Genomic DNA, 57,671 nt, shown 5'->3' with positions numbered 1-57,671 from the left:
GGGGGTACGGCGTCCGCCCGTACCGCCAGTTCGACCTTCGCGCCCGCCACCCGTGCGGTCTCCGCGAGGTCGGGCAGGCCGGCCAGGCCCGGCAGCGGGCCGCGGGTGTCTCCCGTGCCCTGGCCCTCCCGCAGTACCTCCAGCGTCGTACGCAGCTCACCGCGTGCCGTTCGGCAGGTCTCGGCGATGTCGTCCAGGGCCTTCGCGACCGCCGTCCGGTCCAGGCGGTCCGGATCGGCGGCCAGGACATGGGCAGCCACCGAGGTCTGGACCCCCACCAGGGTGATGGTGTGGGCCAGCAGATCATGCAGGTCACGGGCCACGCGCAGGCGTTCCTCCGCGACCCGGCGGCGGGCCTCCTCCTCGCGTGTGCGTTCGGCCCGCTCGGCGCGCTCGACGATGGCGGACACGTACGCGCGGTAGAAGCGGACGTCGATGCCGACGAACAGGACGGCGGCGATCCAGCCGAAGACGTACAGGACTTCGATCGCCTGTTCGGTGTCCAGGGGCAGCATCACCGCCATGGAGATGACCAGGATCGCCGTGCCGGTCAGCAGCGTGCGCAGGGGGCGGCCGGTGACCGCGACCGTGTAGAGGGCGACGAACGTGGCCGGGATCGGCGCCGAGTGGTTGTTGTCCAGGGCGTGGTACGGCACGACCAGCGCCACCACCACCGCGAGGACCGGCATCGGGCGGCGTCTGCGCCACACCAGCGGCACCTGGAGGGCCAGCAGCAGTGTCCAGCCGAGTGCGTCGGGGCGGCGGCCGTCGTCGACGAACAGGGCCATGGCCGTACCGGCGACCGCGGTCGTCAGGGCCAGCAGCGCGTCGTTGCGGGTCGCGTGCGGGGCGCTGCGGGGGTCGCGGATGATCGCGGCCATGATCCGCTCGCCCCATCCAACGCGGGCCGCTCTTCCGGTGGTTGGCTGCACGGGTTCATCCTCCGTCAGCGGGCGCCCCTCCGGCAGGGAGGGGCGCCCGCTCGCTCGTACGACGGATCTCATACGGGTTCCGGCTGGCGTTCCTGTCGTACGGCGTCCGGGTCCGGCTTCCGGGACAGCGCCCCCGGCCACCACACCCGCCTCCCCAGCGCCACGCTCGCGCTCGTCACCAGATACGTCCGGACGAGGAACGTGTCGAGCAGCACCCCGACCGCGATCACGAACCCCAGTTCGACCAACTGCACCAGCCCCATGTTCGTCAGCACCGCGAAGGTAGCGGCGAGGACCAGTCCGGCGGAGGCGATGACCCCGCCCGTCGTCCGCAGCGCGGTGAGCGCCGCCGCCACCGGTTCGGCGCCCCCCAGCGCTTCCTCGCGCATCCGGTGCATGAGGAAGATGCCGTAGTCGACGCCCAGGGCGACCAGGAACACGAAGGACAGCAGCCCGAGTCCGGGATCGGTGCCCTCGAAGCCGAGCAGCGGCCCGAACACCAGTCCGCCGATGCCGAGCGCGGCCCCCCACACCGCGACCACGGCGGCCACCAGCATCAGCGGCGCCACGATCGACCGCAGCAGCGCGACCAGGATCAGCAGCACGGAGAGGAGGACGATCGGTACGACCACCCACACGTCCCGCGCGTTGGTGTCGACGAGGTCGATCTGCTGGGCGCTCGGCCCGCCGACGTACGAGCCCTTGAGCTCGTTCCGCAGCCGCTCGATGGTCGCGGTCTCGGCGGCCGACTGGGGCGCGTCCTTCGCGAAGACGGTGATCTCGGTCCAGCCGTCTCCCGTACGTCCCTTCTGCGCGTCGCTGATCCCGTCGGCGGCCCGGATCGTCGTGAGCGTCTCGTCCGCCCGGCCGGCCGGGGTGATGACGCTGATGGGCTGCGTGCCCCGGTCGGGGTAGGCCGCTGCGAGGGTCTGCATCGCGGCGACAGCCTCCGGTTTGTCGACGAAGGCGTCCTCCTGCTTGACCGGTCCTGGCAGGTTCAGCGCGCCCAGGGCGAGCGCGCCGAGCAGGACGGCCCCGCTCGCGAGGACCACCAGGGGCCTCCGACCAGCCGAACTGCCCATCGCGGCGAAGAGCGAACGGCGCCGCGCCTGGGGTGTGCTGCCGTACGCGGGGACCAGCGGCCAGAACACCCGGCGGCCGAGCAGGACGAGGATCGCGGGGAGCAGCGTGAGCATCGCGACCAGTGCGCAGAGTACGCCGACCGTGCCCAACGGGCCCATGCTGCGGCTGGAGTTGAGGTCGGCGGCGAGCAGGCACAGCACCCCTGCGGCGACCGTGCCGGAGGAGGCGAGGACGGCGGGCCCGCAGCCGCGCAGGGCGGCGGCCATCGCGTCGTACGGCCGCTCGATCCGCCGTAGTTCCTCGCGGTAGCGGGAGACGAGGAGGAGGGCGTAGTCCGTGCCCGCGCCGAAGACGAGGATCGTCATGATGGCCGAACTCTGGCCCGAGACCGTGGTGCCGAAGGCCTGGTTGAGGCCGTAGGCGACGCCCATCGACAGGAAGTCGGCGAGGCCCACGACGACCAGCGGCACCAGCCACAGCACCGGGCTGCGGTAGATGAGGATCAGCAGGACGGCGACGACGGCGACGGTGGTGTAGAGCAGCGGTCCACCGAGCGATTCGTAGACCTCGGAGGCGTCGGTGGCGAGCGCGCCGGGACCGCCGACCTCGACGTCCAACCCGCCCTCGGTGTGGGCGACTTGGCGTACGTCGCCCACGAGGGCGTCCCGCTTCTTCTCGTCGGTGCCCGGCTCGTTGCTGCTCACCGGGTACATGAGGGTGGTGCCGTCGGCGGACGGTACGCCCTGCGGGGCGGCCGTCAGGACGTGTTCGCCGGCGATCCGGTCGACCTGTGCGGCGGCCGTCCGCTTGTCGGCGGGGGTGAGTCCGCCGTCGCGATGGTAGACGAGGACCAGCTCGGTGGTCTCGCCGCCGGGCAACTGGTCCTGGATCCTGGCGACTTGGGTCGAGTCGGCGTTCGCCGGCAGATAGTCGGTGATCCGGTCGTGCTGCACCTCGGAGAGCTTCGCCGCGAACGGCCCCACGATCGCGAGCACCCCGATCCACAGCCCGAGCACGAGCCAGGGCACGGTTCGTCGGCGCCGAGCCCTCGTCACTGTCTTTGCGGCCTCCATGTCGAGACCCTCCCCTCGTCCGGACTTCTGGCTGACGTTCACCAGAATTCCGTCGGACGGGGGTGGATTCGTCGCGCGGGAGGGCGAGTTCGGGGCTACTGCCGGGGGTGACACGGGGGCCGGATTACTCCCCCGGGAGTACGAACCGGGCGATGGGGCACTCGAATCCCACCCTTCGAGAGGAACCGTCCCATGCTTGGTATAGGCGCAGCAGTACTGTTCTTCATCGCGTTCCTGATCAACGCGGCCGAGATGTCGACGAACGACGTCTTCACTTCCACGAACGTCATGCTGCTCGGCCTGATGGTCCTGGCCCTGCACGTCGCGGGAATCGGAAGTGGCTGGTCCGCCCGCAGGCGCTGACTCAGGACGGCGTACGCGCCGCCGCCAGCAGCCGGGTCACATCGTCCCCGCAGATCGTCAGCGCAGCGCCGACCGTCGTCAGGACGTCGCGTTCCGCCGGGGTGTACGGGCCGTCGGCCAGGGCGATGCGGGCGCCCTGCAGCAGGATCGATTCGCGGCCGGGGGCGGCGAGGTGCGGGGCCAGGGGGTCCAGCGCCTCGTGGAGCTCTATGGCGAGGCCGGGGCCGCACGGGGGGCCGAAGAGACGGCCCGTGTCGGCGGCGAGGGCTTCCACCAGGGCCGCGAGCTGGTCCTCCGTACAGTCGTCGAAGCCGGCCGCGCGGACGCCCGTCACCGCTGTCTCCAGGGTGTGGCGGGCGTGGGTGCCGCCGGCGGCGAGGACCGCGAGGGCGACCGTGTGGACCGCGTCGCGGAGCATCGCGGAGAAGCGGGTCGTGGTGGGGTGGTCGAGGACGTCCGTGCCGAAGTGGCACTGGCAGGCCGCGCATTCGACGACCGGCCCGGTCTCGCCGCGCGGGAGGACCGGTACGCCGAGGAGGGTGAAGCGGCGGCGGCCGGTCAGGCGCTGGTAGTTGCGGTCCCCGCCGCAGCCGGGGCAGAAGAACTCGCCGTCTCCGACGCCCGTCCAGACCGTTCGGGAGCCCAGGACGCGTGCTGTCCGGCCCCTGCGTACGACACGTACGCCACGACCGTCTCGACTGCCTCGTCCCCGTCCTTGGAGCACGTCGCACCTCCGGTAGCTACCCCCCACTGCCTGTTGCAGGGCGCGGGAGGTACCCCCACCGGCAACACTGCCGCGCTGGCGTGATGTTAGCCACATTGTTGATGCGGAGTCAGTACCCAGGACCAGACCTGCCCATGACCCACCCTTGGTTTGGCCGGTAAACGACGGCGGCCCCGCCCGCCACGAAGGGCGGACGGGGCCTGAAACCAACCGGTGGGGTGAGTCAGCGGCCTGCGCGGTTGACGGCGGAGACGACCGCCTTCAGGGAGGCGCGGGTCGTGTTGGCGTCGATGCCGATGCCCCACAGGACCTTGTCGTCGATGGCGACCTCGATGTAGGAGGCGGCCTGCGCGGAGGCGCCCTCGCTCATCGTGTGCTCGGAGTAGTCCAGCAGCCGCGCGTCGATGCCCAGGCCCTGCAGGGCGTGGAAGAACGCCGAGATCGGGCCGTTGCCCGTGCCCACCAGGGTGGTCTCGACGCCGTCGACCTCGGCCTCGACGGTGAGGGTGTCCACGCCGTCCTTGTCGGTGGTCGACTGGCCGGTGCTGACCTGGATCCGGCCCCAGGGGTTCTCGGGGTTGGGCAGGTACTCGTCCTGGAAGACCGTCCAGATGTCGGCGCCGGTGACCTCGCCGCCCTCGGCGTCCGTCTTCGCCTGGATGATCTTCGAGAACTCGATCTGCATCCGGCGCGGCAGGTCCAGCTTGTGGTCGTTCTTCAGGACGTACGCGATGCCGCCCTTGCCCGACTGGGAGTTGACCCGGATCACGGCCTCGTAGGACCGGCCGACGTCCTTCGGGTCGATCGGCAGGTACGGGACCGCCCACTCGATGTCGTCGACGGTGACGCCCTTGGCGGCCGCGTCGGCCTCCATGGCGTCGAAGCCCTTCTTGATGGCGTCCTGGTGGGAGCCGGAGAAGGACGTGTAGACCAGGTCGCCCACGTATGGGTGGCGCGGGTGGACCTCCATCTGGTTGCAGTACTCCCACGTACGACGGATCTCGTCGATGTCGGAGAAGTCGATCTGCGGGTCGACGCCCTGGGAGAAGAGATTCATTCCCAGCGTGACCAGGTCGACGTTGCCGGTGCGCTCGCCCTGGCCGAACAGACAGCCCTCGACGCGGTCGGCGCCGGCCATCAGGGCCAGTTCGGCGGCGGCGACGGCCGTACCGCGGTCGTTGTGCGGGTGGATGGAGAGGACGGCGTGCTCGCGGCGGGTCAGGTTGCGGCCCATCCACTCGAAGCGGTCGGCGTGCGTCGACGGGGTCGAACGCTCCACCGTGGCGGGCAGGTTGAGGATGATCTCGCGGCCCGGGCCGGGCTGCCAGACGTCCATGACCGCCTCGCAGACCTCCAGCGCGAAGTCCAGCTCGGTGTCGGTGAAGATCTCGGGGCTGTACTGGTAGCCGAACTCCGTCTCGGGGCCCAGCAGTTTCTCGGCGTACTCCATGACCAGGCGCGTGCCGTCGACGGCGATCTGCTTGATCTGGTCCTTGGAGCCGCGGAAGACGACCCGGCGGAAGACGGGCGCGGTCGCGTTGTACAGGTGGACCGTGGCGCGCTTGGCGCCCTTCAGGGACTCGACGGTCCGCTCGATCAGGTCCTCGCGGGCCTGGGTCAGTACGGAGATGGTGACGTCGTCGGGGATGACCCCGGGCTCCTCGATGATGGAGCGGACGAAGTCGAAGTCGGTCTGTCCTGAGGCCGGGAAGCCGACCTCGATCTCCTTGTAGCCCATCTTGACCAGCTGGTCGAACATCCGGCGCTTGCGCTCGGGCGACATCGGGTCGATCAGGGACTGGTTGCCGTCGCGCAGGTCGGTGGAGAGCCAGCGAGGAGCGACGGTGATCCGGTTGTTCGGCCAGGTGCGGTCGGGGATGTCGACCTGCTCGTACTCGCCGTACTTGTGGATCGGCATGGAACTGGGCTGCTGGCGATTGGCACTGTGGGCCATGATGCGTGGGCTCCTCGTGGTGTCCTGAAGGACGGCCGACGGCGCAACGCCAGACTCCGCGGGGAGGGGGTCGGCCTCGACTTACAGGCCCTCGCCGCGGCAGCTAAGGAGGAGCAGCCCGATACGCATGATGCGAAGCATGCTAGCCGAGCCGCGCCGGGGGCGCGGGCCTGTATCACTATGCGGGACTGCCAGTATGCGGGAGCGAAAGAACAAAAGGGGCAAAAAGTGCGCCATACCACTCTGTCACCGAATCGTGGGCTCCTTATCCCGGTATTTCACCAATCATGGTTGCGGGTAGTGACAGCCCCATGACGTGATGCAAAGGTGCCGGGCATGACGACCAACGGGGGCATTGAGCCCGTCTTCTGCACGATCATCCCGCCGCACGTCCTCGACAAGGTGGCCCAGGCCGACGACCCGGTACTCGCCGGTCCCGCCCGCCGCACCCTGGAGCGAGACGCCTACCAGCGCACCCACCGCCGCCTGACCACGGTCCTGGGCGCACCCGCCGTGGCCGCGGCACCCCTGGCGGACGAGAAGCCGCTGCGGTCCATCTACGACGCCGAGCACCGCCAGGACCTGCCCGGCACGCTGGTGCGCTCCGAGGGCTCAGAGCCGGGCCAGGACGCCACCGTGAACCGCGCCTACGCCGGTCTCGGCGCCACCTTCGACCTCTTCCTGAAGGTGTACGGACGCAACTCCATCAACGGCGAGGGACTGCCGCTGGACGCCACCGTCCACTTCGACGAGGACTACGGCAACGCCTTCTGGAACGGCGAGCAGATGGTGTTCGGCGACGGCGACGGCGAGATCTTCCTCGACTTCACCCTCCCCATCGACGTCATCGGCCACGAGCTGACCCACGGCGTCACGCAGTACACGGCGAACCTGACGTACTTCGGCCAGCCGGGCGCGCTCAACGAGTCCATGTCGGACGTCTTCGGCTCGCTCATCAAGCAGTACTCGCTCGGCCAGACCGCCGACCAGGCCGACTGGCTGATCGGCGCGGGCCTGCTCGCCCCGCGCGTCACCGGCGAGGCCCTGCGCTCGATGAGGGCTCCGGGCACGGCGTACGACGACGACGTGCTCGGCAAGGACCCGCAGCCCGCGACGATGGACGACTACGTCCGCACCGGCCGCGACAACGGCGGTGTCCACATCAACAGCGGCATCCCCAACCACGCCTTCTACCTCGCGGCCACCGCCCTCGGCGGCAACGCCTGGGAGAAGGCCGGGCAGATCTGGTACGACGTGCTGACCGGCGGCGAGCTGTACGCGCAGGCCAGTTTCGCGGACTTCGCCAGGCTGACGGTGGCGGCGGCCAGGGACCGCTTCGACGACGGCGACGAACTCCAGGCCGTACTGAAGGCGTGGGAGCAGGTCGGGGTGCCGGCACAGTAGGCCTCGCGGGCGCTTTCGTACTAGAAATGAGCTATGCGTATTCAGGTACGGCGCACCGGCGGATTCGCGGGCATCGAGCGGCACGCCCAGGTGGACACCTCGGGCCTGTCCGACGCCCACGAGTGGCATGCCCTGGCCGAGCGGGCGGTCTCCGCCGGCCGGGGCACCCGTCCGATCGGGGTACCGGACGGCTTCAGCTACGAACTCACGGTGGACGGGAAGACGGTGTACTGCGCCGATCCCCGGCTCACGGAGGCGCAGCGCGAACTGATCTCGCGCGTCCTCAAGGAAGGCGCGTAACTGGTTGTTCACGCCGGGCCGTTGACACCCCTTACCCCCGGTACCCATGATCCGGCGCATGGCGACCAACCCGATACCCCAGTTCCCGGCCGGCTTCCTGTGGGGCGTGTCCACCTCGGCGCATCAGATCGAGGGGGCGGTGGACCAGCGCGAGCCGTCCGTGTGGGACGCCTTCACGGCCGAGCCCGGGCGGGTGAAGGACGGCTCGACGGCCGCGGTGGCCTGCGACCACTTCCACCGCTACCCCGAGGACGTGGCCCTGCTGGCCGGCCTCGGCGTGGACGCGTACCGCTTCTCCGTCTCCTGGCCCCGGGTGAACTCCCCCGGCGGCCTGGACTTCTACGACCGGCTGGTGGACGAGCTGTGCGCGGTGGGCGTACGTCCCGTCCCGACCCTCTTCCACTGGGACCTGCCGACGAGCCTGGACTGGCTGGAGCGGGACACGGCGTCCCGGTTCGCCGAGTACGTGGCCGTCGTCGCGGAGCGGCTCGGCGACCGCGTGAAGAAGTGGATCACGATCAACGAGCCCGCCGAACACACCCTGTTCGGGCATGCGTTGGGCGCGCACGCGCCGGGCAAGCAGCTGATGTTCGACGCGCTGCCGGCCGCCCACCACCAACTCCTGGGCCACGGCCTGGCGGTACGGGCACTGCGCGCCGCCGGTGCCACGGACATCGGGATCGCCAACTCGCACGGGCCGACCTGGCCAGCGTCCCAGGAGCAACCGGACCTGGAGGCGGCCGAGTTCTACGACCTGCTGCTCAACCGGCTCTTCGCGGATCCGGTTCTGCTGGGTCAATACCCGGACGGGATCGGCGAGTTGATGCCGGGGGACGTGGAGTCGGACCTCAAGATCATCGGGGAGCCGCTCGACTTCTACGGCGTGAACTACTACGCGCCGACCAAGGTGGGCGCACCTCAGGGCGCCGACATCGAGTTCGGCGGGCTGACGATCCCGGCCGAACTCCCCTTCTCCGTCCAGGAGATCGAGGGCGTGCCGGTGACGGACTTCGGCTGGCCCGTCGTACCCGAGGGGCTGACCGAGCTGCTCACCACCTTCCGGGACCGGTACGGCGACCGGCTGCCGCCCGTCGTCATCACCGAGAACGGCTGCTCGTACGAGGGGCTCGACGACCAGGCCCGGATCGCCTACCTGGACGGTCATGTCCGGGCGCTGCACCGGGCGGTGGAGGCGGGCGTGGAGGTGCGCGGCTACTTCGTGTGGTCGCTGCTGGACAACTTCGAGTGGGCGGAGGGGTATGCGCGGCGGTTCGGGCTGGTGCATGTGGACTTCGAGGACCCTGAGACTCTCACTCGGACACCCAAGGCTTCGTACGGCTGGTTCAGGGACCTTCTCCGGGCGCAGAGAGACTGAGGACGATTGAGGACGACCGAGGATGACTGACGTGTCCCGCTCGGTGGGTGCGCTCGCCGAGCCCGTCGAGCGGGTCGGGCGGGGGTGGACCGCCTCGCTGTCGCTCGCCAACGGGGCGATCTGGGTGGGCTGGTTCGGGCCGCTGCAGATCCTGCTCGCCTCCCAGGCCGAGGACTTCGCGCCCGGCACCGGGATGTCGAAGGAGACCCTGCTGGCGTGGGTGGCGGGGGCGGGCGCCCTGGTGTCGCTGGTGGCGAACCCGTTCTTCGGCGCGCTGTCGGACCGGACGACGTCGCGGTGGGGGCGCCGTACGCCGTGGATCGTGGGCGGCGCGGCGGGCGGGGCGGTGTCGTTGCTGCTGCTCGCGGGGGCCGGTGGGCTGTGGACGATGGTGGCCGGCTGGTGTCTGGTCCAGCTGACCCTGAACGCGGCCTTCGCCGCCGTCACGGCCGCCGTCCCCGACCGGGTGCCCCGGCTCCAACGGGGCTCCGTGGGCGGCTGGTTGGGCGCGGCGCAGATTCTGGGGGTGGTGGGCGGTACGGGTCTGGCGACGGCGGCCGGAGGCGTGGGCGCGGGGTACGCGGCGTGCGCGGCGTTCACGTTGCTGGGTGTGCTGCCGTACGTGCTGCGGCACGGGGATCTGCGGCTGGCGGCCGAGGACCGGCCGGTGTGGTCGTGGCGGACCTTTCTCGCCGGGTTCTGGCTGAGTCCGCGTCGCTATCCGGACCTGGGCTGGGCCTGGCTGACCCGGTTCCTGATCAATCTGAGCAACGCGCTGGTGCTGCTGTATTTGCTGTACTACCTGCGGGACCGCCTCGACCACTCCGACCCCGAGCAGGGCGTGCTCATCCTGACGGCGGTGAACAGCGTGACGCTGCTCGCCACGGTTGTCGTCGGCGGGGTCTGGTCGGACCGGGTGGGCCGTCGCAAGCCGTTCGTGATCTGGTCGGGGGTGCTGATGGCGGTGGCGACGGCCGCGCTGGCCGGCTGGCAGACCTGGCCGGGGGCGATCGTCGCGGCGGCGGTTCTCGGGATCGGCTTCGGGGTGTTCACGTCGGTCGACTTCGCCCTGATGACGGACGTACTGCCGAAGGCCCTGGACCGGGGCAAGGACCTGGGCGTCATCAACGTGGCCAACGCCCTGCCCCAGGTCGCGGCGCCCGCCCTCGCCGCGCCGATCGTCACCTACCTGGGCGGATACCGGGTGCTGTATCTGGTGGCGGCGGCGATCGGGCTGGCGGGGGCGGTGCTGGTGGGGCGGATTCGGGGGGTGGACTAGGGCGAGCCCCCTGCTGCTATGAAACAGCCTGCGGCACCGGAACCGGCATCAACTCGGCGTCCTGGCGCAGGATCCGGGTGTGCAGGGACCGCAGTGCCGGGCCGGGGTCCGCGCCCATCGCCTCGGCCAGCCGGTGGCGTACGCCCTCGTAGGCGGTGAGCGCGTCGGCCGGGCGGCCGAGGTGGCACAGGGCGAGCATCAGGAGCTCGACGAGCCGCTCCCGGAGGGGGTGCGTCGCGACGAGCCGGACGAGCTCGTGGACGTACTCGAAGGAACGGCCGAGTGCGATCTCGCCCTCCAGTCGTCCTTCGAGGACCGTGAGCCGCTTCTCGGCCCAGCGCAGTCGCTCCGCCGCCAGATAGGGCGTCCGAAGGCCCTCCGCGAACTCGCCGCGCCACAACTCCTCGGCCTGGCAGGCCAGTTCGACCGCGCGCCGCACGTCTCCTGCGTCCCTCGCCGTGAGCGCCTCGCCCACCAGCCGCCGCCGCTCCGTCAGGTCGTCGATGCCGGCGCCGGCCAACCGGTATCCGGCGCCGGTCCAGGTCAGCTCCACGTCCTCCCCGAGCGCGCGGCGCAGTCCGGAGACGTACTTCTGCACCAGGTTGCGCACATGCACGGGTGGGGTGCCACCCCACACGGCCTCGACCAGACCCTCGTACGACAGGGGCCGTCCCTCCTGGAGAAGCAGTACGGCCAGGACCGCGCGCTGTTTCGGCGGGCCGAGGGGGATCTCCGCGCCGTCGCGCAACGCGCGCAGCGGGCCCAGCAGTTCGAAGCGCACCGGGTTGCTCCTCACTGTTGCCCCTCCCTCGCCCATGCTCCTCCGAGCCTAACGCCGGTGCCGTCCTCCGGGTCTTCCATCGGTTCTTCCAGCGGACCTTCCAGTGGGCGGGCAGACGGTGAGCGGGTCATCCGATCGCCCCCTAGGTTCCTTGGAAGGGCACCCATGCTCACCCGGCTCGGCCGTCTGGCCGTGCGGCGCAACGGCGCCGTGCTGATCGGCGCGCTTCTCGTCCTGCTCGGTCTGGGCGCCTACGGCGCGGGCGCCCAGGAGGATCTCGCCCTCTCGCGCTGGAGCGCGCCCGGCACGGAGTCGGTGCGTGCCGGGGACCTGCTGCGGGACGACTTCCGCACCGGCAACCCCAATCTCGCCCTGCTCGTCACGGCACGCGACGGAGACGTGGACAGTCCGCGCACCGAACGGGCCGCCCGTGAACTCGTCGCCGAGGTCGACGAGTTGCCCATGGTCACGGACGTCACCTCGTACTGGGACGCGGGCAGCCCCGCGCTCCGTGGCGAGGACGGCCGCCGGGCCCTGGTCCTCGTCCGCCTGGAGGGCGGTGCCACCGAGACCCGCGAGGAACTCGCCACACTGTCACCCGAGTTGACTCGGACCACCGCCGAACTCGACGTCCGCGTCGGCGGCCAGGAGGAGATCTCCCGGCAGGTCGGCGAGCAGGCCCGCGCCGACTTCCTGCGCGCGGAGGCCTTCGCCGTGCCCCTGGTGCTGCTTCTGCTGATCCTGGTCTACCGGCGCACCACGGCCGCCCTGCTCACCGTGGCCGTCGGTCTCCTCTCCGTCCTCGGCGCCCTCGCGGGGCTGCGGCTGCTGGCACAGTTCACGGAGGTGTCGACGTTCGCCGCGAACCTGGCCCTCGTGCTCGGGCTCGGACTGGGCGTCGACTACAGCCTGTTCGTCATCAACCGCTACCGCGAGGAACGCACCGCGGGCCGCGACCAGCGGGAGGCCGTTCTCGCGGCGACCGTCGTCGCCGGGCGCACGGTCGTCTTCAGCGGAGTGACCGTCGCCGTGTCGCTGTGCGCGCTGCTGGTGTTCCCGTTCTTCTTCCTGAGCTCGTTCGCGTACGCGGGCGTCCTCGTCGTGGGCGCAGCGGTCGCCGGAGCCGTGCTCGTCCTGCCGGCCGCGCTCGCCCGCTGGGGCCATCGCGTGGAGCGTGCCGCCACGCCGTCCTCCGGCTTCTGGCACCGCACCGCCCTCGCGGCCATGCGCCGCCCGCTCCTCGCCGGCGCCGGAGTGCTGGCGGTCGTCCTCGTCGCCGCCGCACCCGTCCTCGGCCTGCGCTTCGGCCTCCCCGACGAGCGCACCCTGCCCGAGGGCACGTCCTCGCGGACCACCTCCGAGATCGTCCACCGCGAGTTCGCCGCCGAAGCCACGGACACCGTGCAGGTCGTACTGGCGGAGCCCGCCGACACGCGCGAGTACGCCGCCCGGCTCTCCCGCGTCGCGGGCGTGTTCCAGGTCGACGCCCCCGAGGGCACCTACCAGGACGGCCGGCGCACCGGAGCCCCCGGCCAGGACCGGCTGACGGCGCCCGACGGACGCGCGCGCCTGGCCGTCGTACCGACACAGCGGGCCATGTACGGCGATGTCCCCGCCCTCGTCGAACGCGTCCGGGACACCCCGGCCCCGGCCCGCGCCCTCGTCGGCGGCTACCCGGGGGAGACCACCGACTTCCGCACGACGCTCCTCGACCGGCTGCCACTGGCCGTGGGCATCGTGCTGCTGGCGACGTACGTGATCCTCTTCCTCATGACCGGCAGTGTGCTGCTGCCCCTGAAGGCGACCGTGCTGAACCTGCTCAGCCTGTCGGTGATGCTCGGCTGTCTGGTGTGGGTCTTCCAGGACGGCCATCTGTCCGCCCTCCTCGGCTTCACCCCGACCGGATCGATCGAGCCGAGCATCCCGGTGCTGATGTTCTGCGTGGCGTACGGACTGTCCATGGACTACGAGGTGTTCCTGCTGGCCCGTATCAAGGAGGAGCACGAGCGGACCGGCGACACCGTGCGGGCGGTCGGCGAGGGCATCCGGCGCAGCGCACCGCTGACCACCGCCGCGGCCGGGATCCTCGCGCTGTCGTTCCTGTCGTACGCCACCGGAGGCGTGGTCTTCCTCAAGGAACTGGGCGTCGGTACGGCCCTGACGATCCTCGTCGACGCCACCCTCATCCGGGTCGTGCTGCTCCCGGTGACGATGCGGCTCGCGGGGCGCGCGAACTGGTGGGCGCCGAAGCGGCTGCTCCGGTGGCGCGTCAGGGAGGGCACCGCACCGGGCCCTGGCGGTCAGAGCGCTCCGGCGTCCCGGGCCGACCAGACGGTCGGGTAAAGGGGCCGGAAGCCCAGGTCCCGGCGGATGCGCTCGGTGGACATGATCCCGAACCACGGGTCGGGGTCCGTGCGGTCGTGGGCCTCGGCGGGGGTCTCGACGCCGTTGAGCTGGTGCAGCTCGACCGTCGTGACGGGGGCGTCGTCGGCGATGTTGTAGATACGGCCCGCGACTCCGGGCGCGTGCAGGAGCCGCAGCAGGCCCTGGGCGATGTCCGCGTGGTGGGCCATCTGGAGCCGCTGGGCCGACGCCCAGGTCGCTGCCCACCTCAGGGACTGGGCGAGATGCGGGTCGCCCTCGCCGTAGACGAAGGGGAGCCGGCCGACGCGTACGTCCATGCCCTCGCCGTCCAGGGCGAGCAGTTCCCGTTCGGCCTTCGCCTTGGACTCGCTGTACGCGCCCCACATCATGCCGCCGGGCCGGATCTCGTCCTCCTCGACCAACGGGCGGCCCCGCCCGGTGCCGTACACCATCCCCGTGCTGACCTGCACGAAGCGGTGTACGCCTGAGGCCAGCGCCGCCCGGCCCAGTTCCACGGCCGCGTCCCGGTTGACGGCCCACGCCTCCTCGTCCGGGACCCCGCGGAAGGAGGCGGCGACGTTCACGACCGCGTCCACGCCGGCCACCGCCTTGCCGAGCGCCTCCGGGTCGCGCAGGTCGCCGAGGACGACCTCGGCGCCCAGTTCGGCGAACCGCTCCGCCCGCGCCTCGTCGCGCACCAGGATCCGTACCCGCTCCCCCGGCCGGCTCTGCGCCAGCAGCCTCGGTACGAAGCGCCGGCCGACCTGTCCCGTCGTGCCTGTCACCAACGTCAGCATGATCTGCTCCTCTCGGTTTCCGCTCCCTGCGGTGGCATCACTCTGGGACGGTGGCGGGCCGACCGGGAGAGACCCGTCTTTCAGGGGATCGGCAGGCCCTGGATAAGTCGGGCGGGGTCGGCCACGCTGGGGAGCAGCGGCGTGAGAGGAGCGACCTGCGTGGTGACCGACGTGGTGAACCGGGGCGAACTCGCCGACTTCCTGCGCCGTGGGCGGGCCCGGCTGGACCCCGCGGCGGTGGGCCTCGCGCCCGGTGCCCGGCGTCGTACGCCCGGTCTGCGCCGCGAGGAGGTGGCGTCGCTGGCCGGGATGTCGGTGGACTACTACACCCGCCTGGAACGGTCCCGGGGCCCGCGCCCGTCTCGCCAGATGCTGGCCGCCCTGGCCCGGGCCCTGCGCCTCACCGACGACGAACGGGACCACCTGTTCCACCTGGCCGGCCAGGAACCGCCCCGGCGCGAGAGCGTCTCCGGGCATGTACGGCCGGGGCTGCTGCTGATCCTCGACCGGCTGCACGACACCCCGGCGCAGGTGATCACCGACTGCGGTGAGGTGCTGGCGCAGAACGCGATGGCGTGCGCGTTGTCGGGGGACGTGCTGGCCCGTCCGCCCCGGGAGCGGAACCTCGTACGGCGGTTCTTCCTGGACCCGGCCGCCCGGGCGCTGGTGCCGCCGGAGGACTTCGCCGAGCACGCACGCAGTCATGTGGCGAACCTGCGGGCGGTCGCCGCGGCCCGGCCCGACGATCCGGTGCCGGCGGCGCTGGTGGCCGAACTGCGGGCGGGGAGTGCGAAGTTCGCGCGGCTGTGGGAGTCGCATGAGGTGGCGGTGCGGCGGGCTGCCACGAAGCGGTTCGTGCATCCGGTGGTGGGGTTGCTGGAGCTGGACTGCGAGATCCTGCTGGCGCACGATCATCGGCAGTTGCTGATCGTGCATACGGCTCGGCCGGGGACGGAGTCGTACGAGCGGTTGCGGTTGCTGCGGGTGGTGGGGGTGCAGGATTTCGCCCCCGCCGCCCCTACCCGTCCCATCCTTCTGGGGGCTGCGCCCCCAGACCCCCCTTTGTGGGCTGGGTATTCAGCCCCTCCGGCGTTTGAGGAGCGGGGGTTCGGGGGCGGAGCCCCCGAGGATGGGAACGGGTAAGGGCGGCGGGGGCGAAGAAATGCCTCAGAAGCCCAGGTTGCGCAGCTGGCGCGGGTCCCGCTGCCAGTCCTTCGCGACCTTCACATGGAGGTCCAGGAAGACCGGCGTACCCAGCAGCGCCTCGATCTGCTTCCGGCTCTTGATGCCGACCTGCTTCAGGCGCTGGCCCTTCGGGCCGATGATGATGCCCTTCTGGCTGGGCCGCTCGATGTAGACGAACGCGTGGATGTCGAGGAGCGGCTTGTCTGCGGGGCGGTCCTCGCGCGGGAGCATCTCCTCGACCACGACCGCGATCGAGTGGGGCAGCTCGTCCCGTACGCCCTCCAGCGCCGCCTCCCGGATCAGCTCCGCGATCATGACCTGCTCCGGCTCGTCCGTGAGGTCGCCCTCCGGGTAGAGCGCCGGGCCCTCGGGGAGCAGCGGGACCAGCAGGTCGGCCAGCAGGTCCACCTGCTGGTCGGCGACCGCCGACACCGGCACGATCTCCGCCCACTCGAAGCCCAGCTCACGGCCGAGCTGGTCGATCGCGATGAGCTGCTCGGCCAGCGCCTTGCTCTCCACCAGGTCGGTCTTCGTCACGATCGCGATCTTCGGCGTCTTCTTGATCGCCGCCAGTTCCTTCGCGATGAAACGGTCACCGGGGCCGAGCTTCTCGTTCGCCGGGAGGCAGAACCCGATGACGTCGACCTCGGCCCACGTCGTGCGCACCACGTCGTTCAGGCGTTCGCCCAGCAGCGTGCGCGGCTTGTGCAGGCCCGGGGTGTCCACCAGGATCAGCTGCGCGTCCGGGCGGTGCACGATGCCCCGTACCGTGTGCCGCGTCGTCTGCGGCTGGTCGGCGGTGATCGCCACCTTCTGGCCGACCAGAGCGTTCGTAAGGGTGGACTTGCCCGCATTCGGGCGGCCCACGAAGCAGGCGAAGCCGGCGCGGTGCGCGCCCGATGCCTTCGACGGCACGGACGGCTCGGACGGCTCGGATGACGGGGTACGAACGCTCATGGCGCCCATTGTCCCTGATCCACGGAGACCCGCCGCACGCCGAGCCCCCGCACCGGCCCAGGGACGGCCTGGGAACACACCGTCCTCGGCCTTACGGCACACGCCCGGACCGGCATACGATCACGGCGTCCCGGTCCCGTCCTCCGTCGTCCCCTCTCCCGCGCAGAAGGTCAAAGCCAGGCATGAAGCTCATCACCGCGATCGTCAAGCCGTACCGCCTCGACGAGGTCAAGACCGCGCTCCAGGAACTCGGGGTGCACGGTCTGACCGTGACCGAGGCCAGTGGGTACGGGCGTCAGCGCGGCCACACCGAGGTGTACCGCGGCGCCGAGTACCAGGTCGACCTGGTGCCCAAGGTGCGGATCGAGGTCGTCGTCGACGACGGGGACGCCGATGCGGCCATCGACGCGATTGTTGCGGCGGCGCGGACGGGGAAGATCGGGGACGGCAAGGTGTGGGCGTTGCCTGTCGATGCGGTTGTGCGGGTGCGGACGGGGGAGCGTGGGCCCGACGCGCTCTGAGCTGGGCGCTCAGCTGTGAGTGCCGCTCGGTGTTGTTGGTTCGGTGCTGCGCCGTTGGGGCTGGTCGCGCAGTTCCCCGCGCCCCTTTGGGGCGCGGCCCGTTCGGGGCGTGTTTCTGCGGGACCTGATCACCAACACCGTCGCCACCGCTCCGAACACCACCAGCACCACCGCCATCAGCCACGGCAGCGCGAAGAAGGACACGCTCGCCGACTCCCTCGTGTCCTTGGCGGATGCCGTCAACGTGATGTCGCCCCAGTCGAGTTGGGGGGCGTCGTGCCAGGGTTCGGTGAGGTGGACGCGTTGGCCGGGCAGCAGCTCGGAGGGGATCTTGGTGAGGTCGCGGGTGAGGAGTGTGCGGCCGAACAGGCCCTGGGCCCGTAGTTCCACCCGGGGGTCGAGGGTGACGTTTCCCGTGTTGTGGAGGGTGTACGAGATCGTCGCAGTGCTGTCGCCGAGGCCCGGGACGAGGGGCTGGTCGTGGCTGATGCGGACCTTCTCCACGGCGAGCGCGGAGACGGCGGGACCGCTCACCCGCAGATAGACCCGCGCCCCGACCGCCCGCCGCACCCCGAGGGCCAGTGAGCCGTCGCCCTCGTCGATCCGTTCGTCGAGGGCTACCAACGCGCCCACGTGGTCGCCGGGTTCGGCCCGTTCGGGCACCCGGAGGGTGAAGGGCACGGTGACCGACTTGCGCGGGGGCACGGTGACCCGGGACTTCGCGGGCCGCGCCCAGGCGCCGACGCCCCGCTGCTTCTCGTCGAGGGTGCGTACCGCGAACCCGCCGTCGCGGGCGGTGTTGTAGGCGTCGGCCGCGTACAGCCGGAAGGTGAGCGGCTTGTCCGTCTTGTTGGCGACGGTGACCTTGTCCTCGACGGCCGTACCGGGATCGGCGGAGAGATAGAAGTACGGGCGCTGCGCCACGGCCGAGGCGGTGGGGAAGACCGACCAGCTGCCGTTGTCGGCGGCGCGGGCGGGCGCGAGCGCCAGGAGTGACGTACCGAGCACCGCCATCAGGAGTGCGAGAAGGGCGTACGGCTTGCTGCGTATCGGGAGCGACATCGGGAGCGACATGGGTGCGGACCCCCCACGGACGGGACGGCCGGAGCGGTCGGGCGGGTGCGCGCCCGGCCACCGGATGACGAACAGCCGTTCAGGCGAACGTTGTTCAGGTGAGCGTGAGGGTGAGTACGCCCGAGTACGTGCCCGGCGGGGTGAACGCCGGTACGTTCAGGGACAGTCCGGCGTCGACGGTGAACTCGCCGCCGGTGAGCGTGCCGTCGGGTGCGGAGGCCAAGGTGGCTCCCGAACTCCCCACGGCACCGGCCGAACCGGCCTGGCAGGTGCTGGGACTGCCGGCCTTGGTCGCACACGCCGGGGTCCAACTCAGCTTGCCCGCCTCGATCTTGGCGCCGGGACCGGTGAAGTCGGTGACCTTGCCCGTCAGTGACCAGCCCGCGGGGCCGCCACGGAAGTCCTTGACGGTCACCGTCTGCAGGGCTCCGTTCGAGGCCCCGCCGCTGCCGAAGTCGACCGCCGACAACTGGACGGCGTCCCCGGCCTGGGACATGGACAGCGTGCCCGCCTTGACGGTGGTCGTGAGCTTCTGACTGCCGTCGGGGATGGGCGTGTCGTCGATGACGACGTAGGCGGCGGGCGGGGAGCCCTTGGTGTCGCTCCACGCGCTGCCCTCGTACGCCACGACCCCGGTCGTCGTCTTGTCGTTGACGGTGAGCGTGCCGCTGAAGGCGCCCGCGGAGTCGGCGGTCACCGTCGCGGTGTCGGCGGTCTGGGTGGCCCCGGACCGGCCGGCGAGCGTGACCGTGGCGCCGGGGGTGAAGTTGGCGCCGTTCACGGTGACCCCGGCGCCCGGTGCCCCGGAGGCCGAACCCAGCGTGATGGCACGGGTGTTGGTCTGGGTCCCGTCCGTCGCCGTGATCGTCTCGGAGACGGGTGCGGGCGGGGTGATGAGCGTGCAGGGGGTGTCCAGCTCGAGGATGTAGCTGGTGTGGATGTTGTAGTCGCCGGGCGACAGGGTGATCGTGCCGGGCTGGGTGACCGTGAAGGTGCCGGTCATCTCGAAGGGCGGGAAGGCGCCCTTGCCGGGCACGGGGTCGTTCTTCCTGGGTCCGGCGACGGTGATGTCGCCGGTCTGCGCTCCGCCCAGGGTGACCTTCCCGGTGGGCGTCATGATGTCGGCGGGCAGCGCGAGGTCGGTGGGATTGCTGGCGGCCGGCTTGACCACCTTGTACGTCACGGTGACGGTGTCACCGACCTTGGGCGCGGTCTTGTCCACCGTGATCTGTCCGGTGGTCGTGCCGTCGATCGGCGGGATGCCCGCGATCGGCGGCGGCACACAGTGTGTGGCGTAGTCCACGGCGGCGGACGCCGTGGTGAGCGCGCCGGCCGGGACGGCCAGCGCACCGCCCGTGGTGACCGCGAGTGCGGTCGCCCCGAGCAGCGCGGCCCAGCGTCGTCTTCGGCCGGTCGAACCCATGGTTGCCTTGGTGGCCATGGTTGCCCCCTCTGAGGGATGCGGGCGCAGCGGCTCGTCTGCGCCGACCGGGGGCCATTGATGTGCAGGTTGTGTGAGAAGTCAATGCAATCTCACCAAATAACGGGGCGCCGTTCAAAGTGAACTGACGGACCATCAGTTCACTGGCGGGCGCCCGTGCGTTCCCAGTCGGAAACGGCCGGCGCCGCCGCGAGGCGAGCGACGCCGGCCGTTACGTGGAACGGTGCGGGGAGGCGGACCGTCACTCGTAGACGAACGGTCCCGGTGACTGGTTTGCGGTCGGCGTGCAGGTCACGCTGATGCCGAAGATCACCATCACGAGGCTGCCGCCGCCCGCGTCCAGGCTGTCGCCGGGGGCGACGGTGCCGGTCAGCGGGCCGACGATGACGGGGGAGCCGGTGGGTATGGCCGGGTTCCTGGTCCCGGTGAAGACCGTGGTGCCGCTGGTGCCCTTCCTCATGGTCAGCGTGGAGGTGATCGAGTCGGCGGCGAGGTCGAGCGGGGCCGCGATCGCCGAGGTGACGGTGATCGTGGCGGAGGTGCCGGTCTGGACGGTGCTGAGGGTGGCCGCACCGCCACCGTAGAGACCGCAGTTGAAGTTGACAGTCGCGGAGGTGGGGACGACTGCCGCGGCGGCGGGCGCGAACGCCAGCCCGGTCACGGCGAGCGAGCCCGCCGCGAGTACCGCACCGATACCGAGTCGTCTGCGCGCAGACGGACGTGCTGTCTTGCTGGTCATCGATCGGATTCCCTTCCCTGGTACGGGAATTGCCATGTGGGGAATTGCGATGTGGGGGGTCGACGGGCGGGTGCGGTCAGCCGCGGGGCGGGTGCGGGGCGCCGCGCGGTGGAATCTGACGGTCCGTCGGAAGAGCGGGTTCCATTGATGCGTGGGTTGCTCGCGATTGCAAGAGATGCCGTACGGGTTCTTCGAGCGGCGCCGAAAGTGGCCGAAGACATTCGCTGCACGTCGCGTCGGCGCTTCTCGGCCGAGGCAGGCATCTGTAGCCCGTCCGGCGTTCGAGGACGAGGCCGTTCAGGCCGAAGCGGGGGCCTGGGGGCGGCAGCCCCCAGAGACGCCCGCCCCAGCCGACCTCACCCCGCGGACACCGTCACCCGGACCACCCCGTCCGGCGCGGCCAGGTGCACCGGGGTCTCGGGCCCGCCCAAGTCCCGTACAGCGGCCAGGTCTTCCGCCGGAACGCCGTCGGCAACGCTCACGACGGCCGCCGCCTCCAGCGACTTCGCCCCCGACGCCACCGCCATGGCCACCGCGGTCCGCAGCGCGCTCAGCTTCAGTGAGTCGAGGGCCACGGTCCCGGCGACATACGTACGTCCGGTCTCGTCCCGTACGGCGGCCCCCTCGGGAACGTCGTTGCGGGCCCGGGCGGAGCGGGCGAGGGTGACGATCTTGCGGTCCTCGGGGTCGAGGTCGGGCGCGTTGCTGTCGGTCATGCCACGAGCATACTTAGGGGTTTGTCCCGACCCGGGCGGACCTGCAACAAGGAAGTCACACAAGAAGAGGTATCAGGCACGGGCGATCAGGGCATGACCCAGGAACCGCGAGCCATGAGGAGGCGTTATGAACCGCCAGACCCGCATCCGCGTCACCCGTCGGCCCAGCGCTCCTTCGCCCCGCGACCTCCCCATCGACCGCAGGACACCCTCGGGCCGCATCCTGCCGTACTAGGACCAGAGCCGGTCATGGCCAGTCATGGCCGGTCGAGCCGCAACCGCTCCGCGCGCGGCAGACCGGCCACCACCAGGTCGTACGAGTCCTCGATCAGCTCGCGCACGAGCTGATCGGGCAACTCCCCGTCGACCGTCACGGTGTTCCAGTGCCGTTTGTTCATGTGGTACCCGGGGATGATCAGCCCCGGGTGCTCGGCGCGCAGCCGGATCGCGTCCTCCGGGCCGCACTTCAGATTGACCTTCAGGGGCCTGTTGTCCGTCCAGGACAGGGCGAACATCTTGCCCAGCACCTTGAAGACGGAGATCTCCGGGCTGAACGGGAAGTCCTCCACAGCGGAGTTGAAGGACAGACAGAAGTCACGCAGCTCCTGCGGAGTCATGCGCCACCCCCCTTGTCCGCCGTGCTCTTCGCCTCCGCCTCTTTCTCCTCCTCCGGCGACCCGGCGGCGTCGACCGGCTCCACCAGCACCGTCACGATCTTGTTCCGCCGTCCGGCCGCCGCCTCCGCCGTGAGCCGCAGTTCGCGCCCGTCGGGCAGTTCTACGACGGCCGAGGCGCCGGCGATCGGTACGCGGCCCAGCGCCTTCGCGAGCAGCCCGCCCACCGTCTCCACGTCCTCGTCGTCGTACTCCTCCAGGCCGTACAGCTCGCCGAGGTCGGTGATGTCGAGGCGGGCCGTCACGCGGTGGCGCTCGTCGCCCAGCTCCTCCACGGGCGGGAGTTCACGGTCGTACTCGTCGGTGATCTCGCCGACGATCTCCTCCAGGATGTCCTCGATGGTCACGATGCCGGCCGTGCCGCCGTACTCGTCGATGACGACGGCGACATGGTTGCGGTCGCGCTGCATCTCGCGGAGCAGATCACCGGCGTTCTTCGTGTCCGGTACGAAGGCGGCGGGCCGCATCGCGGTCGACACCAGCTCGCTCTCCGCGTCCCGGCTGATGTGCGTCTTGCGGACGAGGTCCTTCAGGTACACGATCCCGACGACGTCGTCCTCGCTCTCCCCGGTGACCGGAATCCGCGAGAACCCGGAGCGCAGCGCGAGGGTGAGGGCCTGCCGGATCGTCTTGTACCGCTCGATGACGATCAGGTCCGTACGCGGGACCATGACCTCCCGTACGAGGGTGTCGCCCAGCTCGAAGACGGAGTGCACCATGCGGCGCTCGTCGTCCTCGATGAGGGACTCGGCCTCGGCCAGGTCGACCAGCGCGCGCAGCTCCGCCTCGGAGGCGAACGGCCCGCGCCGGAAGCCCTTGCCGGGCGTGAGCGCGTTGCCGATGAGGATGAGGAGCGACGGGATCGGCCCCATGACGCGGGCGAGCGGCAGCAGGACGTACGCCGCTGCCGTGGCCGTGTTGAGGGGATGCTGACGCCCGATGGTCCGCGGCGACACCCCCACCGCGACATACGACACGAGCACCATCACACCGATGGCGACGGCGACGGCCTGCCAGGTCCTGTCGAACTCCTGGAGGCAGGCGTACGTGACGAGCGCGGCGGCTGCCATCTCGCAGGCCACGCGCACCAGGAGCGCCACGTTGAGATAGCGGGTCGGGTCGGCGGCGATCTGCGCGAGCTTGGCACTCCCGCGCCGGCCACTGCGTACCGCCTCCTCGGCGCGGAAGCTGGAGACGCGCGCGAGGCCCGCCTCCGCGCAGGCGGCGAGCCAGGCGACGACGACCAGCGCTATGGCACCGGTGACGAGTTGAGGGTTCATGACACGGTCGGGGCGGGCGACGGACCGGTCATCCCCTTCTCGCCGCGCCAGCCGTCGACGATGGCGGCCTGGAGGCCGAACATCTCGGCCTTCTCGTCCGCCTCCTCGTGGTCGTACCCGAGGAGATGCAGCACGCCGTGGACGGTGAGGAGTTGGAGCTCCTCGTCCATGGAGTGCTGGGTCTCGGCCTCCTTGCCCTGCTTCTCGGCGACCTCGGGACAGAGCACGATGTCACCGAGAAGCCCCTGCGGCGGCTCGTCGTCGTCCTTCGACGGCGGACGCAGCTCGTCCATCGGGAAGGACATGACGTCGGTCGGACCGGGCAGGTCCATCCACTGGATGTGGAGCTGCTCCATGGCGTCGGCGTCCACGACGATCACCGAGAGTTCGGAGAGCGGGTGGATGCGCATCCGTGCGAGCGCGTAGCGGGCGATGTCGAGGATCGCCTGCTCGTCGACCTCGGTTCCGGACTCGTTGTTGACGTCGATCGACATGGTGCTGGCTTGTCTACTTCCGCTTGTTCCGGACGCCCTTGTGGGTGCCGTTCTCCGTACCGTTCTCGCTGTCGTACTTCTCGTACGCGTCGACGATACGGCCGACCAGCTTGTGCCGGACGACATCGTGGGAGGTGAGCCGTGAGAAGTGGACGTCCTCAAGGCCTTCGAGGATCTCCTGCACCTGCCGCAGACCGGACTTCGTCCCCGTCGGAAGGTCGACCTGCGTCACATCACCCGTGATCACGATCTTCGACTCGAAGCCGAGGCGGGTGAGGAACATCTTCATCTGCTCGGCGGAGGTGTTCTGAGCCTCGTCCAGAATGATGAAAGCATCATTCAGGGTCCGTCCCCGCATGTACGCCAGCGGCGCGACTTCGATCGTCCCCGAAGCCATCAGCTTCGGGATCGAGTCCGGGTCGAGCATGTCGTGCAGCGCGTCGTACAGCGGGCGCAGATACGGGTCGATCTTGTCGTACAAGGTGCCCGGGAGGAAGCCGAGCCGCTCGCCCGCCTCCACAGCCGGCCGGGTCAGGATGATCCGGCTGACCTGCTTGGCCTGCAGCGCCTGTACGGCCTTCGCCATCGCCAGATACGTCTTGCCGGTACCGGCCGGGCCGATGCCGAAGACGATGGTGTGCTTGTCGATGGCGTCGACATAGCGCTTCTGGTTGAGGGTCTTGGCCCGGATGGTGCGGCCCCGCGAGGACAGGATGTTCTGGGTGAGGACCTCGGCCGGGGTCTCCTGGCCGTCACCCTCCCCGTTGCCGCTCGCTCTGAGCATGGCGATCGAGCGTTCCACCGCGTCCTCCGTCATCGGCTGTCCGGTGCGGAGCACCAGCATCATCTCGTCGAACAGCCGCTGGACGAGGGCGACCTCGACCGCTTCGCCAACGGCGTTGACTTCATTGCCCCGGACATGGATGTCGACCGCCGGGAAGGCCTTCTCGATCACGCGCAGGAGGGCGTCGCCGGAACCAAGGACGGTCACCATGGGGTGCGCGGCCGGGACGGTGAACTGCGCTCGTGCCTGCCCCCGCGCAGGGGGCTGAGCTGTGGGTGTCTGAGTCATGGGCCGGCTCGTAGGCCTGCACGACCTCCTCGATGAGGCTCGCTTACCACGTGGGTAGCCTTCCGCTCCCAGCCTACGACGGTGCACTGACAACGCCGTAGGGGTTTTGCTCACGGTCCGGTGTACGTGTGCGGGTGCGGGTGTGTGTGGGCACTCACGCCGATCTGCCGAAGCCGATCGTCGGTACGGCCCGGCGCAGCGGCCAGGGGCGCGGTCTCGCGGTCCTGGGCACCAGGTCGGCCAGGAACGCGTACCGGCGAAGGGCCGCCGGGTCCTGGTGCTCGTACGACTGGATCTCGCGCCACCAGGCCCCGACCTCGGACCAGCCGGGTGCGGAGAGGGAGCCGCCGAAGTCCTGGACGGAGAGGGCGGCGGTGAGGCCGGCGAAGGCGAGGCGGTCGGCGAGCGGCCAGTCGGCGAGGGTGCCGGTGACGAAGCCCGCGACGAAGACATCGCCGGCGCCCGTGGGGTCGAGGGCCTCGACGGCGATCGCCGGGACCTCGGCCGTCTCGCCGGTCCGCCCGTCCACGGCGTACGCGCCCTCCGCACCGAGGGTGACGACGGCGAGCGGTACGTGATCGGTGAGCGCGCGGGCGGCTGCGCGGGGACAGCCGGCGCCGGTGTAGCGCATCGCCTCCTCCGCGTTGGGCAGGAAGGCCTCGCAGTGCTCCAGGTCGGCGAGGCCCGCGAGGTCCCAGCGGCCGGTGTCGTCCCAGCCGACGTCGGCGAAGATCCTGGCTCCCTTGCGGGCTGCCTGGGCGATCCAGGGGGCGCGGACACCCGGGGTGAGCGAGGCGACGGCCGCGCGGGCGTGCGGCGGGCAGTCCGGAGAGGGTTCCTCCGGGGGCGGCTCGTGGCCGTGGGAGACCATCGTGCGCTCGCCCTCGTACGCCATCGAAACCGTGACCGGGGAGTGCCAGCCGGGGACCGTGCGTGACGTGGAGAGGTCGATGTGCTCGCCCTGTTCGAGGGCGTCCCAGCAGTACTCCCCGTAGTGGTCGTCCCCGAAGGCGGCGGCGAGGGAGGTCTTCAGGCCGAGCCGGGCGAGTGCGGTGGCCATGTTGGCGACCCCGCCCGGGCTGGACCCCATCCCGCGCGCCCAGGACTCGGTGCCGCGCACCGGGGCGGAGTCGAGCCCGGTGAAGATGATGTCGAGGAAGACCGTGCCCGTCAGATACACGTCCCACGGCGGATCGTGGGGCGCGCGCAGGGCGGCCAGGGGATCGACCTGGGCCTGACGGTAGGAAGATCCCTCTCCGGTGGACGCGGTGGACGCGATCACGGTGCGCTCCCTGACGATGGTGCGGATCAGGCCAGTCTGCACCACCCCACTGACAGCAGCCCGTCACTCCACTCCGGAGGGCGCTCACGATCCGGCGATGGGCGCGGTCCTCGCCGCCGGCCTGCTGCTGATCGCGGTCCCGATGACAGCCGTGGCGCTACGCACCCCGTCCCCGTCCCGAGCCCTGACACTCACCACGGTGAAGGCCACCGAGCAGTACCGCCCGGTGGCCTGACCACACCGGGCCGAGCGGCGCGGGCGAAGTCGGGTGCGCGCAGCGCCCCGACAGGGGCGCGGGGCTGTGTCGATCTGCGGCTCCGCCGCGTGGGCGCGACAAGCCCCCACCGGCCCGCAGCCAACGAACCACATGTCCCGCCGAGCACTCACCGCGTGAACTCGTACGCCTCCACTTCGGAGAGATACCGCGCCCGCCGCTCCTCGTCACCGTCCAGGAACGACGCCAGGAACGAGTTCCGCGCCAGCTCGCGGAGCCGCTCCTCACCGAGGCCCAGGGCCTCCCGTACGGCCCCGAAGTTGTCGCCGACGTATCCGCCGAAGTAGGCGGGGTCGTCGGAGTTGACGGTGCAGAGGAGACCGGCGTCGAGCATCGCGGGCAGCGGATGCTCGGCCAGGACGTCGACGGCCCGCAGCCGTACGTTGGACAGCGGGCAGAGCGTCAACGGCACCCGCTCCCGCACGAGCCGCGCGACCAGCTCCGGGTCCTCCATACAGCGCAGCCCGTGGTCGATGCGCTCGACGCCGAGGATGTCGAGGGCCTCGGTGATGTACGAGGGCGGCCCCTCCTCACCGGCGTGCGCCACGCGCCGCAGCCCGAGCCCGGCGGCGGCCTCGTACACCTCGCGGAACTTCACCGGCGGATGCCCGACCTCGGCGGAGTCGAGCCCGACACCGGCGATCCGGTCGAGGTAGGGGCGGGCCGCGTCCAGGGTCTCCATCGCGGACGCGGCGGACTGGTCGCGCAGGAAGCACATGATGAGCTGAGTGGAGATGCCGTGGGCGGCTTCACTGGCGCCGAGCGCCCGCCACAACCCCTCGACGACGGTCCCCATTCCGACCCCCCGGGCGATGTGGGCCTGCGGATCGAAGAAGATCTCAGCGTGCCGTACGCCCTGTTCTGCCGCCCTGGCGAGATAGGCGTTGGCGAGATCCGCGAAGTCCTGCTCCGTGCGCAGGACGGCCATCAGCTCGTAGTACAGGTTCAGGAAGGACTGCAGGTCCTCGAAGAGATACGCCTTGCGCAGCTCTTCGGTGTCGGCGTACGGCAGCACGACGCCGTTGCGCGCGGCGAGCGCGAAGGCCAGCTCGGGTTCGAGGGTGCCTTCGATGTGGAGGTGCAGTTCGGCTTTGGGGATGGACATCAGGGAATCGTACGACCGGACTACCGCCGTTTCGGAACCGGCACCCTCAGCAGATCATGCGCGACGGTCAGCTCACCCTCGTACCCGGCCGCCCGCGCCTGCCGCTCGAACTCGTCGGGGTCGGAGTAGCGCTGGCTGAAGTGGGTGAGGACGAGATGCCGTACGCCGGCGTCCCGGGCGACGGCTCCAGCCTGACCGGCGGTCAAGTGCCCGTGGTCGTAGGCGAGTTGCTGATCCTCATCGAGGAAGGTCGACTCGATGACAAGCATGTCGCAGTCAGCGGCGAGCGCGTGGACGCCCTCGCACAACCGGGTGTCCATGACGAAGGCGAACCGTTGCCCCCGCCGCAGCTCGCTGACCTCGTCGAGGGTGACGGACCCGAGGGAGCCCTCGCGCTGAAGGCGTCCGACGTCCGGCCCCTTGATCCCGTGCGCGGCGAGCAGTTCGGGCAGTATCCGGCGCCCGTCGGGCTCGACGAGGAGATAGCCGTACGACTCGACGGGGTGGGAGAGCCTCCGGGCTTCGAGCCGGTAACCGCCCGTGGTGGCGAGCACCCCACCGTCCCCCGCGACCGGCACCTGCCCGATCTGGACGGTCTCGCGATAGGCGGTGGCGTATCGCAGCCGGTCGAAGAACTTCTGCCCGGAGCGGGGGTAGTGCGCGGTGATCTCGTGCGGGACACGGTCGAGGTTGATGCGCTGGATGACCCCGGCGAGCCCGAGGGAGTGGTCCCCGTGGAAGTGGGTGACGCAGATCCGGTTGAGGTCGTGGGCGGCGACCTCGGCGCGCAGCATCTGGCGCTGGGTGCCCTCGCCGGGGTCGAAGAGGATGCCCTCGCCGTCCCAGCGGAGGAGGTAGCCGTTGTGGTTTCGGTGCCGGGTGGGTACTTGGCTGGCGGTACCGAGAACCACCAATTCACGTCCGGACAAGGCGCGTTACCCCGTCAGCCGGGCGGCCACTGCATGCCGCGTCCGCCGAGGAGGTGGACGTGGGCGTGGAAGACGGTCTGGCCGACGCCGCTGCCGGTGTTGAAGACGAGGCGGTAGCTCTCGAGCTTCTCCTCGGCGGCGATCTGGCCGGCCTCGCGCAGCACGTCGGCGGCGATGGCGGGTTCGGCGGCGGCGAGGGAGGCGGCGTCGGGGTGGTGGACCTTGGGGATCACCAGGATGTGGGTCGGCGCCTGGGGGTTGATGTCCCGGAAGGCGACGGTGGTGTCTGTCTCCCGGACGATCGTCGCGGGGATGTGCCCCTCGACGATCTTGCAGAACAGACAGCTCTCGTCCGCCATGCGTGTGCCTCCTCACGCTCACCGATCATTACGCCCGGCATCGTACCGATGACAGACCTCACTCGCCCCCGCCGCCCCTACCCGCTGGGTATTCAGCCCCTCCGGCGTTTGAGGAGCGGGGGTTCGGGGGCGGAGCCCCCGATGGGGGTCCCCCCTACAACTCCGGCAACCCAGGCGCCACCTTCGCCGGCCGCCCCTCCAACGACTCCAACGCCAACCGAATCGCCTCGTCCAACTGCACATCCCGCCCGGCCGCGTAGTCCTGCGGAGCCTGCACGACCTCCACGTCCGGGTCGACCCCGTGGTTCTCCACGCCCCACCCGTAACCCTCAAGCCAGAACGCGTACTTGGGCTGAGTGACCAGCGTCCCGTCGACCAGCCGATACCGACTGTCGATGCCGATCACCCCACCCCACGTCCGCGTCCCCACCACAGGCCCGATCCCCAGCGCCTTGATCGCCGCGTTCACGATGTCCCCGTCCGACCCCGAGAACTCATTGGCGACAGCGACGACAGGCCCCCGAGGCGCGTCCTCCGGATAGCTGTACGGCCGTAGCCCACGCGGCAGATCCCACCCCACGATCCGCCGCGCCAGCTTCTCGACGACCAGCTGGGACGTATGCCCGCCCCGGTTCTCCCGGACGTCGACGACCAGCCCCTCCTTCGCGACCTCGATCCGCAGATCACGGTGGATCTGGGCCCACCCGGGCGCCTGCATGTCGGGGACGTGCAGATACCCGAGCCGCCCGCCCGACTTCTCGGCGACATACGCCCGCCGGTCCGTCACCCACGCGTGGTAGCGCAACGGCTCCTCGTCCGAGATGGGCACGACGACCACATGCCGCGAGTCACCGCCACCGGACGGCGAGATCGTCAGCTCGATGGGCTTGCCGGCCGTACCGACGAGCAGCGGACCGGGCCCGGCCACCGGATCGACGGGCTGCCCGGCGACGGCGATGATCGCGTCGCCCGGCCGCACCGCGACACCGGGCGCGGCGAGCGGCGAGACACCGTCGGGGTCGGACGTCTCGGCGGGCAGGATGCGGTCGATGCGCCACAGGGGCATGCCCTGGGGACCGTCCTCGTGCCGGGTGATGTCGGCGCCGAGGAGCCCCTGCCGCTCACCGCTGCCGTATCCGCCGCGCGGGGTGACGTACGCGTGCGAGGTCCCCAAGTCGCCCTGGACCTCCCAGAGAAGGTCGACGAGGTCGTCGTGGGTGGCGACCCGGTCGAGGACGGGACGGTAGCGGTCGAGGACGCCGTCCCAGTCGACCCCGCCCATGTCGGGGCGCCAGAAGTTGTCGCGCATGATGCGACCGTTCTCGTCGTACATCTGCCGCCACTCGACGGCCGGGTCGACCGACTGCCGGACCCGCGACAGGTCCACGGTGATGTTCGTGTCGCTCTCGTCGTCGTTCGAAGCACGCCGGTCACTCGGTACGACCTTCAGCTTGCCGTCGGTCCACAGCAGAACCCGCTTCCCGTCGCCGCTGACGGCGAAGTGGTCGGCGTCCCCGGCGAGGTGCTCGATGCGCTGCTGGGCGAGGTCGTACCGCTCCAGCTCGGTCTTCGGGTCGGGGTCGTCCGGCGTGGCCCGGGACGACCCCAGAACCCCCCGCACCGGGTGACGCAGCCACAGCACCCCGTCCTTGGCGGCCCGCAGGTTGGTGTAGCGGGCCGCCTCGACCGGGAACGGCACGATGCGGTCGGCGAGCCCGTCGAGGTCGATACGGGTCGCCGGGGCGCCCTCGCTGTCCGGGGTCTCGTCCTTGTCCGGCGCCTCGAAGGGCCGCCCGTGCCGCTGCGGCCCGAAGGGCGAGGGCGTGGTCGCGGCGAGGGGGATGAGGTGCGGACGCGAACCGCCGACAAAGGCGAGGTCGAAGACGTGCTCGTCGTAGACGGGGTCGAAGGACCGCGCCGACAGGAAGACAAGATGCTTGCCGTCGACCGTGAACGCGGGCGAATAGTCCCGGAACCGAAGAGGAGTCGCTTCCGTCACCGACAGATCAGTGGTGTTGGCGAGCTTGAGCTGACGCAACGGACGCGGCCCGGGATGGGACCAGGCCAGCCAGGCGGAGTCGGGCGAAAAGACGAGCCCGGACACATCCCCGTCCCCGCTCCGGTCGACCTCCCTCACCTCCCCCGACTCCCGCTCGACAAGCAGCACGCGCCCGTCGTGGGAGGCGACGGCGGCCCGGCTGCCGTCGGGCGCCATGGCGAGACCGAGGACCCGCCCGAGCTGACCGGCGGCGAGCCGACGCGGAGTGGCGCCGGGCGCGACCCCGGTCGCCGGGGCGAACTCCAGGGCGTCGTCGCCCTCCGCGTCCGTGACCCACACGGCCCACTCCTCGCCGTCCACGCGGAAGGCACGGGGCAGCCGGGCCCGTACGCCATGCCCGGAGGCAAGGACGCGAGCCGGCCCCGACCGGTGGGTGACCCAGTGCACGGATCCGCGCACCCCGATGGCACTGCCGCGCCCGGTGTGGTCGGGCGCCCCGGAGTTGAACCACCGCGAGGCACTGACCGGATGCGGCTGGAGATCGACACGCTGCCCGCCGAGCCGGATGTCGAGCCGCCGAGGCTCGGCCCCGTCCAGGTCGTCCAGCAACCACAGTTCACCGGCGGAGGAGTAGACGACACGGCTGCCGTCGCTCGCCGCGTGCCGGGCGTAGAACCCGTCAACGCCCGTGTGCCGCCGCAGATCGGACCCGTCCGCCAAGGACGAGTACAGCGCCCCGACACCCTCGTGATCGGAGAGAAAGGCGATCCGCTCCCCGACCCACACCGGGTACTCGAGGTTCCCGTCCAGCTCGGCATGCAGCCGTACGAACTCGCCTCCGCCCTCCCGATCGATCCACAACTTCCCCGCCGTACCGCCCCGATACCGCTTCCACCAGGCGGCCTCACGCCCCATGGGAGCGGAGAGCAGAACGGTCGCGGGCCCATAGGCGACATCCCCAACGGGCCCGTACGGCAGGACAGTTGCCGGGCCGCCGTCGAGCGGGATCGCCCGGGCCCAGGAGCGGCGGAGGCTGGCCTGTCCCTGGGTGCTGATGGCGAGGACCTGCCCGTCGGGGGTCCAGCCGCGCACCTGTGTCCTCGAACTGCCCCAGTAGGTGAGCCGGTTGGCGGACCCGCCGTCGATCGGGGCGACATGCACCTCGGGCGCGCCGTCGCGGGTGGACGTCCAGGCGAGTCGGGTGCCGTCCGGGGAGATACGGGGATGGGTCACCGGCACGTTGTCGGCGCTCACGCGCCAGGCCCGGCCACCGTCGAGCGGGGCGACCCAGACGTCGTCCTCGGCGGTGAAGGCGACCGAGTCGCCGTGCAGATGCGGAAACCGGAGATACGCAGGCGAAGAGGGCTGAGTCACCCGATCACCCTAAGCAGCGATCACGCCACTGGACAGGGGTTTCGGTCAGTTCCTTACGTGCGCCGGACCGTTATTTGCCCTCGACGGGCAGGCAGTTCGGATCCTGCCGGCACCAGATGGTCTTCGTCACGGTGACGGTCACGGTCGGCCCGGGCTCGCCGTTGTCCGGCGGGTTCCAGGTGACGGGCGGGGTGTACGTCGGTGTGGCGGGCGCGTCGCAGTTGCCGAGGCCGGTGACGCGGAACACCTGCTTGCCGTCGACCTTGGCGGTGAGGTCCCCGCGTACGCATCGGCCGTCGACGGCCCGCGTGACCCTGCCGGTGACGGTGATGTCCTTGCCGTCCCCGGTCTCGCCCTGACAGTCGACGCTGGCAACGGTGTTGACCGTCGCGGAGGGCGAACTCCCCGACGCAGAGGTCCTGTTGTCGCCGTCGACCGAGGCCGTGCAGGTGAGCCACTGGACGTCCACGTTCCGCCGCTCCAGCTCGCTGGTCGCGGTCTGGTCGGTGGTGAGGGAGACGGTGGCCGAAGTGAGCCCACCGGGATCACAGGCGACGACACCGCTCACGACGGCCACCACGAGTCCGGCCACCGCGACCGCCCTGCGGTGCCCGCGTGGCCGATGCAAAATCCGCCTCAAGGCCCCCATGGAGGGCAGCCTGCCACCGTCCCGCCCGACACGGAAGGGCGTAAACAGACAGGACCAGGAGGCGACTTAAGACCAGCGTCCGGTGCGGCCGAGCAGCAGCGCCGTCGCGGCGGTACCGGCGGTGGAGGTACGCAGCACAGTGGTGCCGAGCCGGTACGCCTTGGCCCCCGCCTCCTCGAACAGGGCCAACTCCTCGGGGGAAACGCCCCCTTCGGGCCCGACGACAAGCACGATGTCACCGGAGGACGGCAGTTCGGCGGTAGCGAGCGCCGCACTGCCATAGTCCCGGTCCTCGTGGAGTACGGCGGCGAAGTCGGCGTCGGCGAGAAGTGCGGCGACCTGCTTGCTGGTCGCGGCGTCCGCGACCTCGGGGAAACGCACCCGGCGGGACTGCTTGCCGGCCTCCCGGGCAGTGGCCCGCCACTTGGCGAGCGCCTTCAGCCCACGGTCGCCGCGCCACTGGGTGATACACCGGGAGGCGGCCCAGGGAACGATGGCGTCGACACCGGTCTCGGTCATCGTCTCGACGGCCAACTCGCCCCGATCGCCCTTGGGAAGAGCCTGAACCACGGTGATACGAGGAGACTCCGGGGGTTCCTCGACCACCGCCCCGAGCCGCAGAGCCAGCTGATCCTTGCCCTCGACACCGACGACCTCGCCCTCGGCCCAGCGCCCGGCCCCGTCGGTGAGGACGACGGCCTCGCCGACCCGCAGCCGCTTCACGGAGACCGCGTGCCGCCCTTCGGGACCGTCGAGGAGGAACTGCCGTACGTCGGGCACCTGCTCGACGACGAAAACGGGCGCGGTCACGCCGCCTCGCCCCCGTCCAGCAGCACGGCCCGAGCGGCGGCGATCTCCTCGGCCAGCACAGCCACCAGTTCCCCGGCCGGCAGTTCACGGGCCATCCGGTGCCCCTGTCCCGCCCACAGCGCCATGCCCTGCGCGTCGCCGGACGCGGCGGCCTTCTTGCGGAGCGGCGAGGTGAGGTGGTGGACCTCGGGGTAGGCGGCGGGGGCGTACGGGCCGTGCTCGCGCAGGAAACGGTTCACCAGACCCCGGGCGGGCCGGCCGGAGAACGCGCGCGTCAGCTCCGTACGGACGAAGAGCGGGTTGGTCAGCGCCTGCTTGTGCAGGGCGTGGGCGCCGGATTCCGGCGTGGCGAGGAAGGCGGTGCCGAGCTGGGCGGCACTGGCGCCTGCGGCAAGGACGGCGGCGATCTGACTGCCGCGCATGATCCCGCCGGCGGCGACGAGCGGCAGGTCGACGGTCTCGCGCACCTGGGCGAGGAGGGAAAGCAGCCCGATGGCGGAGCCGTCCGCCTCGGGATTGTCACGATGGGTGCCCTGGTGCCCGCCGGCCTCGACGCCCTGCACGATCACCGCGTCGGCCCCGGCCCGCTGCACGGCGAGGGCCTCGTCGGCGGTGGTGGCGGTGACGAGGGTGAGGGTGCCGGCGCGCCGGAGGGAGTTCAGGACGTCGCTGGTGGGCACCCCGAAGTGGAAGGAGACGACCGGGACGGGATTGTCGAGCAGTACGGCGAGCTTGGCGTCGTAGCCGTCGTCGCGCCCGCTGTCCGGGTCGCCCAGCTCGGTGTCGTACCAGGTGACCTCGCCGGCGAGCTGATGGGCGTAGACCTCGACGGCGGCGGGGTCGGCGTACTCAGGTTGCGGCATGAAGAGGTTCACGCCGAAGGGGCGGTTGGTGATCCCCCGTAGCGTCTTGATCTCCTGATACATCCCGTCGGCGGTTTTGTACCCCGCGGCAAGGAACCCGAGCCCGCCCGCTTCGGCGACGGCGCCGGCGAGCTGGGGGACGGAGACGCCGCCCGCCATGGGGGCCTGCACGATCGGGTGAGCGAAGAGATCGGTCAGCGCGGAGGACATGACGGCATGTTGTCACGTCCACAGCACAAGGTCCGAATCAGGCCGGGAGCATCTTTCTTCGCCCCCGCCGCCCCTACCCGTTCCCATCCCTGGGGGCTGCGCCCCCAGACCCCCGGCCGACACCATCCAGCCCCTCCGGCGTTTGAGGAGCGGGGGTTCGGGGGCGGAGCCCCCGAGGATGGGACGGGTAGGGGCGGCGGGGGCGAAACAAACCCCCGGCACCCACACCTCAGCGCCCGTTAAACGCATCCTTCAACCGCGAGAACAACCCCTGCTGCCCAGGCTGGAACTGCCCAGTAGGCCGTTCCTCCCCCCGCAACTTCGCCAGCTCCCGCAGCAACCGCTCCTGCTCAGGATCAAGCTTCGAAGGGGTCATGACCTCGACATGCACGATCAGGTCACCCCGACCCCCACCCCGAAGATGAGTAATCCCCCGCCCGTGCAGCGGAATCGACTGCCCGGACTGCGTGCCCGGACGGATGTCGACCTCCTCCAGACCGTCGAGCGTCTCCAGCGGCACCTTGGTGCCAAGAGACGCCGCCGTCATCGGCAGAGTCACCGTGCAGTGCAGATCGTCCCCACGCCGCTGGAACTGCGAGTGCGGCAGCTCATGGATCTCGACGTACAGGTCACCGGCGGGACCACCACCGGGCCCCACCTCACCCTCACCGGCGAGCTGGATCCTCGTACCGTTGTCGACACCCGCGGGAATCTTCACGGTCAGCGTCCGCCGCGACCGCACCCGGCCATCGCCCGCGCACTCGGGGCACGGCGTCGGGACGACGGTCCCGAACCCCTGGCACTGCGGGCAGGGCCGCGAGGTCATGACCTGGCCCAGGAAGGACCGCGTGACCTGGGACACCTCACCCCGCCCGCGACACATGTCGCAAGTCTGGGCAGAGGTCCCAGGAGCCGCACCCTCACCGCTACAGGTACCGCACACCACGGCCGTATCGACCTGGATGTCCTTGGTAGTACCGAAAGCAGCTTCATCGAGCTCGATATCGAGCCGGATCATCGCGTCCTGGCCGCGCCGCGTACGCGACCTCGGCCCCCGCTGGGACGCCGTTCCGAAGAACGCGTCCATGATGTCCGAGAAGTTCCCGAAGCCACCGGCGCCGAAGCCGCCCGCGCCTCCGCCGCCCGCCTGGGACAGCGGATCACCGCCGAGGTCGTAGACCTGCTTCTTCTGCGGGTCCGACAACACCTCGTATGCGGCGTTGATCTCCTTGAACCGCTCCTGCGTCTTCGGATCGGGGTTGACGTCCGGGTGCAGCTCGCGGGCGAGCCTCCTGAACGCCTTCTTGATCTCGTCCTGGGACGCGTCGCGGCGTACGCCGAGTACGGCGTAGTAGTCCGTGGCCACTTACGACTCCGCCAGGATCTGTCCGACGTACCGTGCCACTGCGCGTACCGCTCCCATCGTTCCCGGGTAGTCCATGCGGGTCGGTCCGACCACGCCGAGCTTGGCGACTGCCTCGCCGCCCGAACCGTAGCCGACCGACACGACGGACGTGGAGTTGAGTCCCTCGTATTTGTTCTCGTGACCGATTCGTACGGTCATGCTCGAATCCCCGGCCTCACCAAGGAGTTTGAGAAGTACGACCTGTTCCTCCAGAGCTTCGAGGACCGGCCTGATAGTGAGGGGAAAGTCATGTCCGAAGCGGGTCAGATTGGCGGTTCCGCCGATCATCAGCCGCTCCTCGGCCTCCTCGACGAGCGTCTCCAGGAGAGTGGAGAGCACCGTCGCGACCGTACCCCGGTCCTCCGCCTCGAAGGCGTCCGGGAGGTCCTGCACGAGCTGTGGCACGTCCGCGAAGCGGCGGCCCGCGACCCGGCTGTTGAGCCGCGCGCGTAGATCCGCCAGAGACGTCTCCCCGAAAGGCGCCGGGCAGTCGATCATCCGCTGCTCCACGCGGCCCGTGTCCGTGATCAGTACGAGCATCACGCGCGCGGGAGCGAGCGAGAGCAACTCCACGTGCCGCACGGTCGACCGGGTGAGCGAGGGGTACTGCACGACGGCAACTTGCCGCGTGAGCTGCGCAAGCAACCGAACAGTCCGCCCCACCACATCATCGAGATCGACGGCCCCGTCCAGGAAGTTCTGGATGGCACGCCGCTCGGGAGCGCTCATCGGCTTGACGCCGGCGAGCTTGTCGACGAAGAGCCGGTAGCCCTTTTCGGTCGGGATGCGCCCGGCGCTGGTGTGCGGCTGGGCGATGAAACCCTCGTCCTCCAGCGCCGCCATGTCGTTGCGGACGGTCGCCGGGGAGACCCCGAGGTTGTGCCGCTCGGTGAGAGCCTTGGACCCGACCGGTTCCTCGGTGCCGACATAGTCCTGGACGATGGCGCGCAGCACTTCGAGCCTGCGTTCACTGAGCATCGCGCACACCTCCAGCTGCTGTCGTCGTCCCCTGAGCGCTTACCCGGTGACCTTCCCTGGCACTCTTCGTGTGCGAGTGCCAGAGTTCCCCGGCCCAGTGTACGGCTGTCGGGTACGCCCCCGGCAAGGGCGGCCTGCGCCGATCTGCCGACGTGTACCGACCTGTCCTGCGATGTCGTGTCCGCGGCAACCCGGTCCTGGCGACCACTTCCTCCCCGTCCCGCTAGCGTCGCCGCATGAAGGTGACTTGGGAAGAGCCGGGGTGGCACGACCTGGGCTGGGAGCGCCTGGCGGCCGGGGTGGGCAGACGCCGGCTGCCGGTCTGGGACTGCACGGTGGGGCTGGTCGCGGGGGCGGGCGGCGCACTGTTGATCGACGCGGGATCGAGCCTCGCGGAGGGCGCGACCCTACGCCTGGAGGCCCAGAAACTCGCCGGCCGCCGTGTGGACTTTCTCGCACTGACGCACGTCCATTTCGACCATGTTTTCGGGGCGGCGGCGTTCGCGGGTGCACATGTCCTGGCGGCAGAAGGCACCGGGGACGAATTCGAGAAAGTGGGGCGCGAGGCGTTGTGCGCGGACGCCGTACGCAACGGTCTGGACGCCCGTACGGCGGAGGAGGCGGCGGACACCCTGGTGGTCCCGCACGAGGAGGTCGGGGGAACCCTGGCAGTTGCCCTGCGCAACGGCCCGGAGGTACTCCTGGTGAACGCCGGCCCCGGCCACACCCGCGGCGACCTGGTGGCCGTCGTACCGGGCGACCCGACCGTGGTCTTCTGCGGGGACCTGGTCGAGGAGTCGGGCGAACCCCAGGCGGGCCCCGACGCCGTACCGTCGCACTGGCCCGCGGCCCTGGACCACCTCCTGGCCCTGGGCGGCGAGGACGCGCTGTATGTCCCCGGTCACGGAGCGGTGGTGGACGCGGCGTTCGTACGGGCCCAACGGGACGCCCTGGCAACCCGTTTCGGCGTGTCGCGGCGGGGAGTGGACTGACGACTCGGGAGCTTCTCCTATCGTCATCCGAATGCGCCAGTACTCTCCGGACCTGACCCCACCGTGGAAGAAGCCCAAGCCCGTACCGCAGGTACCGGCGGAGCCCGGCCTGGTGGTCGAGGAGCCGGGTACGGGTTTCTGCGGCGCGGTGATCCGCTGCGAGGCGGGCACGGTCACCCTGGAGGACCGCTTCGGCAAACACCGGGTGTTCCCGCTGGAGCCGCGCGGGTTCCTGCTGGAGGGCAGGGTGGTGACGCTGGTAGGCCCGTCCGCCTCGGCCACCGCGCGCGTGCCCTCCCGCACGGCCTCCGGCTCGATCGCGGTCCCCGGTGCACGCGCGCGCGTGGCCCGCGCCGGGCGTATCTACGTCGAGGGCCGGCACGACGCGGAACTGGTCGAGAAGGTGTGGGGCGACGATCTGCGCATCGAGGGCGTGGTCGTGGAGTATCTGGAGGGCGTGGACGACCTCCCCGCGATCGTGGCCGAATTCGACCCCGGCCCGGACGCCCGCCTCGGCGTCCTCGTGGACCACCTGGTCCCGGGCAGCAAGGAGTCCCGTATCGCGGCCTCGGTGACCAGCGAGCACGCCTTGGTCGTCGGCCACCCCTACATCGACATCTGGGAGGCGGTGAAACCGTCGTCCCTGGGCATTGCGTCCTGGCCCCGGATCCCCCACGGCCAGGACTGGAAGACCGGCGTGTGCAGGGCCCTCGGCTGGCCGGAGAACACGGGCGCGGTGTGGCAGGCGATCCTGAAGCGGGTGAGTTCCTACCGCGACCTGGAGCCGGAACTACTGGGCCGAGTGGAACACCTGATCGACTTCGTAACGGCACCGGAGTGAGCGCGGGGGCAGTTTGTTTCGCCCCCGCCCTCGGGGGCTCCGCCCCCGAACCCCCTTTGTCCTCAAACGCCGGACGGGCTGACAAACCAGCCCGTCCGGCGTTTGAGGACGAGGCCGTTCAGGCCGAAAGGGGGGTCTGGGGGCGCAGCCCCCAGGGATGGGACGGGTAGGGGCGGCGGGGGCGAAAAGAACCCTCAGTCCACCAGATCCCGCACCACCGCATCCGCCAACAACCGCCCCCGCAACGTAAGCACAGCCCGCCCAGCCTCATACGGACCAGCCCGAAGCAACCCCTCCCCCAGCGCCCGCCGAGCCGCCCCAAGCCCCTCCGCACGCAGCAGAGACAGCGGAACCCCCTCCCGCAACCTCAGCTCCAGCAACACCCGCTCCACCCGCCGGTCCTCCTCCGACAGCACCTCCCGCCCCGCCCCCGGCGACCGCCCCACCCCCAACGCCCCCGCATACGCCCCCGGATGCTTCACGTTCCACCACCGAACCCCACCGACATGCGAATGCGCCCCGGGCCCCGCCCCCCACCAGTCAGCACCCCGCCAGTACAGCTCGTTGTGAAGACACCGAGCAGCCACAGACGTAGCCCAGTTCGACACCTCGTACCAGTCAAAACCGGCCGCCCCCAACACCTCATCGGCGATCAGATACCGATCCGCGTGCACGTCATCGTCGGTCATCGGCACCTCCCCCCGCCGAATACGCCGAGCCAGCTGCGTACCCTCCTCCACGATCAGGGCATACGCGCTGACGTGATCCGGCCCAGCCCCCAGCACCGCGTCGAGCGAGGCCCGCCAGTCGTCATCGGTCTCACCAGGGGTGCCGTAGATCAGATCGAGGTTCACGTGCTCGAACCCCACGGCCCGCGCCTCCGCGACACACGCCTCCGGACGCCCCGGCGTGTGCGTACGGTCCAGCACCTTCAGCACATGCTGCTTCGCACTCTGCATCCCGAACGAGATCCGGTTGAAACCCCCCTCACGCAGAGTGGCCAGATACCGCTCGTCCACGGACTCCGGATTCGCCTCGGTCGTCACCTCGGCGTCATCCGCGAGGCCGAACTCGTCCCGGATCGCCCCCAACATCCGTACAAGATCGTCGGCGGCCAGCAGCGTAGGAGTGCCGCCTCCGACGAAAACGGTACGGACCGGCCGCGGATCGTCGCCCAGCACCTTCCGCGCCAGCCGCACCTCGTCGATCAGGGTGTCCGCGTAGTTGTCACGGGACGCCAGGACACCGCCTGTGCCGCGCAGCTCGGTCGCCGTGTAGGTGTTGAAGTCGCAGTAGCCGCAGCGGGTCGCGCAGTACGGGACGTGGAGATAGAACCCGAGGGGACGGTCCGCGGCCCCGGCGAGCGCGGAGGCGGGCAGGGAGCCGTCGTCGGGGACGGGATCACCGTCGGGAAGTGCGGAGGGCATGCCCTCCATTGTCCAGCACCGGCGGGACAACCCGCCCGACGCCCACCCACGGCCCGCCCACGGCCCACCCTGCCCGCTAGGTCTGCAGCACCAGCAGCGCCAGATCGTCCTCGGGCGGCTTCTCCCCGAACTCGTGCACGAGCCGCCGGATACGTTCCGCGATCAGCTGCGCACTCAGCCCGGCGCAGCCCGAGAGGGCGCTCGCCAGCCCGTCGCCGTCGTCGAACTGGCGGGGCCCGCAGCGCCGCTCGGTGACCCCGTCGGTGACGCACAGCAGGCTGTCACCGGGCCGCAGCTCGAAGCTCTCGCTCGTGTACGTCTCGTCCTCGACGACCCCGAGCAGCGTCTGCGGTTCGGCGACCGTGAGGACCTCACCGCTCGCCCGGAGCACCAGGGGCAGCGGATGCCCGGCCGAGGCGAGGGTGCAGCGCACGCCTCCGTCGAAGGGGACGAGTTCGCCGTACAGGAGGGAGAGAAAGCGGGTCTGCGGCCCCTCACCGGGCCGTACCGCGACAGGCCCCGGAACACCCGAGGCAGCCGCTACCGCCGACCGCCCGTCCGCCGCGACCAACGCCCGAGCCGCCGCATCCGCCGTCTCCGTCGCATCGTCGAGCAGCAGCTGGTTGAGCCGGTCGAGCACGTCCGCGACCCGATACCCCTCGCGGGCGAGCAGCCGCAGCCACGGCCGTGCCAGCCCGATCACCACAGCCGCCTCCGGCCCCTTGCCCTGGACGTCGCCGACGGCGAAGCACCAGCGGCCGTCGCCGGCCGGGAACAGGTCGTAGAAGTCGCCGCTGGGCCCGCCCTTGTCGCAGGGCTCGTAGACGAGAGCACTGCTCACACCGGGGATCTCAGCGACCGCGCCGGGCAGCAGCCCGCGCTGGAGGATACGGCTGATGGTGGCCTGGCGGGCGTACTGGCGGGCGGCGCCGATGGCGAGCGCGACCCGGCGGCCGAGATCCTCGACCAGGCCGGTGACCTCGTCGGGGAAGCGGATCATCCCGGCCCGCCCGATGACCAGCGTGCCGAGCGGCCGGCCGCCCGCGACCAGCCGGTAGGCGAGCGCGGCGCCGGTCTCCCCGCGCCCGCCGAGCGCCTCGCCCGGCCAGGGCACGGGGACCGGTCCGGTCCTGGTGGTGTCGGGCGTACGCGGCGGATCCGTCTCCAGGGCGCGGCGCAGCTCCTCGATACGGTCCTCGCTGCTGTGCCAGACCCGAGCGAGCCGCGGCCCACCTCCCCCGCCGCTCCCGTCGCCCCAGCTCACGCTGCTGCCGCTCCCGCGCCCCATCGACTCGTCCTCCAGCCACACGGCGCACCAGTCGGCGAGGCGCGGCACGAGGAGCTGTCCGGTGAGCGCGGCGACGAGATCCTCGTCGAGCTGTCCGGCGAGCAGGTCGGAGGCCTCGGCGAGGAAGGAGAGGGCGCCGTGGTTCAGCCACTCCTGGTCGCGGGCGCCGCGCTGCGGCTCGGGGGCGAGGATCTCGGCGACCCGTAACCCGTGCCCGAGGGCGTGCGTGCCGGCATACGTCTCGATGTCGTCGTCGAGCGTGACGCCCTCGGCGGGGAGCCGCGCCCAGACGGTCTTGGTGCCGGTGCGGTAGGTGACGCCCCAGGCCTCGGAGAGTACGGAGACGAGGCGGAGGCCACGCCCGTACTCCGGTATGTCGTACGGGAGTTCCGCACCGCCGTCCCTGGGCGCGCGGGAGGGATGGTGATCGGACACCTCGACGACGAGCGCGACGCCGACCCCCTCCTCCGCCTCGTCCCCCTCCTCCGGTGTCTCCAGACGGCACGCCAGCTCAACATCCGTCCCCGCGTGGACGACGGCGTTGGTGACGAGTTCGCTGACGACCACCATCGCGTCGTCGACGAGCCGCTCGGGCAGCGATGCGGCACCGTGCAGGCCGAGGCGGGCCCATTCGGCGAGGGCCGCGCGTACGAGGCAACGGGCGGCACCGGGCGCGAGGGGGCCGCCACCGAGCGTGGCGTGGGTGACCGCGCGCCGGTCCACACCCCAGCGCGCGGGCGCACCGGACGCACGGGACGGCGCGCGGGACACGGTCTCCCGTTGCGTCGGAATGGCCCCCATCGACAGCTCCCGAGCAGTTCGGACGAATGCACCTCAGTGGACGCGGACAGAGTGACAGACTGGCCCCGCCCATAAGCGCCGAGTTACCGAAGTGGGCCGCCATGAGTGAGAACAGTGCTACGCAAGTGCTCGAAGACGGACAGAATCCGCCATCCGATCAGGTTCGGACATCTGATCAGGTGCGGGCATCCGATCTGCGTCCGCTGCTCGCCGCGATGACGGCGGCCCGTGACGGGAACTTCGCGAAGGTGCCGGAGACCGGCCACGGTCTGGTGGCGGAACTCAGCTCCGCGTTCAACCAGATCATGGACCGCAATCTGCACTTCAACTCCGAGGTTCAGCGCGTACGTCGGGACCTGATCCGGCACGGTCGCCTCGACGAGCGGCTCTCCGCGAGCCCCGGCCAGGGCCACTGGACGTCCCGCGTCAACGACGTGAACGGCCTGCTGGACGCCCTCGTGGCTCCCGCGGCGAACGCGACGCGTGTCCTGGACGCGGTGGCCGGCGGCGATCTGACCCAGCGGGTCGATCTGCACGACGGGAACCGGCAGTTGCGCGGCGATCTGCGCCGACTGGGCAGAGCCGTCAACAAGATGGTCGACCAGTTGTCGCTGTTCACCGGTGAGGTGACCCGGGTCGCGCGCGAGGTCGGTACGGAGGGGCGGCTCGGCGGACGCGCCAAGGTGCAGGGTCTGTCGGGCAGTTGGCGTGATGTGACCGAGGCGGTCAACACAATGGCGTCCCGGCTGACGGCCCAGGTCCGTGACATCGCCCTGGTGACCACGGCGGTGGCCCGCGGCGATCTGACCCGCACGGTGACGGTCGAGGCGACCGGCGAACTCCTCGAACTGAAGCTGACCGTCAACACGATGGTCGACCAGCTCTCCGCGTTCGCCGACGAGGTGACGCGGGTCGCCCGCGAGGTGGGCACCGAGGGCCAGTTGGGCGGCCGGGCGCAAGTGAGGGGCGTGTCGGGCGTCTGGAAGGACCTCACCGACAACGTCAACTTCATGGCGTCGAACCTGACTTCACAGGTACGGAACATCGCCCAGGTCACGACGGCCGTGGCGAACGGCGACCTGAGCCAGAAGATCACGGTCGACGCGAAGGGCGAGATCCTCGAACTCAAGTCGACCATCAACACCATGGTCGACCAGCTCTCCGCCTTCGCCGACGAGGTCACACGCGTGGCCCGCGAGGTCGGCACGGAGGGCAACCTCGGTGGACGCGCCCAGGTGCGAGGCGTGTCGGGCGTCTGGAAGGACCTCACCGACAACGTCAACTTCATGGCGGACAACCTGACGTCGCAGGTCCGCAACATCGCGCTCGTCTCCACGGCCGTGGCCCAGGGAGACCTCGGCAAGAAGATCACAGTGGAGGCGAAGGGCGAGATCCTCGAACTGAAGTCGACGATCAACACCATGGTCGACCAACTCTCCGCGTTCGCCGACGAGGTCACACGCGTAGCCCGCGAGGTCGGTACAGAGGGCAACCTCGGTGGCCAGGCGCAGGTGAGAGGTGTATCGGGCGTCTGGAAAGACCTGACCGACAACGTCAACTTCATGGCGCTGAACCTGACTTCACAGGTACGGAACATCGCCCAGGTGACGACAGCCGTCGCGAACGGCGACCTGTCGAAGAAGATCACGGTCGACGCCCGAGGCGAGATCCTCGAACTGAAGGACACCGTCAACACGATGGTGGAGCAGCTGCGCGCCTTCGCCGACGAGGTGACGCGGGTCGCCCGCGAGGTAGGCACCGACGGCCGACTGGGCGGCCGGGCCCAGGTGTTGGGCGTGTCCGGGGTCTGGCGGGACCTGACCGACAACGTCAACTACATGGCGGACAACCTGACTTCGCAGGTCCGCAACATCGCCCAGGTGGCGACGGCGGTGGCCCAGGGCGACCTCTCGAAGAAGATCGACGTGGACGCGCGGGGCGAGATCCTCGAACTGAAGACGACGATCAACACGATGGTGGACACGCTCTCCTCCTTCTCCTCCGAGGTCACGCGGGTGGCCCGCGAGGTGGGCATCGACGGCCAACTCGGCGGCCAGGCAAGGGTCGAGGGCGTGTACGGCACCTGGAAGCGCCTCACGACCAACGTGAACGAACTCGCCCTGAACCTCACCACCCAGGTCCGCGCGATCGCCGAGGTCGCTTCGGCGGTGGCCCAGGGAGACATGTCCCGTTCCATCTCGGTGGAGACGCGCGGCGAGGTCGCCGAGCTGAAGGACAACATCAACCTGATGGTGGCCAACCTCCGTGAGACGACCCGCGCGAAGGACTGGCTGGAGTCGAACCTGGCCCGCCTGGCCGCCCTGATGCAGGGCCACCGGGACCTGATGGAGGTCGCCGACCTGATCCTGCGCGAGCTGACCCCGCTGGTGAACGCGCAGTACGGCGCGTTCTTCCTGGCCGACCCGGACGAGGACAGCGCCAGCCTGAGCGCGCCGATCCCGGCCAAGGGCCTGGCGTTCATCGCCGGATACGGCTCGGCGCAGGGGGCGACGGTCGACACGGGCGGGATGCCGGTGCACGGCCTCGTCCGCCAGGCGGCGCGCGAGAAGAAGCGGATTCTGGTGGAGGAGGCCCCGCCGGACTACATCAAGATCAACAGCGGGTTGGGGGAGGCGGCCCCGGCCAGCGTCGTCATCATCCCGATCCTCTTCGAGGACAAGCTGCTCGGCGTGATCGAACTCGCCTCGTTCTCCCGCTTCTCGGATGTCCACCTGGCGTTCTTCGACCAGTTCGTGAACACGATCGGCGTCGCGATCAACACGATCATCGCCAACTCCCGTACGGAGTCCCTGCTCGGCGAGTCCCAGCGCCTCGCCATGCAGCTCCAGGAACGCTCGGACGAACTCCAGAAGCAGCAGGCGGAGTTGCAGCGCTCGAACGCGGAACTGGAGGAGAAGGCAGCCTTGTTGGCGACATCGTCCCAGTACAAATCAGAGTTCCTGGCGAACATGTCCCACGAACTCCGCACCCCCCTCAACTCGCTCCTCATCCTGGCCCGCCTGCTCTCGGACAACCCGGACGGTCATCTCACCGACCAGGAGGTCCAGTTCGCGACGACGATCCACCGCTCGGGCTCGGATCTCCTCCAGCTCATCAACGACATCCTCGACCTGTCGAAGATCGAGGCCGGCCGGATGGACGTACGCCCGAAGAAGCTGCCGCTGATCAAGCTCCTCGACTACGTCCACGCGACCTTCCGCCCGCTCACCCTCGACCGGGGGCTCGCGTTCGAGGTGGCGGTCGGTGCGGACGTACCGCGCGAGATGTACTCGGACGAGCAGCGGTTGCAGCAGATCCTGCGCAACCTCCTCTCCAACGCGATCAAGTTCACGGCGACCGGCCGGGTGGAACTCCGAGTCAGCCGGATCACCGACCCCGATCACCTCTACACCCGCGAGAACAGCGACGACGTGATCTCCTTCGCCGTCTCCGACACGGGCATCGGCATCGCCCCCGAGAAACTCCCGGTGATCTTCGAAGCGTTCCAGCAGGCCGACGGCACGACGAACCGCAAGTACGGCGGCACGGGCCTCGGTCTGTCCATCAGCCGGGAGATCGCGGGCCTGCTGGGCGGCAGAATCATCGCCGAGAGCGTGCCGACCAAGGGCTCGACCTTCACCCTGTACGTGCCTGTCGTGAGCCCCGGCCACACGCCGAGCGGGAACACGCCGAAGGACCACCAACTGGCGCTGCCCGAGCAGCTGTCCACCGAGCCCTACACGGCCCACGACACGGACGACTCCTGGCCCGCGCCGACCAAGCTGGAGGCGTGGAAGGTGGGCCGGGCGGGCCAAGTCCTGCCCGGGCGGCGGGTGTTGATCGTCGACGACGACATCCGCAACGTCTTCGCGCTCACCCATGTGCTGGGGCGGGTCGGGATGCCGGTGCTGTACGCGGAGAACGGCCGCGAAGGCATCGAGACGCTGGAGCGCAACCCGGACGTCGAACTCGTACTGATGGACATCATGATGCCGGAGATGGACGGCTACGAGACGATCTCCGCCGTCCGGCGCACCCCGCGCTGGGCGGACCTGCCCATCGTCGCCCTCACCGCCAAGGCGATGCCCGGTGACCGCGAGAAGTCGATCGCCCGCGGCGCCAACGACTACGTACCCAAGCCCGTCGATGTCGACCAGTTGCTGACCGTGGTCTGCGCGCTCCTGGACCCCGAGCGCCCCAACGGCGAAGCGCTGGACAAGACGGCGACCGAGTGAGGCACGGTCACGATGAGCCCTGAGATAACGACGGACGACCGCGCCGGCATCCTCCTGGTCGACGACATGGAGGACAACCTGATCGCCTTGGAGGCGGTACTGGCCTCCCTCAACGAGCCGCTGGTGCGCGCCCGTTCGGGCGAGGAGGCGATGAAGGCCCTGCTCCGCCGCCGCTTCGCGGTCGTCCTCCTGGACATCCGGATGCCAGGCATGGACGGCTTCGAAACAGCCGCCAACATCAAACGCCTGGACCAGACGAAAGACGTCCCCATCATCTTCCTGACAGGCACGGACTCCGACGCGGGCTACGCCTTCCGCGGCTACGCCACAGGCGCAGCCGACTACTTGACGAAGCCGTTCGACCCCTGGGTGCTACGGGCAAAGGTCACGGTCTTCCTGGACCTGCACAGAAAAAACCAGCAGTTGGAACGCATGCTCAGCAGGGAGCAGGCGGGCGACGCCGAGATCGGCGCGCAACTGGCGGACCTGGAGGTCCAGTTGTCCAACGAGAACCCGCCGAGCACCGAGGAGTTGCTGAGCCGGATCCAAGACCTACGCCGCCTGATAAACAGGCGGCGGGAAGTCTGACCTCTAGGGGCGCGGGGAACTGCGCGACAAGCCACGGACAACCCGCACCCGCCACCACTCCCCGCACCCCACCCCCTTAGGCCTCCCGAGCCCCCACATACATCTCATCAATCAAATACTTGTACTCCCGCTCAACAACCGGCCGCTTCAACTTCAGACTCGGCGTGATCTCCCCATGCTCCACATCAAGATCCCGAGGCAGCAACCGGAACTTCTTGATGGTCTGCCACCGCTGAAGCCCCGCATTCAGCTCCGTCACGTACCCCTCGATGAGAGCCACCGTCCCCGCCGAACCCACAACCTCCGCGTACGACTTCCCCTCAAGCCCGTTGTCCTTCGCCCAGCCCAGAATGGACGGCTCGTCCAACGCGATGAGGGCGGTGCAGAAGTTCCGGTCGGCCCCGTGGACGAGGATGTTGGAGACGTACGGGCAGACCGCCTTGAACTGCCCCTCCACCTCCGCCGGCGCGATGTACTTCCCGCCCGACGTTTTGATCAGGTCCTTCTTCCGGTCGGTGATCCGCAGATACCCGTCCGGAGACAGCTCCCCGATGTCACCGGTGTGGAACCACCCGTCGGACTCCAGCACTTCGGCCGTCTTCTCGGGCAGCCCGTGGTAACCCTCCATGATGCCGGGCCCGCGCAGCAGGATCTCCCCGTCGTCCGCGATCCGCACCTCCGTGCCGGGCAGCGGCTTGCCGACCGTACCGGTCCGGTACGCCTCACCGGGGTTGACGAAGGACGCGGCAGAGGACTCGGTGAGCCCGTAGCCCTCCAGGATGTGAATACCGGCGCCGGAGAAGAAGAACCCGATCTCGGGCGCGAGGGCGGCCGACCCGGAGACACACGCACGCAGGTTGCCACCAAAAGCCTCGCGGATCTTCGCGAAGACCAGCGCGTCGGCGACCTTGTGCTTCGCGGCGAGACCGAAGGGCACGGAGGCGGCGCCGGTGCGCCGGAAGTTGTCCTGGCTGGCCTTGGCGTACTCACGGGCGACCCCGGAGGCCCACTGGAAGATCTTGAACTTAGCGCCGCCGCCGGCCCGCGCCTTGGCCGCGACCCCGTTGTAGACCTTCTCGAAGATGCGCGGCACAGCGGCCATGTACGTCGGCTGTACGACCGGCAGGTTCTCGATGATCTTGTCGACGCGGCCGTCGACGGCGGTGACGTGTCCGACCTCGATCTGGCCGGAGGTCAGCACCTTGCCGAACACGTGCGCGAGCGGCAGCCACAGGTACTGGACGTCCTCGGCGCTGATCAGCCCGGTCGCGGCGATCGCCTTCGCCATGTACGACCAGTTGTCGTGCGGCAGCCGGACCCCCTTGGGGCGGCCGGTGGTGCCGGAGGTGTAGATGAGGGTCGCGAGCTGGTCCTTCGTGATGGCCCCGACCCGCTCCTTGATCAGGTCCGGGTTCTTCTCCAGATACGCGGCACCGCGCTGCTCCAGCTCGGCGAGGGTGAGCACCCCGTCGCCGGTCTCGACACCGGCCGGGTCGATGACCACGACATGGGTGAGTTCGGGCAGCTCGGCGCGCTTCTCCTGGGCCTTGGCGAGCTGGGTCGCGTCCTCGGCGATCAGCACCTTGCTGGCGGAGTCGGCGAGGATGAAGGCCGACTCGTCGGTGTTGGTCTGCGGATACACCGTGGTCGTGGCGGCGCCGGCGCACATGATGCCGAGGTCACCGAGGATCCACTCGACGCGGGTGGCGGAGGCGAGCGCGACGCGCTGCTCCGGCTGTACGCCCAGTTCGATGAGCCCGGCGGCGATGGCGTACACGCGTTCGGCGGCCTGCGCCCAGGTCAGCGACTTCCAGTCGTCGAGGCCCTCACCGGAGGCCGGGGGCACCGGGTAACGGTAGGCCTCGGCTTCCGGCGTGGCGGCCACGCGATCCAGGAAAAGACCCGCCACGGACGGCGGACGGTTCTCGATCAAGGTCTGTGTGTCGCTCACGACATCCTCCGGGGCCCGCGGCAGTGCGGCGGCTGGCTCATTTGCGGTCTTGTTTAACTCGCGAGTAACTACCGAGCAGAGATCAGAGTAAAGCGCGACCGGCCAGCGCGTAAGGGGCGACGGCCTGTCACTTTCTCCAGCGAGCGCCTGTTCGCTTCCTACAGGACCGATGGCACCTACACGGAGGGGGCCCGCCGCGTTCGTACGCGACGAGCCCCCATTCTCCCGATTCCCACGGGTCGGCGTTGGCTACCGCCTGGCTTACTTCTTGCCCTTGCCCGACCCCGCGTTGTCGTCGCTCGACAAGACGGCGATGAAAGCCTCCTGGGGAACCTCCACAGAGCCCACCATCTTCATCCGCTTCTTGCCCTCCTTCTGCTTCTCCAGCAGCTTCCGCTTACGCGAGATGTCACCGCCGTAGCACTTGGCGAGAACGTCCTTGCGGATGGCGCGGATGGTCTCGCGGGCGATGACCCGCGACCCGATGGCCGCCTGGATGGGCACCTCGAAGGCCTGCCGCGGGATCAGCTCGCGCAGCTTGGCGACGAGCCGCACCCCGTACGCGTACGCCGCGTCCTTGTGCGTGACCGCCGAGAAGGCGTCGACCTTGTCACCGTGGAGCAGGATGTCGACCTTGACGAGGCTGGAGGCCTGCTCACCGGTGGGCTCGTAGTCCAGAGACGCGTATCCACGGGTCTTGGACTTCAACTGATCGAAGAAGTCGAAGACGATCTCCGCGAGCGGCAGGGTGTACCGGATCTCGACCCGGTCCTCCGACAGATAGTCCATGCCGAGCAGCACACCGCGCCGGGTCTGGCACAGCTCCATGATCGACCCGATGAACTCGGACGGCGCGAGGATCGTGGCGCGTACGACCGGCTCGTACACGTCGTCGATCTTCCCCTCGGGGAACTCGCTCGGGTTGGTGACCGTGTGCTCGGTACGGTCCTCCATGACCACCCGGTAGACCACGTTGGGCGCGGTGGCGATGAGATCGAGCCCGAACTCACGCTCCAGACGCTCACGGATGACATCAAGGTGAAGAAGCCCCAGGAACCCGACCCGGAACCCGAAGCCCAGCGCCGCCGACGTCTCCGGCTCGTAGACGAGGGCGGCGTCGTTGAGCTGGAGCTTGTCGAGGGCGTCGCGCAGCTCGGGGTAGTCGGACCCGTCCAGCGGATACAGGCCCGAGAAGACCATGGGCTTGGGGTCCTTGTACCCCCCGAGCGCCTCGGTGGCCCCCTTGTTGAGGGTGGTGATGGTGTCACCGACCTTGGACTGCCGTACGTCCTTCACACCGGTGATGATGTAGCCCACCTCGCCGACGCCCAGCCCGTCGGCCGGCGTCATCTCGGGGGACGAGACGCCGATCTCCAACAGCTCGTGGGTCGCGTTGGTGGACATCATCCGGATCCGCTCACGCTTGTTGAGCTGCCCGTCGATGACACGTACGTACGTCACGACACCGCGGTACGAGTCGTACACCGAGTCGAAGATCATGGCGCGCGCGGGAGCGTCCTGGACACCGACCGGGGCGGGCACCTCGGCGACGACCTTGTCGAGCAGAGCCTCGACACCCAGCCCGGTCTTGGCGGAGACCTTGAGAACATCCGCGGGATCGCAACCAATCAGATTGGCAAGCTCCTCGGAGAACTTCTCGGGCTGGGCGGCCGGCAGGTCGATCTTGTTGAGCACCGGAATGATCTTCAGATCGTTCTCCATCGCCAGATACAGATTGGCGAGGGTCTGGGCCTCGATGCCCTGAGCGGCGTCGACAAGAAGAACGGTCCCCTCACAGGCCGCGAGGGACCGGGAGACCTCGTAGGTGAAGTCGACGTGCCCCGGGGTGTCGATCATGTTGAGGATGTGCGTGTTGCCCGGGTCGTCCGAGGGCGCCCAGGGCAGACGTACGGCCTGGGACTTGATCGTGATGCCACGCTCGCGCTCGATGTCCATCCGGTCGAGGTACTGAGCACGCATCTGCCGCTGGTCGACGACACCGGTCAGCTGGAGCATCCGGTCGGCGAGCGTGGACTTGCCGTGGTCGATGTGCGCGATGATGCAGAAATTGCGGATCTGAGCCGGGGCGGTACGGCTCGGCGCGGGGACGTGGCTAGGGATCGCGGGCACGCAGGGTCCTGATTCTTGAGGCGTCCGCAGTGTCTGCGGTCTCGGGTCGGATCGATACGTAGGCTCCATGGTCCCACGGGCGGGGAGCGGGGGCCGGTTTGGGCCACTCGGAGGCCCACTGGTAGTCTGGGTGGCTGTGTCTCATGCCCTCTCAGCGCGAGGCACATCTTCTGGAAAATCATCGGTACGGGACCCGAGCGGCCCCGTGCCTGAATCTGTAGAGGCTCATTCGTGGCGAACATCAAGTCCCAGATCAAGCGGATCAAGACCAACGAGAAGGCCCGGCTGCGCAACAAGGCCGTCAAGTCCTCCCTGAAGACCGCGATCCGCAAGGCCCGCGAGGCCGCTGCCGCGGGTGACGTCGAGAAGGCCACCGAGACTCAGCGCGCTGCCGCGCGTGCGCTCGACAAGGCCGTCTCGAAGGGCGTCATCCACAAGAACCAGGCCGCCAACAAGAAGTCGGCGCTTGCTTCCAAGGTTGCCACCCTCAAGGGCTGAACCTCCCGTTCTTTGATCTGAACAACCGCACAACCGCCGGAGGGACCAGAGCGGGCCCTCTCATCCGCTCCCACCCGGCACCCCGGCTCCCACGCACGACTGCGTTCGCCACGCGGGCGTGGAAGCCACCAGCAACACCAGCAGAACGCTCCACCCGAAGGCCCCGACAGATGTCGGGGCCTTCGGCACATCCAAAGCTCGTGCGGGGCATGAGGACGAGCGGGGCATTTCAGCCCGTCCGGCGTTTGAGGACGAGGCCGTTCAGACCGACGTTCCCACCCACCCCCGCCTTACCCTCCACCCCGGCCCGCACCACCCACTCAGCCCGTCCGGCGTTTGAGGACGAGCGCGTTCAGCGCGACAAGGGGGGTCTGGGGGCGCAGCCCCCAGGAACGGGATGGGACGGGTAGGGGCGGCGGGGGCGAAAAACTCCTACCTGCTACCCCGAGCCCGAGCAGCCCGAGCAATCACCACAACCGCCTTCTCCAACGCGTACTCGGGATCATCCCCGCCCCCCTTCACCCCCGCATCCGCATCCGCCACCGCCCGCAAAGCCACAGCAACCCCATCCGGAGTCCACCCCCGCATCTGCTGCCGCACCCGATCAATCTTCCAAGGCGGCATCCCCAACTCCCGAGCAAGATCCGCCGGCCGCCCACCCCGAGCGGACGACAGCTTCCCAATCGCCCGCACCCCCTGCGCCAACGCACTGGTGATCATCACCGGCGCCACCCCGGTGGACAACGACCACCGCAACGCCTCCAGCGCCTCCGCCGCCCGCCCCTCCACCGCCCGGTCGGCCACCTCGAAGCTCGACGCCTCCGCCCGCCCCGTGTAGTACCGCCCGACCACCGCCCCGTCGATCGTCCCCTCGACATCCGCGACAAGCTGACTCACCGCGGAAGCCAGCTCCCGCAGATCACTCCCGATCGAGTCGACGAGCGCCTGGCACGCCTCGGGCGTGGCCGATCTCCCGGTCGCCCGGAACTCCGACCGCACGAACGCCAGCCGATCCGCCGGCTTCGTCATCTTGGGACACGCCACCTCCCGCGCCCCCGCCTTACGGGCCGCGTCGAGCAGCGCTTTGCCCTTGACTCCCCCGGCGTGCAGCAGCACGAGGGTGATCTCCTCCGCGGGCGCCCCGAAGTACGCCTTCACGTCCTTGACCGTGTCGGCCGAAAGATCCTGCGCGTTGCGTACGACCACGACCTTGCGCTCGGCGAACAGCGACGGACTGGTCAGCTCGGCCAGCGTGCCCGGCTGCAACTGGTCCGAGGTCAGGTCTCGTACGTCCGTGTCGGCGTCGGCGGCCCGGGCGGCGGCCACCACCTCCTGCACGGCACGGTCGAGCAGGAGGTCCTCCTGGCCCACGGCAAGCGTGACGGGGGCGAGAGGGTCGTCATGTGCGGTCTTCATGGCCATCCCCGAAAGCATCCCACGAGCCACTGACAACGCGGCCCGCCCTCAGCCACGACTACCGACTACGGCTCCTCACGCCACCCCTCCCACTCCCCCACGAACTCGTCCAGCTCCGCCGGATCCAGCCGCCCCGCCTCGTCCCGCAGCACGACGAGCCACTGAGCGTCCTCGGCATCGTCCTCACCGGCCAGCGCATCCCGTACGAGCTGCGGCTCCTCAGCAAGGCCGAACCGGTCACGCAGCGCCTCCACCACGTCCTCGGCGGCATCACGGTCGGGCAGCACCAGCACATGTCTCACATCGCTCACGGAGACATTTTCCGCTACCCCACCCCCACCTCAGCCACCCCCACCAGCCCCTCGAACGCTCGGCACAACAGACAACTCGACCCCGAACCGCTCCCGGTACACGGCAAGCACCTCACTGTCGGCCTCCAGCTCCCGCACCTCCTTCTTCTCCCCACCCGGCGAAGTCACCGTCAGACTGCGCCCACTGAGCGTGATCCTCCCTCCGTCCTCCGTGACCCGCGAACAGACCAGTGACTGCGTGAAGTGCGACTCCGGCGAGGTGCTGTGCCACCAAGCCCCGGCCACGAAATCCCCGAGCACCCGGGGCCGCAATTCCACCCGGTACTGCCGTCTACCGTCCCGAACCACATCCAGATCCCCGGGGTCCCCCTCCCCCTCCGCCCCCGCCCCCGCCCCCGCCCCGATAATCCGGAACACACCCCCCGGATCCTCCTGCTCTCCCCGCTCCCCCATCGCCAGCGGATATTGACTGTGTGCCCCGAACCCCACATCCACCAGCCAGTCACCGCCATCCACAGTCCGCACCCGCAGCACAAGATGGTCGTACGGAATCCCCAACCGCTCCTCGTCCCCGTACACCCGCGCCGCGAGCAGCGTGACGTCGAAGCCCAGTGCCGTGAGCAACGCCCCGAAGACACCGTTGAGTTCGTAGCAGAACCCGCCCCGACGGGCGCCCACCACCTTCTCCAGCAGCCGGTCCTCCTCCAGCACGATCGCCTCGCCGAGATGGATCGACAGGTTCTCGAAGGACACCGCCATGAGGTGCCGCAGCTGCAGCTCGCGGAGCACATCGAGGGTGGGCCGTGCCGGGCGCTCGGCGCCGAGCCGACGGAGGTAGGCATCAGCCTGTGCGGAGTCCATGGCCTCAGTCTCTCGCCACCCCCAGCTCCCGGCCCGCCCCGACGACCGCCAGCGCCCCGTCCTCGTCCGTACGCAGCACCACGGCTCCCCCGTCCCTGAGCGCCGCCACCGTGCTGGGCGCGGGATGCCCGTACGTGTTGTCCGCGCCGCAGGAGATGAGCGCCAGCCTCGGGGCCGCCGCCCGTATGAGGTCCGGGTCCTGATAAGCCGACCCGTGATGGGCGACTTTCAGGACGTCCACCCCCCGCAGCCCGGCCGCGGCCGGAGTTCTCAGCAGCGCCCGCTGGGCCGGGGGCTCCAGGTCCCCGAGGAGCAGCAGGCGCAGCCCCGCCGACCGTACGAGCAGCGTGACACTGGCGTCGTTGGCGCCCTCCGGCTCGAGTACCGGCGCCGGTGCCGGCCACAGCACCTCCCAGTCGAGGGTGCCCGTCCGCCGCCGCTCACCGGCGACGGCACGCGTCACCGGGATGCGCCGCTCGGCCGCCTCCCTGTGCACGAACTCGGCCTGGTCCTCGGGCTCTTCGAGCCCTGTCGTCTGGATCGCGCCCACCGAACGCCCGCGCAGCACGCCGGGCAGCCCGGCGACATGGTCCGCGTGGAAGTGCGTGAGGATCACCAAAGGGACCTTGGTGATGCCGAGTTCGCGCAGACAGTGGTCGACCAGCGCCGGGTCGGGTCCGGCGTCCACCACCACACCGGTGCCTTCCCCCGCCGCGAGCACGGTCGCGTCGCCCTGCCCCACGTCGCACATCGCGAACCGCCACCCGGGCGGTGGCCACCCCGTGATCGCCCTGGTCAACGGCGCCGGCCGCGCCACCACCAGGAGCAGCAGCACCCCGCAGGCCGCGCACCACCAGGGATGCTTCAGCAGCCGCGCGCCGACGAACACGACGAGCACCATGCACAGCCCGAGCAGCAGCGCGCCCGTCCAGCTGCCCGGCCAGTCCACTCCCGCGCCGGGCAGTGCCGCCCCCGTGCGGGCGATGTCGGCGATCCACCCGGCGGGCCAACTCGCGCCCCAGGCAAACGCCTTGGCCACCGGCATCGCCACCGGCGCCGTGGCCAGCGCCGCGAAGCCCAGCACCGTGGCCGGGGCGACGGCGAACTCCGCGAGCAGATTGCACGGCACCGCCACCAGGCTCACCCGCGCCGACAGCACAGCCACGACCGGCGCGCACACGGCCTGCGCCGCACCGGCGGCGGCCAGCGCCTCCGCCAGCCGTGGCGGCACCCCGCGCCTGCGCAACGCCGGGCTCCAGCGGGGCGCAAGGGTGAGCAGGGCGCCGGTGGCGAGGACGGAGAGCAGGAAGCCGTAACTCCGGGCCAGCCAGGGGTCGTACAGCACCAGCAGCAGTACCGCTGTCGCCAGCGCCGGGATCAGTGACCGACGGCGCCCGGTCGCTAGGGCGAGCAGCGCGACGGAACCGCAGGCCGCCGCCCGCAGCACACTCGGGTCGGGCCTGCACACGACGACGAATCCCAGGGTGAGCGCGCCGCCGAGCAGTGCGGTCGCCCGGAGCGACATTCCCAGGCGGGGTGCGAGGCCCCGCCGCTCGACCTGCCGGGCAAGGGCGGGCGGGCCGATGAGCAGGGCGAGGAGGATCGTGAAGTTGGCTCCGCTGACCGCCATCAAATGCGTGAGGTCGGTCTCCTTGAACGCCTCGTCCAGCTCGGGTGTGACACGTGAGGTGTCCCCGACGACCAGCCCGGGCAGCAACGCCCGCGCATCCGCCGGCAGTCCATCGGTGGCGTCCCGCAACCCCGCACGCAACCGCCCCGCGAACCGCTGCGCCGCCGACGGTTCCCCCACCACCTCCGGCGCCGCCCGGTCCCGTACCCGCAGCACGGCCGCGACCCGTTCACCGCCCGTCAACGCGGGCACGAGCCGTCCGGTCACCCGCAGCCGCGTGGACGGCAGCAGCCCCAGCCAGGGCGACCGCTCCGAACCGCCCGCCTCCGCCTCCACCGCCGCCTCCACCCGCCGGAACGGCCCCGCCCTCCTCGACTTCGCACCCACGTCGACGATCACAAGCACAGGCGTCCGCGTTGCCACCGCGCCCCCGCCCGCTTCCTCCACGCGCCGGACATCGGCGTCGAGCAGTACAGCACTCGGCGCGGCATGAGCGCCCTGGATCCGGGGCCGGGTGAGACGTGGATCGGAGGTGACCTCCAACTCGGCGGTCACGCCGGCATATTGCCGCGCCAGCCCCGGCACCGGCCCCCGTCGAAGGTCGGCCCCGTGCAACCCGGCGGAGACAGCGGCCGCGGCGACACAGAGCAGTACGGCTGCCACGGAAACCCGGGACCAGCTGCCCCACCGCGGCTGCCCCTCCACCGAGAGTCCGAATCTCCCCGAGGTCCGACGAGCCAGCAGAAGCACTCCGGCCACGACCGAACAGACGACCGCGACACCGGTCACCCAGCCCGGCGAGACGCCCAACGTCAGTGCGGCCGTCCCCCAGACCGCCAGCGCGGGCGGCACCAACCGCAGATCCGTCGGCCCTTCCTGCCGGGGATTGGCGGCCCCCAGCCGTTTCCCCGAGGCAACGTGCACAGGCCGGCGGGCGCGGGACTCCCGACCGTCGGACGTGCGGGGCTCGCCGTCCACCTCGTCGCCCACCGACCGCCCAGACGGACCGTCATGGACATCAGGAACCCGGCTCATGGCTGCACGAGATTTCGCAGGTCGGCGAAGCGCCGCTCGCCGATGCCGTTCACCTCACGCAGTTCGTCCACGGACCGGTATCCGCCGTGCTGGGTGCGGTAGTCGATGATGTGCTGCGCCAGCACAGGGCCGACCCCCGGCAAGGTGTCGAGCTGATCCACAGTGGCCGTGTTCAACGAAACAGGCGCCGCCGGTCCAGCCCCCACCCCGCCCACGGTTCCGCCCGCTGCCACCCCACCCGAGCCGACCGCACCCCCCACAACCACCCCCGGAACGGGCACGGCTCCGCCGACCACCACCTGTTCGCCGTCCACAAGGAACCGCGCCCGGTTGAGCCCCTCCGTCTTCGTACCGGGACGCACCCCACCGGCAGCCCGCAAGGCATCGGCGACCCTGGACCCGGCCGGCAGCCGATGAACCCCCGGCTCGCGCACCTTTCCGCTGACGTCCACCACGATCTGGGCCCCGGCCACTCCGCCCACGACACCCCGGGGACGGGCCGCCGCATTCGCCCGCGCCGCCCCGAACGGAGCCGCCGCCCGCACCACCTCCGGCGCCTGAACGGGCTGGGCACGCCCCGTCCAGAAATGCTGTCCGGCAAGCACCGCGGCGGCGACCAGCACCACCGTGAGCGCCACCACGCTCCGCCGCTCCAGACCGCACCGCGCCTGCAACCACACAGGCATCCGCTCCCGCACCGCAAGCCCGGCCCGCTCCTGCCAATCCCCGCCAGCCCGACCACCCACGGCACCGCCACCGCCACCGCCGACATCAACACCGGCACCGGCACCCGCACCCGCACCCGCACCCGCACCCGCACCAACGGCACCCCTGCCGACGTCCACGCC

General features: G+C 70.2%; 48 protein-coding genes (2 of these 48 cut by a window edge). 14 read left to right on the top strand and 34 right to left on the bottom strand.

The genetic code is table 11. The features are described 5' to 3' along the window. Together LUX31_RS34375 and LUX31_RS34370 are read right to left on the bottom strand one after the other, a co-directional pair. Positions 1-932, bottom strand: the 5' portion of a protein-coding gene (locus LUX31_RS34375) for a sensor histidine kinase (RefSeq protein ID WP_443046024.1). It extends 307 nt beyond the left edge of the window; 932 of the gene's 1,239 nt are visible here — the first part of the coding sequence; it begins with the start codon at positions 930-932; its stop codon lies beyond the left edge, outside the window. 68 nt (positions 933-1,000) lie between these two features. Further along, complete coding sequence (locus tag LUX31_RS34370; protein WP_235480155.1) at positions 1,001-3,088, bottom strand: MMPL family transporter; 2,088 nt, start codon at positions 3,086-3,088, stop codon at positions 1,001-1,003. A 192-nt stretch (positions 3,089-3,280) separates the two neighbouring features. On the opposite strand from LUX31_RS34370, the gene LUX31_RS34365 reads away from it, so the two are divergent. Then, positions 3,281-3,451 (top strand): hypothetical protein, encoded by a 171-nt coding sequence (locus tag LUX31_RS34365; protein ID WP_235479204.1) that lies wholly within the window; start codon positions 3,281-3,283, stop codon positions 3,449-3,451. Between the two features lies 1 nt (position 3,452). On the opposite strand, the gene LUX31_RS34360 is transcribed toward LUX31_RS34365, so the two are convergent. After that, positions 3,453-4,175, bottom strand: coding sequence for a TerB family tellurite resistance protein (locus LUX31_RS34360; protein WP_443046023.1), 723 nt, complete (start codon positions 4,173-4,175; stop codon positions 3,453-3,455). A 223-nt stretch (positions 4,176-4,398) separates the two neighbouring features. Then, positions 4,399-6,129: a 2-isopropylmalate synthase gene (leuA, locus tag LUX31_RS34355; RefSeq protein ID WP_235479203.1), complete on the bottom strand. Its 1,731-nt coding sequence runs from the start codon at positions 6,127-6,129 to the stop codon at positions 4,399-4,401. A gap of 336 nt (positions 6,130-6,465) precedes the next feature. Here leuA and LUX31_RS34350 point away from each other — a divergent pair, with 336 nt between their 5' ends. The 4 genes from LUX31_RS34350 to LUX31_RS34335 are packed head-to-tail and all read left to right on the top strand — an operon-like array spanning position 6,466 to position 10,487. Further along, the gene (locus tag LUX31_RS34350) at positions 6,466-7,533 is read left to right on the top strand and encodes a M4 family metallopeptidase (protein WP_235479202.1); all 1,068 of its coding nucleotides are present in this window, start codon (positions 6,466-6,468) and stop codon (positions 7,531-7,533) included. 33 nt (positions 7,534-7,566) lie between these two features. Beyond that, positions 7,567-7,833, top strand: coding sequence for a protealysin inhibitor emfourin (locus LUX31_RS34345; protein WP_235479201.1), 267 nt, complete (start codon positions 7,567-7,569; stop codon positions 7,831-7,833). Positions 7,834-7,879: 46 nt separating this feature from the next. Next, positions 7,880-9,208, top strand: coding sequence for a GH1 family beta-glucosidase (locus tag LUX31_RS34340; RefSeq protein WP_443046022.1), 1,329 nt, complete (start codon positions 7,880-7,882; stop codon positions 9,206-9,208). Positions 9,209-9,230: 22 nt separating this feature from the next. Further along, positions 9,231-10,487 (top strand): MFS transporter, encoded by a 1,257-nt coding sequence (locus tag LUX31_RS34335; protein ID WP_235479199.1) that lies wholly within the window; start codon positions 9,231-9,233, stop codon positions 10,485-10,487. Between the two features lie 16 nt (positions 10,488-10,503). On the opposite strand, the gene LUX31_RS34330 is transcribed toward LUX31_RS34335, so the two are convergent. After that, on the bottom strand, positions 10,504-11,268 hold the full coding sequence (locus LUX31_RS34330) for an AfsR/SARP family transcriptional regulator (RefSeq protein ID WP_235479198.1): 765 nt from the start codon (positions 11,266-11,268) through the stop codon (positions 10,504-10,506). Between the two features lie 165 nt (positions 11,269-11,433). Between LUX31_RS34330 and LUX31_RS34325 the strand changes: the two genes are divergently transcribed. Continuing rightward, a complete protein-coding gene (locus LUX31_RS34325; RefSeq protein WP_235479197.1) occupies positions 11,434-13,611 on the top strand; it encodes an MMPL family transporter in 2,178 nt (725 codons plus the stop codon). Here the strand turns inward: LUX31_RS34325 and LUX31_RS34320 are convergent. After that, on the bottom strand, positions 13,569-14,429 hold the full coding sequence (locus LUX31_RS34320) for an NAD-dependent epimerase/dehydratase family protein (RefSeq protein ID WP_235479196.1): 861 nt from the start codon (positions 14,427-14,429) through the stop codon (positions 13,569-13,571). The two genes, LUX31_RS34325 and LUX31_RS34320, sit on opposite strands and share 43 nt — an antisense overlap. Before the next feature lie 174 nt (positions 14,430-14,603). Here LUX31_RS34320 and LUX31_RS34315 point away from each other — a divergent pair, with 174 nt between their 5' ends. Beyond that, positions 14,604-15,572 carry a helix-turn-helix transcriptional regulator gene (locus LUX31_RS34315; RefSeq protein ID WP_235480153.1) on the top strand — a complete coding sequence of 323 codons (969 nt, stop codon included), beginning with the start codon at positions 14,604-14,606 and terminating at the stop codon, positions 15,570-15,572. Positions 15,573-15,596: 24 nt separating this feature from the next. Here LUX31_RS34315 and era read toward each other — a convergent pair whose 3' ends face one another. Then, positions 15,597-16,580: a GTPase Era gene (gene era / locus LUX31_RS34310; RefSeq protein WP_235479195.1), complete on the bottom strand. Its 984-nt coding sequence runs from the start codon at positions 16,578-16,580 to the stop codon at positions 15,597-15,599. 173 nt (positions 16,581-16,753) lie between these two features. Here era and LUX31_RS34305 point away from each other — a divergent pair, with 173 nt between their 5' ends. Beyond that, the gene (locus tag LUX31_RS34305) at positions 16,754-17,092 is read left to right on the top strand and encodes a P-II family nitrogen regulator (RefSeq protein WP_235479194.1); all 339 of its coding nucleotides are present in this window, start codon (positions 16,754-16,756) and stop codon (positions 17,090-17,092) included. Positions 17,093-17,101: 9 nt separating this feature from the next. On the opposite strand, the gene LUX31_RS34300 is transcribed toward LUX31_RS34305, so the two are convergent. The 9 genes from LUX31_RS34300 to LUX31_RS34260 all read right to left on the bottom strand — a co-directional run bounded on the left by LUX31_RS34300 (position 17,102) and on the right by LUX31_RS34260 (position 25,864). Then, positions 17,102-18,106 carry a WxL protein peptidoglycan domain-containing protein gene (locus LUX31_RS34300; protein ID WP_235480152.1) on the bottom strand — a complete coding sequence of 335 codons (1,005 nt, stop codon included), beginning with the start codon at positions 18,104-18,106 and terminating at the stop codon, positions 17,102-17,104. 154 nt (positions 18,107-18,260) lie between these two features. Then, positions 18,261-19,589: a WxL domain-containing protein gene (locus tag LUX31_RS34295; RefSeq protein ID WP_235480151.1), complete on the bottom strand. Its 1,329-nt coding sequence runs from the start codon at positions 19,587-19,589 to the stop codon at positions 18,261-18,263. A gap of 259 nt (positions 19,590-19,848) precedes the next feature. After that, complete coding sequence (locus LUX31_RS34290) at positions 19,849-20,346, bottom strand: hypothetical protein (protein ID WP_235479193.1); 498 nt, start codon at positions 20,344-20,346, stop codon at positions 19,849-19,851. Positions 20,347-20,702: 356 nt separating this feature from the next. Then, complete coding sequence (locus LUX31_RS34285; RefSeq protein ID WP_235479192.1) at positions 20,703-21,062, bottom strand: cytidine deaminase; 360 nt, start codon at positions 21,060-21,062, stop codon at positions 20,703-20,705. Between the two features lie 257 nt (positions 21,063-21,319). Then, positions 21,320-21,679 carry an MmcQ/YjbR family DNA-binding protein gene (locus LUX31_RS34280; RefSeq protein WP_235479191.1) on the bottom strand — a complete coding sequence of 120 codons (360 nt, stop codon included), beginning with the start codon at positions 21,677-21,679 and terminating at the stop codon, positions 21,320-21,322. Next, a complete protein-coding gene (locus LUX31_RS34275; protein ID WP_235479190.1) occupies positions 21,676-23,016 on the bottom strand; it encodes a hemolysin family protein in 1,341 nt (446 codons plus the stop codon). Before LUX31_RS34275 ends, LUX31_RS34280 begins: the two co-directional genes overlap by 4 nt. Then, positions 23,013-23,510 (bottom strand): rRNA maturation RNase YbeY, encoded by a 498-nt coding sequence (ybeY, locus tag LUX31_RS34270; RefSeq protein WP_235479189.1) that lies wholly within the window; start codon positions 23,508-23,510, stop codon positions 23,013-23,015. The genes LUX31_RS34275 and ybeY overlap by 4 nt, the downstream gene beginning before the upstream one ends. 13 nt (positions 23,511-23,523) lie before the next feature. Beyond that, entirely contained in the window at positions 23,524-24,582 is a 1,059-nt protein-coding gene (locus LUX31_RS34265; RefSeq protein ID WP_235479188.1) for a PhoH family protein, read from the bottom strand. 154 nt (positions 24,583-24,736) lie between these two features. Then, the gene (locus tag LUX31_RS34260; protein ID WP_235479187.1) at positions 24,737-25,864 is read right to left on the bottom strand and encodes a carbohydrate kinase family protein; all 1,128 of its coding nucleotides are present in this window, start codon (positions 25,862-25,864) and stop codon (positions 24,737-24,739) included. Here LUX31_RS34260 and LUX31_RS34255 point away from each other — a divergent pair. Further along, entirely contained in the window at positions 25,851-26,099 is a 249-nt protein-coding gene (locus LUX31_RS34255) for a hypothetical protein (RefSeq protein ID WP_235480213.1), read from the top strand. The two genes, LUX31_RS34260 and LUX31_RS34255, sit on opposite strands and share 14 nt — an antisense overlap. Before the next feature lie 148 nt (positions 26,100-26,247). Here the strand turns inward: LUX31_RS34255 and LUX31_RS34250 are convergent, their stop codons facing one another. The 9 genes from LUX31_RS34250 to hrcA all read right to left on the bottom strand — a co-directional run bounded on the left by LUX31_RS34250 (position 26,248) and on the right by hrcA (position 36,819). Continuing rightward, the gene (locus LUX31_RS34250) at positions 26,248-27,243 is read right to left on the bottom strand and encodes an adenosine deaminase (protein WP_235479186.1); all 996 of its coding nucleotides are present in this window, start codon (positions 27,241-27,243) and stop codon (positions 26,248-26,250) included. A 20-nt stretch (positions 27,244-27,263) separates the two neighbouring features. Beyond that, positions 27,264-28,172: a ribonuclease Z gene (locus tag LUX31_RS34245; RefSeq protein ID WP_235479185.1), complete on the bottom strand. Its 909-nt coding sequence runs from the start codon at positions 28,170-28,172 to the stop codon at positions 27,264-27,266. A gap of 14 nt (positions 28,173-28,186) precedes the next feature. Then, positions 28,187-28,531, bottom strand: a complete 345-nt coding sequence (locus LUX31_RS34240; protein WP_235479184.1) for a histidine triad nucleotide-binding protein — start codon at positions 28,529-28,531, stop codon at positions 28,187-28,189. A gap of 154 nt (positions 28,532-28,685) precedes the next feature. Further along, positions 28,686-31,904 (bottom strand): S41 family peptidase, encoded by a 3,219-nt coding sequence (locus LUX31_RS34235; protein ID WP_235479183.1) that lies wholly within the window; start codon positions 31,902-31,904, stop codon positions 28,686-28,688. Between the two features lie 70 nt (positions 31,905-31,974). Beyond that, positions 31,975-32,553: a hypothetical protein gene (locus tag LUX31_RS34230; protein ID WP_235479182.1), complete on the bottom strand. Its 579-nt coding sequence runs from the start codon at positions 32,551-32,553 to the stop codon at positions 31,975-31,977. A 66-nt stretch (positions 32,554-32,619) separates the two neighbouring features. Beyond that, positions 32,620-33,363 (bottom strand): 16S rRNA (uracil(1498)-N(3))-methyltransferase, encoded by a 744-nt coding sequence (locus tag LUX31_RS34225; RefSeq protein ID WP_235479181.1) that lies wholly within the window; start codon positions 33,361-33,363, stop codon positions 32,620-32,622. Then, entirely contained in the window at positions 33,360-34,436 is a 1,077-nt protein-coding gene (locus tag LUX31_RS34220) for a nitronate monooxygenase (RefSeq protein WP_235479180.1), read from the bottom strand. The genes LUX31_RS34225 and LUX31_RS34220 overlap by 4 nt, the downstream gene beginning before the upstream one ends. Positions 34,437-34,665: 229 nt before the next feature. Further along, positions 34,666-35,802 carry a molecular chaperone DnaJ gene (gene dnaJ / locus LUX31_RS34215; RefSeq protein WP_235479179.1) on the bottom strand — a complete coding sequence of 379 codons (1,137 nt, stop codon included), beginning with the start codon at positions 35,800-35,802 and terminating at the stop codon, positions 34,666-34,668. Further along, positions 35,803-36,819 carry a heat-inducible transcriptional repressor HrcA gene (gene hrcA, locus LUX31_RS34210; RefSeq protein ID WP_235479178.1) on the bottom strand — a complete coding sequence of 339 codons (1,017 nt, stop codon included), beginning with the start codon at positions 36,817-36,819 and terminating at the stop codon, positions 35,803-35,805. It lies immediately after the preceding gene. 236 nt (positions 36,820-37,055) lie between these two features. On the opposite strand from hrcA, the gene LUX31_RS34205 reads away from it, so the two are divergent. Together LUX31_RS34205 and LUX31_RS34200 are read left to right on the top strand one after the other, a co-directional pair. Beyond that, positions 37,056-37,811 (top strand): MBL fold metallo-hydrolase, encoded by a 756-nt coding sequence (locus tag LUX31_RS34205; protein WP_235479177.1) that lies wholly within the window; start codon positions 37,056-37,058, stop codon positions 37,809-37,811. 31 nt (positions 37,812-37,842) lie between these two features. Further along, positions 37,843-38,652 (top strand): DUF3097 domain-containing protein, encoded by an 810-nt coding sequence (locus tag LUX31_RS34200; RefSeq protein ID WP_235479176.1) that lies wholly within the window; start codon positions 37,843-37,845, stop codon positions 38,650-38,652. A gap of 194 nt (positions 38,653-38,846) precedes the next feature. Here LUX31_RS34200 and hemW read toward each other — a convergent pair whose 3' ends face one another. Both hemW and LUX31_RS34190 read right to left on the bottom strand, forming a co-directional pair. Beyond that, positions 38,847-40,079 (bottom strand): radical SAM family heme chaperone HemW, encoded by a 1,233-nt coding sequence (gene hemW / locus LUX31_RS34195; RefSeq protein WP_235479175.1) that lies wholly within the window; start codon positions 40,077-40,079, stop codon positions 38,847-38,849. A 76-nt stretch (positions 40,080-40,155) separates the two neighbouring features. Continuing rightward, positions 40,156-42,168, bottom strand: coding sequence for an ATP-binding SpoIIE family protein phosphatase (locus tag LUX31_RS34190; RefSeq protein ID WP_235479174.1), 2,013 nt, complete (start codon positions 42,166-42,168; stop codon positions 40,156-40,158). A gap of 215 nt (positions 42,169-42,383) precedes the next feature. On the opposite strand from LUX31_RS34190, the gene LUX31_RS34185 reads away from it, so the two are divergent. Together LUX31_RS34185 and LUX31_RS34180 are read left to right on the top strand one after the other, a co-directional pair. Further along, positions 42,384-46,403 (top strand): HAMP domain-containing protein, encoded by a 4,020-nt coding sequence (locus LUX31_RS34185; RefSeq protein ID WP_235480150.1) that lies wholly within the window; start codon positions 42,384-42,386, stop codon positions 46,401-46,403. 12 nt (positions 46,404-46,415) lie between these two features. Then, complete coding sequence (locus tag LUX31_RS34180) at positions 46,416-46,991, top strand: response regulator (protein ID WP_235479173.1); 576 nt, start codon at positions 46,416-46,418, stop codon at positions 46,989-46,991. Positions 46,992-47,067: 76 nt separating this feature from the next. On the opposite strand, the gene LUX31_RS34175 is transcribed toward LUX31_RS34180, so the two are convergent. Together LUX31_RS34175 and lepA are read right to left on the bottom strand one after the other, a co-directional pair. Then, positions 47,068-48,942: an AMP-dependent synthetase/ligase gene (locus LUX31_RS34175; protein WP_235479172.1), complete on the bottom strand. Its 1,875-nt coding sequence runs from the start codon at positions 48,940-48,942 to the stop codon at positions 47,068-47,070. Positions 48,943-49,203: 261 nt separating this feature from the next. Continuing rightward, the gene (lepA, locus tag LUX31_RS34170) at positions 49,204-51,072 is read right to left on the bottom strand and encodes a translation elongation factor 4 (RefSeq protein ID WP_235479171.1); all 1,869 of its coding nucleotides are present in this window, start codon (positions 51,070-51,072) and stop codon (positions 49,204-49,206) included. 231 nt (positions 51,073-51,303) lie between these two features. Between lepA and rpsT the strand changes: the two genes are divergently transcribed. Further along, positions 51,304-51,570 (top strand): 30S ribosomal protein S20, encoded by a 267-nt coding sequence (gene rpsT / locus LUX31_RS34165; RefSeq protein WP_105975817.1) that lies wholly within the window; start codon positions 51,304-51,306, stop codon positions 51,568-51,570. Positions 51,571-52,002: 432 nt separating this feature from the next. Here rpsT and holA read toward each other — a convergent pair whose 3' ends face one another. The 5 genes from holA to LUX31_RS34140 all read right to left on the bottom strand — a co-directional run. After that, positions 52,003-52,992 carry a DNA polymerase III subunit delta gene (holA, locus tag LUX31_RS34160; protein WP_235479170.1) on the bottom strand — a complete coding sequence of 330 codons (990 nt, stop codon included), beginning with the start codon at positions 52,990-52,992 and terminating at the stop codon, positions 52,003-52,005. A 59-nt stretch (positions 52,993-53,051) separates the two neighbouring features. Next, the gene (locus LUX31_RS34155) at positions 53,052-53,297 is read right to left on the bottom strand and encodes a hypothetical protein (RefSeq protein ID WP_235479169.1); all 246 of its coding nucleotides are present in this window, start codon (positions 53,295-53,297) and stop codon (positions 53,052-53,054) included. A gap of 30 nt (positions 53,298-53,327) precedes the next feature. Next, complete coding sequence (locus LUX31_RS34150; protein WP_235479168.1) at positions 53,328-54,158, bottom strand: arylamine N-acetyltransferase family protein; 831 nt, start codon at positions 54,156-54,158, stop codon at positions 53,328-53,330. Positions 54,159-54,162: 4 nt separating this feature from the next. Continuing rightward, positions 54,163-56,712 (bottom strand): ComEC/Rec2 family competence protein, encoded by a 2,550-nt coding sequence (locus LUX31_RS34145; RefSeq protein WP_235480149.1) that lies wholly within the window; start codon positions 56,710-56,712, stop codon positions 54,163-54,165. Between the two features lie 107 nt (positions 56,713-56,819). Beyond that, a protein-coding gene (locus LUX31_RS34140) for a ComEA family DNA-binding protein (protein WP_235479167.1) crosses the window boundary here: on the bottom strand, positions 56,820-57,671 show its 3' portion. It continues 303 nt past the right edge of the window; the window shows 852 of its 1,155 coding nt (coding positions 304-1,155); its start codon lies beyond the right edge, outside the window — the gene reads right to left on this strand; it ends in the stop codon at positions 56,820-56,822.

The sequence above is a fragment of the Streptomyces sp. GQFP genome (genome assembly GCF_021545335.1).
GTDB lineage: Bacteria > Actinomycetota > Actinomycetes > Streptomycetales > Streptomycetaceae > Streptomyces.
This window is presented reverse-complemented; position numbering and strand designations above follow the sequence as displayed.

Excerpts from the sequence above, each read along its gene's own strand:
- LUX31_RS34150 (WP_235479168.1), bottom strand. The coding sequence starts at position 54,158 with ATGGACTCCGCACAGGCTGATGCCTACCTCCGTCGGCTCGGCGCCGAG.
- LUX31_RS34275 (WP_235479190.1), bottom strand. The coding sequence starts at position 23,016 with ATGAACCCTCAACTCGTCACCGGTGCCATAGCGCTGGTCGTCGTCGCC.
- LUX31_RS34280 (WP_235479191.1), bottom strand. The coding sequence starts at position 21,679 with ATGACTCCGCAGGAGCTGCGTGACTTCTGTCTGTCCTTCAACTCCGCT.
- LUX31_RS34335 (WP_235479199.1), top strand. The coding sequence starts at position 9,231 with ATGACTGACGTGTCCCGCTCGGTGGGTGCGCTCGCCGAGCCCGTCGAG.
- LUX31_RS34305 (WP_235479194.1), top strand. The coding sequence starts at position 16,754 with ATGAAGCTCATCACCGCGATCGTCAAGCCGTACCGCCTCGACGAGGTC.
- era (WP_235479195.1), bottom strand. The coding sequence starts at position 16,580 with ATGGGCGCCATGAGCGTTCGTACCCCGTCATCCGAGCCGTCCGAGCCG.
- LUX31_RS34325 (WP_235479197.1), top strand. The coding sequence starts at position 11,434 with ATGCTCACCCGGCTCGGCCGTCTGGCCGTGCGGCGCAACGGCGCCGTG.
- hrcA (WP_235479178.1), bottom strand. The coding sequence starts at position 36,819 with ATGCTCAGTGAACGCAGGCTCGAAGTGCTGCGCGCCATCGTCCAGGAC.
- LUX31_RS34285 (WP_235479192.1), bottom strand. The coding sequence starts at position 21,062 with ATGACCGACAGCAACGCGCCCGACCTCGACCCCGAGGACCGCAAGATC.
- LUX31_RS34350 (WP_235479202.1), top strand. The coding sequence starts at position 6,466 with ATGACGACCAACGGGGGCATTGAGCCCGTCTTCTGCACGATCATCCCG.
- LUX31_RS34340 (WP_443046022.1), top strand. The coding sequence starts at position 7,880 with ATGATCCGGCGCATGGCGACCAACCCGATACCCCAGTTCCCGGCCGGC.
- leuA (WP_235479203.1), bottom strand. The coding sequence starts at position 6,129 with ATGGCCCACAGTGCCAATCGCCAGCAGCCCAGTTCCATGCCGATCCAC.
- LUX31_RS34250 (WP_235479186.1), bottom strand. The coding sequence starts at position 27,243 with ATGTCCATCCCCAAAGCCGAACTGCACCTCCACATCGAAGGCACCCTC.
- LUX31_RS34190 (WP_235479174.1), bottom strand. The coding sequence starts at position 42,168 with ATGGGGGCCATTCCGACGCAACGGGAGACCGTGTCCCGCGCGCCGTCC.
- LUX31_RS34320 (WP_235479196.1), bottom strand. The coding sequence starts at position 14,429 with ATGCTGACGTTGGTGACAGGCACGACGGGACAGGTCGGCCGGCGCTTC.
- hemW (WP_235479175.1), bottom strand. The coding sequence starts at position 40,079 with ATGCCCTCCGCACTTCCCGACGGTGATCCCGTCCCCGACGACGGCTCC.
- LUX31_RS34295 (WP_235480151.1), bottom strand. The coding sequence starts at position 19,589 with ATGGGTTCGACCGGCCGAAGACGACGCTGGGCCGCGCTGCTCGGGGCG.
- LUX31_RS34230 (WP_235479182.1), bottom strand. The coding sequence starts at position 32,553 with ATGGGGGCCTTGAGGCGGATTTTGCATCGGCCACGCGGGCACCGCAGG.
- ybeY (WP_235479189.1), bottom strand. The coding sequence starts at position 23,510 with ATGTCGATCGACGTCAACAACGAGTCCGGAACCGAGGTCGACGAGCAG.
- LUX31_RS34345 (WP_235479201.1), top strand. The coding sequence starts at position 7,567 with ATGCGTATTCAGGTACGGCGCACCGGCGGATTCGCGGGCATCGAGCGG.
- LUX31_RS34180 (WP_235479173.1), top strand. The coding sequence starts at position 46,416 with ATGAGCCCTGAGATAACGACGGACGACCGCGCCGGCATCCTCCTGGTC.
- LUX31_RS34185 (WP_235480150.1), top strand. The coding sequence starts at position 42,384 with ATGACGGCGGCCCGTGACGGGAACTTCGCGAAGGTGCCGGAGACCGGC.
- LUX31_RS34220 (WP_235479180.1), bottom strand. The coding sequence starts at position 34,436 with ATGTCCTCCGCGCTGACCGATCTCTTCGCTCACCCGATCGTGCAGGCC.
- LUX31_RS34205 (WP_235479177.1), top strand. The coding sequence starts at position 37,056 with ATGAAGGTGACTTGGGAAGAGCCGGGGTGGCACGACCTGGGCTGGGAG.
- holA (WP_235479170.1), bottom strand. The coding sequence starts at position 52,992 with ATGGCCATGAAGACCGCACATGACGACCCTCTCGCCCCCGTCACGCTT.
- LUX31_RS34300 (WP_235480152.1), bottom strand. The coding sequence starts at position 18,106 with ATGGCGGTGCTCGGTACGTCACTCCTGGCGCTCGCGCCCGCCCGCGCC.
- LUX31_RS34240 (WP_235479184.1), bottom strand. The coding sequence starts at position 28,531 with ATGGCGGACGAGAGCTGTCTGTTCTGCAAGATCGTCGAGGGGCACATC.
- LUX31_RS34265 (WP_235479188.1), bottom strand. The coding sequence starts at position 24,582 with ATGACTCAGACACCCACAGCTCAGCCCCCTGCGCGGGGGCAGGCACGA.
- LUX31_RS34200 (WP_235479176.1), top strand. The coding sequence starts at position 37,843 with ATGCGCCAGTACTCTCCGGACCTGACCCCACCGTGGAAGAAGCCCAAG.
- LUX31_RS34365 (WP_235479204.1), top strand. The coding sequence starts at position 3,281 with ATGCTTGGTATAGGCGCAGCAGTACTGTTCTTCATCGCGTTCCTGATC.
- LUX31_RS34370 (WP_235480155.1), bottom strand. The coding sequence starts at position 3,088 with ATGGAGGCCGCAAAGACAGTGACGAGGGCTCGGCGCCGACGAACCGTG.
- LUX31_RS34290 (WP_235479193.1), bottom strand. The coding sequence starts at position 20,346 with ATGACCAGCAAGACAGCACGTCCGTCTGCGCGCAGACGACTCGGTATC.